Source organism: Mesorhizobium sp. CA6, assembly GCF_020165035.1.
Classification (GTDB): domain Bacteria; phylum Pseudomonadota; class Alphaproteobacteria; order Rhizobiales; family Rhizobiaceae; genus Mesorhizobium.
Genome location: NZ_JAIUHI010000008.1, coordinates 55,130 through 110,867 on the forward strand (window position 1 = coordinate 55,130; position 55,738 = coordinate 110,867).

General features: G+C 63.1%; 55 protein-coding genes and 2 tRNA genes (1 of these 57 only partly in view). 24 read left to right on the forward strand and 33 right to left on the reverse strand.

Annotated features, from left to right (window positions below):
• Positions 1-186, reverse strand: partial view of an alanine--tRNA ligase gene (alaS, locus tag LB526_RS13825; protein ID WP_224628062.1) — the start only. It extends 2,484 nt beyond the left edge of the window; only the first 186 of its 2,670 coding nucleotides appear in the window; its start codon is at positions 184-186; its stop codon lies beyond the left edge, outside the window.
• Positions 187-623: 437 nt separating this feature from the next.
• The gene (recA, locus tag LB526_RS13830) at positions 624-1,721 is read right to left on the reverse strand and encodes a recombinase RecA (protein ID WP_095765184.1); all 1,098 of its coding nucleotides are present in this window, start codon (positions 1,719-1,721) and stop codon (positions 624-626) included.
• A 367-nt stretch (positions 1,722-2,088) separates the two neighbouring features.
• Here recA and LB526_RS13835 point away from each other — a divergent pair, with 367 nt between their 5' ends.
• On the forward strand, positions 2,089-3,027 hold the full coding sequence (locus LB526_RS13835) for a carbohydrate kinase family protein (protein WP_224628064.1): 939 nt from the start codon (positions 2,089-2,091) through the stop codon (positions 3,025-3,027).
• A 42-nt stretch (positions 3,028-3,069) separates the two neighbouring features.
• Positions 3,070-3,987: a pseudouridine-5'-phosphate glycosidase gene (locus LB526_RS13840; protein WP_140840193.1), complete on the forward strand. Its 918-nt coding sequence runs from the start codon at positions 3,070-3,072 to the stop codon at positions 3,985-3,987.
• 22 nt (positions 3,988-4,009) lie between these two features.
• Here the strand turns inward: LB526_RS13840 and LB526_RS13845 are convergent, their stop codons facing one another.
• Complete coding sequence (locus tag LB526_RS13845) at positions 4,010-4,342, reverse strand: TfoX/Sxy family protein (protein WP_140840194.1); 333 nt, start codon at positions 4,340-4,342, stop codon at positions 4,010-4,012.
• Positions 4,343-4,431: 89 nt separating this feature from the next.
• On the opposite strand from LB526_RS13845, the gene LB526_RS13850 reads away from it, so the two are divergent.
• Entirely contained in the window at positions 4,432-4,929 is a 498-nt protein-coding gene (locus tag LB526_RS13850) for a GFA family protein (RefSeq protein WP_140840196.1), read from the forward strand.
• A gap of 15 nt (positions 4,930-4,944) precedes the next feature.
• The gene (locus LB526_RS13855) at positions 4,945-5,403 is read left to right on the forward strand and encodes a RidA family protein (protein ID WP_095765180.1); all 459 of its coding nucleotides are present in this window, start codon (positions 4,945-4,947) and stop codon (positions 5,401-5,403) included.
• A 20-nt stretch (positions 5,404-5,423) separates the two neighbouring features.
• Here the strand turns inward: LB526_RS13855 and sufA are convergent, their stop codons facing one another.
• The 7 genes from sufA to LB526_RS13890 form a co-directional block, all read right to left on the reverse strand.
• Complete coding sequence (gene sufA / locus LB526_RS13860) at positions 5,424-5,804, reverse strand: Fe-S cluster assembly scaffold SufA (protein ID WP_224602555.1); 381 nt, start codon at positions 5,802-5,804, stop codon at positions 5,424-5,426.
• Between the two features lie 95 nt (positions 5,805-5,899).
• On the reverse strand, positions 5,900-6,292 hold the full coding sequence (locus tag LB526_RS13865) for an SUF system Fe-S cluster assembly protein (protein WP_095765178.1): 393 nt from the start codon (positions 6,290-6,292) through the stop codon (positions 5,900-5,902).
• A 5-nt stretch (positions 6,293-6,297) separates the two neighbouring features.
• The gene (locus tag LB526_RS13870) at positions 6,298-7,539 is read right to left on the reverse strand and encodes a cysteine desulfurase (protein WP_224628066.1); all 1,242 of its coding nucleotides are present in this window, start codon (positions 7,537-7,539) and stop codon (positions 6,298-6,300) included.
• 100 nt (positions 7,540-7,639) lie between these two features.
• Positions 7,640-8,911 carry a Fe-S cluster assembly protein SufD gene (gene sufD / locus LB526_RS13875; protein ID WP_224628067.1) on the reverse strand — a complete coding sequence of 424 codons (1,272 nt, stop codon included), beginning with the start codon at positions 8,909-8,911 and terminating at the stop codon, positions 7,640-7,642.
• 25 nt (positions 8,912-8,936) lie between these two features.
• Positions 8,937-9,692, reverse strand: coding sequence for a Fe-S cluster assembly ATPase SufC (sufC, locus tag LB526_RS13880; protein WP_224628069.1), 756 nt, complete (start codon positions 9,690-9,692; stop codon positions 8,937-8,939).
• A 26-nt stretch (positions 9,693-9,718) separates the two neighbouring features.
• Positions 9,719-11,236, reverse strand: a complete 1,518-nt coding sequence (gene sufB / locus LB526_RS13885) for a Fe-S cluster assembly protein SufB (RefSeq protein WP_224628071.1) — start codon at positions 11,234-11,236, stop codon at positions 9,719-9,721.
• A gap of 237 nt (positions 11,237-11,473) precedes the next feature.
• Entirely contained in the window at positions 11,474-12,634 is a 1,161-nt protein-coding gene (locus LB526_RS13890) for a cysteine desulfurase family protein (protein ID WP_224628073.1), read from the reverse strand.
• A 267-nt stretch (positions 12,635-12,901) separates the two neighbouring features.
• Between LB526_RS13890 and LB526_RS13895 the strand changes: the two genes are divergently transcribed.
• Positions 12,902-13,576, forward strand: coding sequence for an alpha/beta hydrolase (locus tag LB526_RS13895; RefSeq protein WP_095765174.1), 675 nt, complete (start codon positions 12,902-12,904; stop codon positions 13,574-13,576).
• Between the two features lie 27 nt (positions 13,577-13,603).
• Here the strand turns inward: LB526_RS13895 and LB526_RS13900 are convergent, their stop codons facing one another.
• Together LB526_RS13900 and LB526_RS13905 are read right to left on the reverse strand one after the other, a co-directional pair.
• Positions 13,604-14,467, reverse strand: coding sequence for a phosphatase PAP2 family protein (locus LB526_RS13900; protein ID WP_224628075.1), 864 nt, complete (start codon positions 14,465-14,467; stop codon positions 13,604-13,606).
• A gap of 48 nt (positions 14,468-14,515) precedes the next feature.
• Positions 14,516-16,159: an ArnT family glycosyltransferase gene (locus LB526_RS13905; RefSeq protein WP_224628077.1), complete on the reverse strand. Its 1,644-nt coding sequence runs from the start codon at positions 16,157-16,159 to the stop codon at positions 14,516-14,518.
• 347 nt (positions 16,160-16,506) lie between these two features.
• Here LB526_RS13905 and tyrS point away from each other — a divergent pair, with 347 nt between their 5' ends.
• Positions 16,507-17,760 (forward strand): tyrosine--tRNA ligase, encoded by a 1,254-nt coding sequence (gene tyrS, locus LB526_RS13910; protein ID WP_224628079.1) that lies wholly within the window; start codon positions 16,507-16,509, stop codon positions 17,758-17,760.
• Between the two features lie 11 nt (positions 17,761-17,771).
• Here the strand turns inward: tyrS and LB526_RS13915 are convergent, their stop codons facing one another.
• Entirely contained in the window at positions 17,772-21,194 is a 3,423-nt protein-coding gene (locus tag LB526_RS13915; protein ID WP_224628082.1) for a DUF3971 domain-containing protein, read from the reverse strand.
• 95 nt (positions 21,195-21,289) lie between these two features.
• On the opposite strand from LB526_RS13915, the gene LB526_RS13920 reads away from it, so the two are divergent.
• Positions 21,290-21,757: a peroxiredoxin gene (locus LB526_RS13920; RefSeq protein ID WP_140840217.1), complete on the forward strand. Its 468-nt coding sequence runs from the start codon at positions 21,290-21,292 to the stop codon at positions 21,755-21,757.
• A gap of 41 nt (positions 21,758-21,798) precedes the next feature.
• On the opposite strand, the gene LB526_RS13925 is transcribed toward LB526_RS13920, so the two are convergent.
• Positions 21,799-22,935 carry a GNAT family N-acetyltransferase gene (locus LB526_RS13925; protein WP_224525564.1) on the reverse strand — a complete coding sequence of 379 codons (1,137 nt, stop codon included), beginning with the start codon at positions 22,933-22,935 and terminating at the stop codon, positions 21,799-21,801.
• Positions 22,932-23,933, reverse strand: coding sequence for a sterol desaturase family protein (locus LB526_RS13930; RefSeq protein WP_224628084.1), 1,002 nt, complete (start codon positions 23,931-23,933; stop codon positions 22,932-22,934). Before LB526_RS13930 ends, LB526_RS13925 begins: the two co-directional genes overlap by 4 nt.
• A gap of 298 nt (positions 23,934-24,231) precedes the next feature.
• Between LB526_RS13930 and LB526_RS13935 the strand changes: the two genes are divergently transcribed.
• The gene (locus LB526_RS13935) at positions 24,232-25,512 is read left to right on the forward strand and encodes a M23 family metallopeptidase (RefSeq protein ID WP_224525562.1); all 1,281 of its coding nucleotides are present in this window, start codon (positions 24,232-24,234) and stop codon (positions 25,510-25,512) included.
• Positions 25,513-25,606: 94 nt separating this feature from the next.
• Here LB526_RS13935 and LB526_RS13940 read toward each other — a convergent pair whose 3' ends face one another.
• Positions 25,607-26,785: a M24 family metallopeptidase gene (locus tag LB526_RS13940; RefSeq protein ID WP_224525559.1), complete on the reverse strand. Its 1,179-nt coding sequence runs from the start codon at positions 26,783-26,785 to the stop codon at positions 25,607-25,609.
• Between the two features lie 183 nt (positions 26,786-26,968).
• Here LB526_RS13940 and LB526_RS13945 point away from each other — a divergent pair, with 183 nt between their 5' ends.
• From LB526_RS13945 to LB526_RS13975, 7 genes are all read left to right on the forward strand, one after another.
• Positions 26,969-28,405, forward strand: coding sequence for an FAD-binding oxidoreductase (locus LB526_RS13945; RefSeq protein ID WP_224525554.1), 1,437 nt, complete (start codon positions 26,969-26,971; stop codon positions 28,403-28,405).
• On the forward strand, positions 28,402-29,136 hold the full coding sequence (locus LB526_RS13950) for a FadR/GntR family transcriptional regulator (RefSeq protein ID WP_224525550.1): 735 nt from the start codon (positions 28,402-28,404) through the stop codon (positions 29,134-29,136). The genes LB526_RS13945 and LB526_RS13950 overlap by 4 nt, the downstream gene beginning before the upstream one ends.
• A gap of 2 nt (positions 29,137-29,138) precedes the next feature.
• Positions 29,139-29,573: a VOC family protein gene (locus LB526_RS13955; protein ID WP_224525548.1), complete on the forward strand. Its 435-nt coding sequence runs from the start codon at positions 29,139-29,141 to the stop codon at positions 29,571-29,573.
• Positions 29,574-29,640: 67 nt separating this feature from the next.
• Positions 29,641-30,693: an ABC transporter substrate-binding protein gene (locus tag LB526_RS13960; RefSeq protein WP_224628086.1), complete on the forward strand. Its 1,053-nt coding sequence runs from the start codon at positions 29,641-29,643 to the stop codon at positions 30,691-30,693.
• Positions 30,693-31,466: an ABC transporter ATP-binding protein gene (locus tag LB526_RS13965; protein ID WP_224628087.1), complete on the forward strand. Its 774-nt coding sequence runs from the start codon at positions 30,693-30,695 to the stop codon at positions 31,464-31,466. Before LB526_RS13960 ends, LB526_RS13965 begins: the two co-directional genes overlap by 1 nt.
• The gene (locus tag LB526_RS13970) at positions 31,463-32,218 is read left to right on the forward strand and encodes an ABC transporter permease (RefSeq protein WP_224543806.1); all 756 of its coding nucleotides are present in this window, start codon (positions 31,463-31,465) and stop codon (positions 32,216-32,218) included. Before LB526_RS13965 ends, LB526_RS13970 begins: the two co-directional genes overlap by 4 nt.
• 129 nt (positions 32,219-32,347) lie before the next feature.
• Complete coding sequence (locus tag LB526_RS13975) at positions 32,348-32,887, forward strand: hypothetical protein (RefSeq protein ID WP_140840233.1); 540 nt, start codon at positions 32,348-32,350, stop codon at positions 32,885-32,887.
• An 82-nt stretch (positions 32,888-32,969) separates the two neighbouring features.
• Here the strand turns inward: LB526_RS13975 and LB526_RS13980 are convergent.
• Positions 32,970-33,045, reverse strand: a tRNA-Val gene (locus LB526_RS13980).
• Positions 33,046-33,264: 219 nt separating this feature from the next.
• Here LB526_RS13980 and LB526_RS13985 point away from each other — a divergent pair.
• Together LB526_RS13985 and LB526_RS13990 are read left to right on the forward strand one after the other, a co-directional pair.
• A tRNA-Asp gene (locus tag LB526_RS13985) sits at positions 33,265-33,341 on the forward strand.
• Between the two features lie 239 nt (positions 33,342-33,580).
• On the forward strand, positions 33,581-33,784 hold the full coding sequence (locus LB526_RS13990) for a hypothetical protein (RefSeq protein ID WP_042644456.1): 204 nt from the start codon (positions 33,581-33,583) through the stop codon (positions 33,782-33,784).
• A gap of 16 nt (positions 33,785-33,800) precedes the next feature.
• On the opposite strand, the gene LB526_RS13995 is transcribed toward LB526_RS13990, so the two are convergent.
• The 4 genes from LB526_RS13995 to LB526_RS14010 all read right to left on the reverse strand — a co-directional run bounded on the left by LB526_RS13995 (position 33,801) and on the right by LB526_RS14010 (position 36,497).
• Entirely contained in the window at positions 33,801-33,899 is a 99-nt protein-coding gene (locus LB526_RS13995) for a putative RiPP precursor (protein WP_208648418.1), read from the reverse strand.
• A 110-nt stretch (positions 33,900-34,009) separates the two neighbouring features.
• Positions 34,010-34,954, reverse strand: a complete 945-nt coding sequence (gene rbsK, locus LB526_RS14000; protein WP_224628088.1) for a ribokinase — start codon at positions 34,952-34,954, stop codon at positions 34,010-34,012.
• A 4-nt stretch (positions 34,955-34,958) separates the two neighbouring features.
• Positions 34,959-35,411 (reverse strand): RbsD/FucU family protein, encoded by a 453-nt coding sequence (locus LB526_RS14005; RefSeq protein WP_140627511.1) that lies wholly within the window; start codon positions 35,409-35,411, stop codon positions 34,959-34,961.
• A gap of 27 nt (positions 35,412-35,438) precedes the next feature.
• Positions 35,439-36,497 carry an ABC transporter ATP-binding protein gene (locus LB526_RS14010; RefSeq protein WP_224628089.1) on the reverse strand — a complete coding sequence of 353 codons (1,059 nt, stop codon included), beginning with the start codon at positions 36,495-36,497 and terminating at the stop codon, positions 35,439-35,441.
• 280 nt (positions 36,498-36,777) lie between these two features.
• On the opposite strand from LB526_RS14010, the gene LB526_RS14015 reads away from it, so the two are divergent.
• The 3 genes from LB526_RS14015 (at position 36,778) to LB526_RS14025 (ending at position 40,677) form a co-directional block, all read left to right on the forward strand.
• Positions 36,778-38,442, forward strand: coding sequence for an ABC transporter substrate-binding protein (locus LB526_RS14015; protein ID WP_095765158.1), 1,665 nt, complete (start codon positions 36,778-36,780; stop codon positions 38,440-38,442).
• Between the two features lie 193 nt (positions 38,443-38,635).
• Positions 38,636-39,751 (forward strand): carbohydrate ABC transporter permease, encoded by a 1,116-nt coding sequence (locus tag LB526_RS14020; protein WP_224628090.1) that lies wholly within the window; start codon positions 38,636-38,638, stop codon positions 39,749-39,751.
• 8 nt (positions 39,752-39,759) lie between these two features.
• Positions 39,760-40,677, forward strand: a complete 918-nt coding sequence (locus tag LB526_RS14025; protein ID WP_224628091.1) for a carbohydrate ABC transporter permease — start codon at positions 39,760-39,762, stop codon at positions 40,675-40,677.
• A 165-nt stretch (positions 40,678-40,842) separates the two neighbouring features.
• On the opposite strand, the gene LB526_RS14030 is transcribed toward LB526_RS14025, so the two are convergent.
• Together LB526_RS14030 and LB526_RS14035 are read right to left on the reverse strand one after the other, a co-directional pair.
• On the reverse strand, positions 40,843-41,586 hold the full coding sequence (locus LB526_RS14030; protein ID WP_224628092.1) for a creatininase family protein: 744 nt from the start codon (positions 41,584-41,586) through the stop codon (positions 40,843-40,845).
• Between the two features lie 4 nt (positions 41,587-41,590).
• The gene (locus tag LB526_RS14035) at positions 41,591-42,157 is read right to left on the reverse strand and encodes an SIS domain-containing protein (protein WP_224628093.1); all 567 of its coding nucleotides are present in this window, start codon (positions 42,155-42,157) and stop codon (positions 41,591-41,593) included.
• 185 nt (positions 42,158-42,342) lie between these two features.
• Between LB526_RS14035 and LB526_RS14040 the strand changes: the two genes are divergently transcribed.
• On the forward strand, positions 42,343-43,365 hold the full coding sequence (locus tag LB526_RS14040; protein ID WP_224628094.1) for an aldo/keto reductase: 1,023 nt from the start codon (positions 42,343-42,345) through the stop codon (positions 43,363-43,365).
• Between the two features lie 72 nt (positions 43,366-43,437).
• Here the strand turns inward: LB526_RS14040 and hupB are convergent, their stop codons facing one another.
• The 4 genes from hupB to LB526_RS14060 all read right to left on the reverse strand — a co-directional run bounded on the left by hupB (position 43,438) and on the right by LB526_RS14060 (position 48,795).
• Positions 43,438-43,710 carry a DNA-binding protein HupB gene (gene hupB, locus LB526_RS14045; RefSeq protein WP_027166452.1) on the reverse strand — a complete coding sequence of 91 codons (273 nt, stop codon included), beginning with the start codon at positions 43,708-43,710 and terminating at the stop codon, positions 43,438-43,440.
• Positions 43,711-43,906: 196 nt separating this feature from the next.
• A complete protein-coding gene (gene lon, locus LB526_RS14050; protein WP_224602605.1) occupies positions 43,907-46,318 on the reverse strand; it encodes an endopeptidase La in 2,412 nt (803 codons plus the stop codon).
• A gap of 275 nt (positions 46,319-46,593) precedes the next feature.
• Positions 46,594-47,868 carry an ATP-dependent Clp protease ATP-binding subunit ClpX gene (gene clpX / locus LB526_RS14055; RefSeq protein ID WP_040981372.1) on the reverse strand — a complete coding sequence of 425 codons (1,275 nt, stop codon included), beginning with the start codon at positions 47,866-47,868 and terminating at the stop codon, positions 46,594-46,596.
• A gap of 291 nt (positions 47,869-48,159) precedes the next feature.
• The gene (locus LB526_RS14060) at positions 48,160-48,795 is read right to left on the reverse strand and encodes an ATP-dependent Clp protease proteolytic subunit (protein WP_095765152.1); all 636 of its coding nucleotides are present in this window, start codon (positions 48,793-48,795) and stop codon (positions 48,160-48,162) included.
• Positions 48,796-49,141: 346 nt separating this feature from the next.
• Here LB526_RS14060 and LB526_RS14065 point away from each other — a divergent pair, with 346 nt between their 5' ends.
• Positions 49,142-49,729 (forward strand): hypothetical protein, encoded by a 588-nt coding sequence (locus LB526_RS14065; protein WP_224628095.1) that lies wholly within the window; start codon positions 49,142-49,144, stop codon positions 49,727-49,729.
• A gap of 70 nt (positions 49,730-49,799) precedes the next feature.
• Here LB526_RS14065 and LB526_RS14070 read toward each other — a convergent pair whose 3' ends face one another.
• From LB526_RS14070 to LB526_RS14080, 3 genes are all read right to left on the reverse strand, one after another.
• Complete coding sequence (locus LB526_RS14070) at positions 49,800-50,003, reverse strand: DUF3126 family protein (protein WP_027166457.1); 204 nt, start codon at positions 50,001-50,003, stop codon at positions 49,800-49,802.
• A 149-nt stretch (positions 50,004-50,152) separates the two neighbouring features.
• Positions 50,153-51,001, reverse strand: a complete 849-nt coding sequence (gene cysE, locus LB526_RS14075) for a serine O-acetyltransferase (RefSeq protein ID WP_095765150.1) — start codon at positions 50,999-51,001, stop codon at positions 50,153-50,155.
• Positions 51,002-51,216: 215 nt separating this feature from the next.
• Positions 51,217-51,846, reverse strand: a complete 630-nt coding sequence (locus tag LB526_RS14080) for a VOC family protein (RefSeq protein ID WP_140840251.1) — start codon at positions 51,844-51,846, stop codon at positions 51,217-51,219.
• A gap of 131 nt (positions 51,847-51,977) precedes the next feature.
• On the opposite strand from LB526_RS14080, the gene LB526_RS14085 reads away from it, so the two are divergent.
• Both LB526_RS14085 and speB read left to right on the forward strand, forming a co-directional pair.
• A complete protein-coding gene (locus LB526_RS14085) occupies positions 51,978-52,583 on the forward strand; it encodes a hypothetical protein (RefSeq protein WP_140840252.1) in 606 nt (201 codons plus the stop codon).
• 94 nt (positions 52,584-52,677) lie between these two features.
• On the forward strand, positions 52,678-53,643 hold the full coding sequence (speB, locus tag LB526_RS14090) for an agmatinase (RefSeq protein ID WP_140840254.1): 966 nt from the start codon (positions 52,678-52,680) through the stop codon (positions 53,641-53,643).
• A gap of 44 nt (positions 53,644-53,687) precedes the next feature.
• On the opposite strand, the gene LB526_RS14095 is transcribed toward speB, so the two are convergent.
• The 3 genes from LB526_RS14095 to LB526_RS14105 form a co-directional block, all read right to left on the reverse strand.
• On the reverse strand, positions 53,688-54,455 hold the full coding sequence (locus tag LB526_RS14095; protein ID WP_224628096.1) for an alpha/beta fold hydrolase: 768 nt from the start codon (positions 54,453-54,455) through the stop codon (positions 53,688-53,690).
• Between the two features lie 15 nt (positions 54,456-54,470).
• Positions 54,471-54,965, reverse strand: a complete 495-nt coding sequence (locus LB526_RS14100; protein WP_140840257.1) for a DUF192 domain-containing protein — start codon at positions 54,963-54,965, stop codon at positions 54,471-54,473.
• Positions 54,966-55,077: 112 nt separating this feature from the next.
• Positions 55,078-55,671: a cold-shock protein gene (locus LB526_RS14105; protein WP_095765583.1), complete on the reverse strand. Its 594-nt coding sequence runs from the start codon at positions 55,669-55,671 to the stop codon at positions 55,078-55,080.
• Positions 55,672-55,738: the final 67 nt, after the last annotated feature.

Genomic DNA, 55,738 nt, shown 5'->3' on the forward strand with positions numbered 1-55,738 from the left:
CGCGGCGCGCGAATAGGGGCGCTTCTCCAGCCCGGTGAAGACGTTCTTGAACTGCACCATGCCGGCGTTGGTGAACATCAGCGTCGGATCGTTGCGCGGCACCAGCGGGCTGGAGGCGACGATCTCGTGGGCCTCCTTGCGGAAGTACTCGAGGAATGTCGCCCGGATGTCGTTCACGCCACTCATTGCATACTGCCTTTTTCGCAAGAACCGCCGGCCCGGCCGGCGGCAAATGGGCTTTGGTGTTTCAGAAGATAGATTGGCCTTTTAGCGATAGCTCTTGTGCCTGTCCAGAAACACGGAAAACAGGCGTGTCGCTCAAAACTGCGCAAGCGGTTTTGGGAAAACGACAGGCACAAGCATGGACCAAAGCGCATTGCCTGAATTCATTGCAGCGCGACGCGCTTTGGGCCGATCGGCGGACGAGCGGCGGCTCAGCCCCGCCCGCACAATGCAAAACCGCCGGCACGAAGGCCGGCGGTTCGGGTTACGCAATACAAGAACTCGATTACATAAGCATAAGGCGATAAACCAGGATTGCGGCCGAACTCCGGCTAAGCCAACCAACTATCCTCGGGCGCCTGCGGATCGCCCCGGAGCGCAAAATCCCAGGTAAACGCACTTTACAGGGCGCCGGCTTCATCCTCGAAACCGTCGTCGCCGCCTTCGGAGCCGCCATTCTCGAGGAATTTCTCGGCGATCAGTCCGGCATTCTGGCGCAACGCAAGCTCGACCTCACGCGCCGTATCAGGATTGTCGCGCAGGAACAGTTTTGCGTTCTCGCGACCTTGGCCGAGGCGCTGGGAATTGTAGGAGAACCAGGCGCCCGACTTCTCGATGACGCCGGCCTTGACGCCGAGATCGATCAGCTCGCCTGTCTTCGACACGCCCTCGCCATACATGATGTCGAACTCGACCACCTTGAAGGGCGGGGCCAGCTTGTTCTTCACCACCTTGACGCGGGTCTGGTTGCCGACGACCTCGTCACGGTCCTTGACCGAGCCGATGCGGCGGATGTCGAGGCGCACCGAGGCGTAGAATTTCAGCGCGTTGCCGCCGGTGGTCGTCTCGGGCGAGCCGAACATGACGCCGATCTTCATGCGGATCTGGTTGATGAAGATGACCATGGTGTTGGAACGCGAGATCGAGGCGGTCAGCTTGCGCAGCGCCTGGCTCATCAGGCGAGCCTGAAGACCGGGCAGCGAATCGCCCATCTCGCCTTCGATTTCAGCGCGCGGCGTCAGTGCCGCCACCGAGTCGACGACCAGCACGTCGATGGCGCCCGAACGCACCAGCGTGTCGCAGATCTCCAACGCCTGCTCGCCGGTGTCGGGCTGCGAGATCAAAAGGTTCTCGAGGTCGACGCCAAGCTTGCGGGCATAGACCGGATCGAGCGCGTGCTCGGCATCGACGAAGGCGCAGATACCGCCCTTCTTCTGGGCTTCCGCCACCGTGTGCAGCGCCAGCGTCGTCTTGCCCGAGCTTTCCGGCCCGTAGATCTCGATGATGCGGCCGCGCGGCAGGCCGCCGACGCCGAGCGCGATGTCGAGGCCGAGCGAGCCGGTCGGCACGGTTTCGATCTCGACCACCTGCTCGTTGGCGCCGAGCCGCATGATCGAGCCCTTACCGAACGCGCGCTCGATTTGCGACAGCGCCGCGTCCAGAGCCTTTGATTTGTCCACTGCCTTATCCTCTACAAGCCGCAAAGAATTCTGAGCCATGATACATCACCCCTTGGTCGTCAATGAAGGCCGGACAATCCGTGATCCCTGCTTGTTTTGTACCTTTTTTGTTCTCATTTGGCAAGGGGCAACAAATATCTGAAAAATAATCAATATCTGGATTTGTTCTATTTTTGTCTCACCAGGGCTGGTGCGGAGTGCAACCACCGGTCCAGAAGAGATTTCGATACCCGGCCGTCCGAATCGCAACCCCGATTGCAGGGCGACCTGAGGAAACCTAGAGCAATTGCGGTGCGTGCCGGCTTTCCGTCCAGGATAAAGACTTAGAGCAGTTCAGCGATTCCGTGAAACGCTGAACCGCTCTAGTGTGCGCGGCCGCACGATCAACGAAAGTCATCGACCCGAAATGCCGATATCCCCAACAATCCTGGCGCTTGGCGGCGCCCATATCGACCGGCGCGGCCAGGTCTCGGGCGTCTATGTGCCCGCGGCTTCGAATCCCGGCGTCATGCGCGAAGACGTCGGCGGCGTGGTTTTCAACGCGCTGCGCAGCGTGGTGAAGCGCGGCGTGTCGGCCTCGCTGATCTCGGTGCGTGGCGGTGACGCTGCGGCGGACACGGTCGCCTCGGCGATCGACAACGCCGGGATAAAAGACCTTTCGGTGGTGTTCCTCGACCGCACGACGCCGAGCTACACGGCGCTGATCGATGCCGAAGGCGAGTTGATCGTCGGGCTTGCCGACATGGCGCTCTACGACCTTGCCTTCCCCAAACAAATAAGGCGCGCCAAGGTGCGCGAGGCGATCGCCGCCACCGACGCCATCCTGTGCGACGCCAACCTGCCGACGGCCGCGCTGGAGCGTCTGCTGGCGCTTGCCGGCGGCCGGCCGGTCTTCGCCATCGCCGTCTCGCCGGCCAAGGTCGTCCGCCTGGCGCCGCTGCTCGACAACCTGTCGCTGCTCTTCATGAACCGCCGCGAGGCCGCCGCGCTGGTCGGCGCGGCGCCATCCGGCGAAACGCTCGTCGACGCGCTCCGGCGGGCTGGCCTGAACGCCGGCGTGGTCACGTCCGGCAGCGCTCCGGTGCTGGGCTTCGACGATACCGGCATCTTCGAGATCGACCCGCCCGCGCCGCGCAAGGTGGCCGACGTGACCGGCGCCGGCGACGCCTTGACCGGCGCAACCGTCGCCGCCTTGCTGCGCGGCCTGCCGCTGCGCGCAGCACTACGCGAAGGCCTTGCCGCGGCGATGCTCGCCATAGAGAGCCCGCAGGCCGTGCCGTCCTTCACGATCGCCACCTTCACGCAGGCGCTTGCCCTTGTGCCGGAGCCGCGGGAAGTGGCATAGGGCCACCACTGCCGAAGCAATCCCTTCGGATCGGAGACAGCCATGACACCTGACACCGCCCGCCCCTTCGTCGATATCCATCCGCCGGTGGCCGAGGCGCTTGCCGCCGGCCGGCCCGTGGTGGCGCTGGAAAGCACCATCATCACCCACGGCATGCCCTACCCCGACAATGGCGCAATGGCTGCCAAGGTCGAGCAGATCATCATCGACTGCGGCGCGGTACCGGCAACGATCGCCGTGGTCGACGGCCGCATCAAGATCGGCCTCTCCGACGGCGAGCGCGAATCGCTTGCCATGACGGGCGACGCCATGAAGCTGTCGCGCGCCGATCTCGGCTTCGCGGTCGCTCAAACGCGCACCGGCGGCACCACGGTTGCGGCGACCATGATCGCCGCGCATATGGCCGGCATAAAAGTGTTCGCCACCGGCGGCATTGGCGGCGTCCACAAGGGCGCTGAGAAAAGCTTCGATATCTCGGCCGACCTCGACGAATTGGCGCGCACGCCGGTCATCGTCGTCTCGGCCGGCGCCAAGGCGATTCTCGACATCGAAAAGACGCTGGAAGTGCTGGAAACGCGCGGCGTACCGGTTATCGGCCATGGCTGCGAGACGATGCCCGCCTTCTGGTCGAGGCAGTCGCCCTTCCGCGCACCGCTGACCCTTCATGCGCCGGAAGACATCGCGCATTTCTACCGAACGCGCCAAGCGCTGGGCCTGGGCGGCGGCATCCTCGTCGCCAACCCGGTGCCGCAGAATGACGAAATCCCGGCCGCCGAGATGGACGGCTACATCCAGGCCGCGCAAAAGGCGGCCGAGGCGCTCAACGTCACCGGCAAGGCGGTGACACCGTTCCTGCTGTCGAAGATCCTGGAGCTGACCGGCGGCCGCAGCCTCAAGACCAACATCGCGCTGGTCGAGAACAATGCGCGGCTGGCGGCGGAGATCGCCAAGGCGTTGTAGGCACGCGCGGCGAAGGCCCCCCTCACCCGGATTGCGTCCCCGCCCTTCGTCCCGCTTCATAAGCCCGCCGCGCCCACACCGCCATTTCGTCCGGATCGTCGAAGGCCTCGTCGGGAATGCTCCAATAGGGCATCGCCACCTCCTTGCCGTGGCGCGAGCCGGTATAGGTCCATTGCTTGCAGCCGGCGGCTTCGAAGTCGGGAATTGTTTCCTCGTCCGCCTTGAGCATCAGCTCGCCGCGTACGACGACCGCGACGATGACGCCGTCGCAATAGATGCCCTTGCCGCCGAACAGTTTTCGGATGGCGATCGGTCCAAGGCTTTCGAACAGTTCTTCAAGACGCGCATTATCCATGCCGCGATCATCTCATCCGTCATCGGCCTTGTCATCGCCGCAACCAAAAGCATGCTGACAGGTTGAAACCTGGAAACGGAGTTCCCGCCATGCCTGTCCTGCTCAAAGGCTCCTGCCGCTGCGGCGCCGTCCGCTTCGAGGTGGAGAGCCACACGCCCGTGCCGTTCATGCTCTGCTACTGCTCGATCTGCCGCAAGCAGCAGGGCGGCGGCGGGTTCGCCATCAATCTCGGCGCCGACTACGAGACGCTTGATATCAGGGGCAAGCGCAGCCTCGGCGTCTATCGCGCCGAAATCGAGGATGACGAGCATCCGCATTGCGAGGTCTCGACCGGCGAGCGCAATTTCTGCAGGAAATGCGGCGCAGCACTCTGGCTCTACGACCCGACCTGGCCGGAGCTCGTGCATCCCTTCGCCTCGGCGATCGACAGCGACCTGCCGGCACCGCCGGAAAAGGTGCATCTGATGCTGAAATACAAGGCGAACTGGGTCGAGCCGGTCGTCGGCAAGAACGACAAGGTATTCGACGTCTATCCGGAGGAATCGATCGCCGACTGGCACAAGCGGACAGGGATGTGGGTGGATTAGCGAGAGGAGGCCGAAATGAACCTCACGACGCACAAGAAGTTCAAAGGCGATCGTTTGATGCCTTGGGGCAAGGGCACGGTCGTCTCGGACGCCAAGGGATATGTTTTTCTGTCCGGCAACACCGCCACCGTCGACGACTACGATCCCTCGAAACACCAGGGCGGCGCTGTCGGCGACGCGGCAACGCAGTGGCGCGAAATCCTGGCCAACATCAAGTCGGACCTGGAGGAACTTGGCAGCTCACTCGACCATCTGGTCAAGGTGACGTTCTACGTCAAAGGGCCTTTTCCGTCCGGCGGCGTCCTCAGCTCACCAAACTTCCGCCTGGACGTGCTGGACGAATTCTTTGCCGAACATTGCCCGAAACACTGCAGTTATAACAACCCGCCGCCATCGGAAGTGATCGGTGTCGCCGCCCTGGCGCAGCCTGACCTCGTCGTCGAGCTTGTTGTCATCGCCGCGCTGCCGGACTGAGCGGAAGCGTTGGCGTCTGCTCAGGCCGAGGCGCGCGCCTCGGCAAGCGCCTTGAGGTCGGCCGGCTTCAGCTCGACGGATTCGCCGCAGCCGCAGGCCGAGCTCTGGTTCGGATTCTTGAAGGTGAAGCCGGTGCGCAGCGTGGTCTGCTCGAAATCCATCTCGGTGCCGAACAGGAAAAGTGCCGCCTCCGGCGCGACATAGACATGCGCGCCGTCGCGCTCGATATGGTCGTCCTTGGGATTCGGCTCGGTCACAAGGTCAACCGTGTACTCCATGCCGGCGCAACCGCCCTTTTTGATGCCGAGCCGGATGCCATGCGCGCTATCGCGCGCAGCCACGATCTCGCGCACGCGGTCGGCGGCCTTGTCGGTCATGGTGATGACGGCGAAGCGTCCCATATTTTTTCCTTCTCCATTCCATGCAGGTTCAAGGCCTGCCGAATGATTCTCACCTAAAATGGTGAAGTTTTACGACTGGCGCAAGGCTATCGGCCTCAATACCATCCGACCGCGACCTGCGCTTCTTCCGACATGCGGTCGGGCGTCCATGGCGGATCGAACACCATGGCGACCTCGACACCGGACACGCCCTCGACGGCGCCGACGGCGTTCTCGACCCAGCCAGGCATCTCGCCGGCCACCGGGCAGCCCGGCGCGGTCAGCGTCATATCGATCTTGACCGAACGGTCGTCCTCGATGTCGATCTTGTAGACGAGGCCGAGCTCATAGATGTCGGCCGGAATTTCCGGGTCGTAGACGGTCTTCAGCGCCGAAACGATGTCGTCGGTCAGCCGCGCCAGCTCGTCGGCGGGGATCGCCGAGGCCGAAACGATGCCGTTCGCGGCCGTTTCCGGCGCTTTTTCCGCGGTGGTGCTCACGTCGTCCATCATCATCACCCGAAGAACTTTCGCGCCTTTTCCAGGGCCTCGGCCAAAGCATCGACTTCGGCCCTGGTATTATACATGCCGAACGATGCCCTGCATGTGGAGGTGACGCCGAAGCGTTTCAACAGCGGCTGGGCGCAATGCGTTCCGGCCCGGACCGCGACACCTTGCCGATCGATCACCATCGACACATCGTGCGCATGGATACCCTGCAATTCGAACGAGATGATGGCGCCCTTGCCGGGCGCGTCGCCGAAGATGCGCAGCGAGTTGATCGCCCGCAGCCGCTCATGCGCGTAAGCCTTGAGGTCCGCCTCGTGCGCGGCGATCCGCTCACGGCCGATCTTCTCCATATAGTCGAGCGCGGCGCCCAGGCCGATCGCCTGCACGATCGGCGGCGTGCCGGCCTCGAAGCGGTGCGGCGGCTCGTTGTAGGTCACGATGTCTTCCGTGACCTCCTCGATCATCTCGCCGCCGCCCATGAAGGGGCGCATCTCCTCCAGCCTGTCCTTCTTGCCGTAGAGCACGCCGATGCCAGACGGACCGTAGACCTTGTGTCCAGTGAAGACGAAGAAATCGCAGTCGAGGTCCTGCACATCGATCGGCATGTGCACCGCGCTCTGGCTGCCGTCGACGAGGACAGGAATTCCGCGCGCATGCGCGATGCGCACGATCTCCTTGATCGGCGTCACCGTGCCCAGCGCATTGGACATATGGGTGATGGCGACCAGCTTGGTGCGGTTGCTCAGGCGCTTCTCGAATTCCTCGATGTGGAAGACGCCGAGATCGTCGACCGGCACCCAGACGAGCTTCGCGCCCTGCCGCTCGCGGATGAAATGCCAGGGCACGATGTTGGAGTGATGCTCCATGATCGACAGCACGATCTCGTCGCCCTCGCCGATCCGCGGCATGCCCCAGCCATAGGCGACGGTGTTGATCGCCGATGTGGTGTTGGAGGTGAAGACGATGTTATCGGTGCTCGGCGCATTGAGAAACCGCCGCACCGACTTGCGCGCATTCTCATAGGCGTCGGTCGCGGCGTTCGACAGGAAATGCAGGCCGCGATGCACGTTGGCGTATTCCTGGGAATAGGCGTGCTGGATGATGTCGAGCACCACCTGCGGCTTCTGCGCCGAGGCGCCGTTGTCGAGATAGACCAGCGGCTTGCCATAGATCTGGCGCGACAGGATCGGGAAGTCGCGGCGGATCGCCTCGACGTCATAGGGAGCGGTTTCGATCTTCTGGTCCATTTCGAAGTCCTTGTCGGCCGAAGCCGCGATCCTTCCAACACCCCTCACCCGTCCGAGCTTCGCTCGGCCACCTTCACCCACAAGGGGAGAAGGTTAGGCGCTAGCCGTGCGTCGAAAACCAGCCGTCGAGCCGCGCTTCCAGCGCTTCGACCAGCGCCTCGTCGTCCAGTTCCTCGATCACTTCGGCCACGAAAGCCTTCACCAGGAGACCCCGCGCCGACTTCTCGTCGATGCCGCGCGCCATCAGGTAGAACAGATGGTCGTGGTCGATCTCGGTGACGGTGGCGCCATGGCCGCAGACGACGTCGTCGGCGAAGATCTCCAGCTCCGGCTTGGTCGAGAACTCGCCGTCATCCGACAGAAGCAGCGTGTTGCAGGCCATCTTGGCGTTGGTCTTCTGGGCGTATTGATGCACATTGATGCGGCCCTGGAAGACGCCGCGCGCCTTGCCGGTCACTACGTTGCGGATCACTTCGGTCGACGTGGTGTGCGGCACGGCGTGGTCGAGCACCATAGTCACATCGGTGTGGGTGTCGCCGGCGAGAAGATTGATGCCGCGCAATTTGAAGTCGGCGCCCTCGCCTGTCGTCCTGACGACGACCTCCTGGCGAACAAGCCTGCCGCCGGCGTTCATCACGAACAGCGTCAGCTTGGCGTCCTTGCCGATATGCGCCTTGAACTGGGCGAGATGCGTGGCCGTGTCCGGCTGTTCCTGCACGATCAGCCAGGTCACTTCCGCGCCGTCGCCGACCACGAGCTGGCTGACCGAAGAGGCGAGCGCCTCGTCGCCCTCGCCTGCCTGGCGCTCGACGACAATCGCCTTCGCGCCGGCGCCGACACGCGCCAGCAGCCGCACATGCGACTGGCCGCCGGCCTGCAGGTTCTGCAATTCGATCGGCTTTTCCAGCTCGGCCCCGTCGGCGATGTCGACGAAATAGCCGTCGGCGACAAAAGCCGTGTTCAGCGCGCCGATCGCATCGTCGCTGCCATAGGGATCCAGTCCTGGAGCCACGCTGCCGTCGGTAAGCTTTTCCGACAGGCGCTGCACCGTGACGCCGTCGATCTCCGGCAGCTTCGTCTGCGAGACGCCGTTCAGCACCGGCAGCACGGCCGAGCCTTCAAGAACCGGCGCAAGCGCCTTGACGACGGCGCCGGCCTCGAAAGCCGGCACCGACGTCAGCAGCCGGCGCAGGTCCGTATAATGCCAGGATTCGACGCGGCGCGTCGGCAGGCCGTGCTTGATCGCCTCGATCGCATCGTCGCGCTTCACCATCACCGCGCCGTCGCCGGGCAGCAGCGACAGCCGTTCGCCGAAGGCGTCGATCAGCGCCGTCTCGGCCAATGTCCGCTGGGGCTGTGCATGCATGTTCATGACTTTTGCCTCGACCGCTCCCATGTCACGCGGCTTGCCCGATCACGCCGGCATAGCCATTGGCCTCGAGATCGAGCGCCAGCGACTTGTCGCCCGACTTGATCACCTGGCCCCTGTAGAGCACGTGCACCGTATCAGGCACGATGTGCTCGAGCAGGCGCTGGTAGTGGGTGATGACGACGATGGCCCGGTCCGGCGAGCGCAGTGCGTTGACGCCGTCCGAGACGATCTTCAGCGCGTCGATGTCGAGGCCGGAATCGGTCTCGTCGAGCACGCAGAGTTTTGGCTCGAGCAGCTTCATTTGCAGGATCTCGGCGCGCTTCTTCTCGCCACCGGAGAAGCCGACATTGAGCGGTCTTTTCAGCATGTTCATATCCATGCTGAGCGAGGCCGCCGCTTCCTTCACCCGCTTCAGGAATTCCGGGATCTTCAACGGCTCCTCGCCGCGCGCCTTGCGCTGCTCGTTCATCGCCACTTTCAGGAATTCCATGGTCGCCACGCCCGGTATCTCCATCGGATACTGGAAGGCGAGGAAGATGCCGGCGGTAGCGCGCTCGGCCGGATCCATTTCGAGGATCGACTGGCCGTTGTAGAGGATGTCGCCTTCTGTGACCTCGTAGTCCTCGCGGCCGGCGAGAATATAGGACAGCGTCGACTTGCCCGAGCCGTTCGGCCCCATGATGGCGGCGACCTCGCCGGCTTTCACCGAGAGATTCAGCCCGCGGATGATCTCGGTGCCGTCATCGACGATGCGGGCGTGCAAATTCTTGATCTCAAGCATGGTTTCTTCCTGAATGTCTTTTGCGGTCAGCCGACCGAACCCTCTAGGCTGATTCCGATCAGCTTCTGCGCCTCGACAGCGAACTCCATCGGCAGCTGCTGGATGACGTCCTTGACGAAGCCGTTGACGATCAGCGCGATCGCCTCTTCCTCGGGGATGCCGCGCTGCATGACGTAGAACTTCTGGTCTTCGGAGATCTTCGAGGTCGTCGCCTCGTGCTCGAACTGCGCCGTCGAATTCTTGGCTTCCATGTAGGGCACGGTGTGCGCGCCACACTGGTCGCCGATCAGCAGCGAATCGCAATTGGTGAAGTTGCGCGCGTTGATCGCCTTGCGATGCGCCGAGACCTGGCCACGGTAGGTGTTCTGCGAGAAGCCGGCGGCGATGCCCTTGGAGATGATGCGGCTCGACGTGTTCTTGCCGAGATGGATCATCTTGGTGCCGCTGTCGACCTGCTGGTAGCCGTTCGATACCGCGATCGAATAGAATTCGCCGCTGGAATCGTCGCCGCGCAGGATGCAGCTCGGATATTTCCAGGTGATCGCCGAACCGGTCTCGACCTGCGTCCACGAGATCTTCGAGCGATCGCCGCGGCAATCGCCGCGCTTGGTGACGAAATTGTAGATGCCGCCCTTGCCCTCGGCGTCGCCGGGGTACCAGTTCTGCACCGTCGAATATTTGATCTCGGCATCGTCGAGCGCGATCAGCTCGACCACCGCGGCGTGCAGCTGGTTCTCGTCGCGCTGCGGCGCCGTGCAGCCCTCGAGATACGAGACGTAAGCCCCCTCCTCGGCGATGATCAGCGTGCGCTCGAACTGGCCGGTGTTCTTCTCGTTGATGCGGAAATAGGTCGACAGCTCCATCGGGCAGCGAATGCCCTTGGGCACGAAGACGAACGAGCCGTCGGTGAACACTGCCGAATTCAGCGTCGCGTAGAAATTATCGGAGGTCGGCACGACCGAGCCGAGATATTTTTTCACCAGCTCCGGATGCTCGCGGATCGCTTCCGAGATCGAGCAGAAGATGACGCCCGCCTGCGCCAGTTCCTTCTTGAAGGTGGTGACCACCGAAACGGAATCGAACACGGCATCGACCGCGACGCGGCCCGATTTATAGACGTTGTCGCTGGCTTCCTCGAGCTCCGAGGCATCGGTCTTCTGCACGCCGGCCAGGATTTCCTGCTCCTTGAGCGGAATGCCGAGCTTCTCATAGACCTTGAGCAGTTCAGGGTCGACCTCGCTCAGCGACTTCGGCCCCGGCGTGCTCTTCGGCGCGGCGTAGTAGTGGATGTCCTGGAAATCGATCTTCGGATAGTGGACGCGCGCCCAGGTCGGCTCTTCCAGCGTCAGCCAACGGCGATACGCCCCCAGACGCCATTCCAGCATCCAGTCCGGCTCATCCTTCTTTGCCGAGATGAAACGAATGATGTCTTCGCTAAGGCCCTTGGGGGCCTTGTCCATCTCGATCTCTGTCTGGAATCCATATTTATACTGGTCGACGTCGATCTTTCGAACCCGATCGATCGTCTCCTGCACAGCAGGCATAAGCGTTCTCCATCCACGCCGGGGTCAAGGCCCGGCAGTTTTCAAACTATGGCACCGCCGAAATCGCGTCCCAGGGAGGGACTCGCGGCGGAGTAAGTTTCATATAGTGCGTGTCCCCCGGAAATTCACCCGGCCAGGACAAAACGCACGGCTCTACCAGGCCCTAAAGCCTGAATTCTTGTTCAGGCAGCGGAAATCCGAGAACCGCAAGGCGTTTCTCGCTCCGATGCTCCGCCGTCAGGCGGCTTCTTCCTTGCCCGCGCGGCGGGCGACGATGCAGGCCAGTGCCGCCCGAAACGCCGCGATATCCTCGGGGCCGGTGGCCCGACCGATCGAGACCCGCAGCGCGCCCAGGCTGTCGCCATGCCCCATCGCCTTCAGCACATGGCTTGGCCCGACCTTTCCCGACGAGCAGGCTGAACCCGCAGACAGCGCGACGCCGGCGAGATCGAAAGCGATCTGCGCCGTTTCGGCCTTGACGCCGGGAATAGCGAAGAATGTCGTGTTGGCAAGCCTGAGAGTGCCATTTCCGAAGATTTCCGCGTCCGGCGCGAGGTCGCGCACGATCGCCTCGACCTCGTCGCGCCGGCTCGCGATGGCGTCCATGTCGGCGAGACTGGCCAGCGCGGCACGCGCCGCAGCGCCGAAACCGGCGATCCCGGCGACGTTTTCCGTGCCGGCGCGGTGGCTCTTCTCCTGGCCGCCGCCATTGATCAGCGGGCGCGGCATCATCAGGTCGGATGCAGCCACGATCGCGCCGACGCCCTTCGGGCCGCCGATCTTGTGCGAGGACAGGATCAGATAATCGGCATAAGGAATTGACATATCGAGCGGAATCCGCCCGGCAGCCTGCACGGCGTCGACGACCAGCACCCCGCCGGCGGCCTTGACGATCTCGCCGATGCGCCCGATCGGCTGGATAACGCCGGTCTCGTTGTTGGCGGCGTGGATCGCCACCAGCGGCAGACCAGCGGCCTTGTCATGCGCGCCGAGCGCGGCGGCCAGCGCCTCGAGATCGGCAATGCCGTTCGGGTCGACGCCGATCTTCGTCACCTGCGCCGGCGCGAAGCGTCCACCATTCAGTATGCAGGGATGGTCGGCTTCGGAGACGAAGAGATGGCTCATGCGGATCGATCCGCGCCCCATCTGCCAGTCGGGCGTAAGCAGCGTCGAGGCGGCTTCGGTGGCGCCGGAGGTGAAGACGATATGTTCAGGCTTGGCGTTGACCAGCCGCGCCACGTCGCGGCGCGCGTCCTCGACCAGCCGGCGCGAGGCGCGCCCTTCCGTGTGGACCGATGACGGGTTGGCGGCATCGAGCGCGGCGACCATCGCTGCCCGCGCTTCCGCAATGAGCGGCGCGCTGGCATTGTAGTCGAGATAGGCGCGGGCTGCGGCCATTTTCGCTCAGTTCGTCCTTCCGCCGACTATCCCGCCAGGATAGCGCGTTATTTCCTTGAAATTGCAAGGCAAGCCGTCCTATTTACCCGGCTTGCGGCGCGGGCGGCCGGACCATCGGGTTTCGGCCTCCCAGTTTTGAACAATTCTAAACTAGCTTCTAGGAACACGCTCGCCCGGCGTCAAGGCCACAGAAGATGTGGGGCCGCGGGTGAGTCGGGATCAGGAAAGTTCCGGGCGAGCGCATTCATATGCCATGTGGAGTATTTTATGCCTGAGGTCATTTTCGCCGGTCCGGCTGGTCGCCTGGAGGGACGCTATCAGCCCTCGAAGGAAAAGAGCGCCCCGATCGCCATCGTGCTGCATCCGCACCCGCAATTCGGCGGCACGATGAACAACAAGATCGTCTACGACCTCTTCTACATGTTCCAGAAGCGCGATTTCACCACGCTGCGTTTCAATTTCCGCGGCATCGGCCGCAGCCAGGGCGAGTTCGACCATGGCACCGGCGAATTGTCGGACGCGGCCGCCGCGCTCGACTGGGTGCAGTCGCTGCATCCGGATTCGAAGAGCTGCTGGGTCGCCGGCTATTCCTTCGGCGCATGGATCGGCATGCAGCTCCTGATGCGCCGGCCCGAGATCGAGGGTTTTATTTCGGTCGCGCCGCAGCCCAACACCTACGACTTCTCGTTCCTGGCGCCCTGTCCGTCGTCCGGCCTCATCATCCATGGCGATGCCGATAAGGTGGCGCCGCCGAAGGATGTGCAGGGCCTGGTCGACAAGCTGCACACGCAAAAGGGCATCACCATCACGCAGAAGACGATCCCAGGTGCCAACCATTTCTTCGCCAACGATTCCGAGCTGCTGATCCAGGAGTGCGCCGACTATCTCGACCGTCGCCTGGCGGGCGAGCTGGCCGATCCGAGGCCGAAGCGGCTGCGCTAAGCGCGGAAGGCCGCCAGTCAGGGCGTCTTAAGGAATCTGGGTTTGATCGACTCCGGCCTCGACCGTATCGGCTGTCGAAGCCCTGCCTCTTGGCGCGCGGGACGGTACCAACCGGAACGTCCGCTTGCGCACCGGCAGCTTCGAATCGGTCTGGCCGAAGATGAAGCCGAGCCGGGCAAACACCAGCCCCGATAGCACCGCGAACGCCAGTCCGAGCCCGAAGCCCGCGACCGTGTCGCTGGGATAGTGCGCGCCGACGAAAATGCGTGTCGAAGCGATGCAGGCGGTGATCGCCAGCGCTATGTACCAGCGCCGCGGGAACAACAGCAGCAGGATCCCGAAGACGGCGCCCATCGTCGTGGCATGGCCGGACGGGAAACCGGCAAAGCGCGCGTCCATGGCGAAAGGATGCAGCGACAGGACGCCAAAGCTGTCGAAATAAAGCGGCCGGGCGCGGCCGATTCCGTATTTCAGCACGTTGACCGCAACACCCGACAGGCCGACGGCGCATAGCACCAGGAACGCGAAACACGTCCAGTTGTAGACGATCATCCGGCCATGCCGGGACAGGCCGCGCCAATCCGTCAGATTGGCGGCAACAAGGCAGAGCGCCGCTGGAATGAGATACCAGCCGCCGAGGCCGAATTGCGTGAAGAAATCGGTGAAGCGCGCAAATCCGGAGGACCATTGGCCGCGCATCTCGCCCGCGCTGATATCGAGGCGCAGGAAAGTCGCAACAGTGAGCAATATCCAGGCTATGAGCCAGACGCTCCACAGAATTCTCGGATAGCGCGCCGGCCGCACGGCAAAGCGTCGCCTCACGATCGACATCGTGTCGCGGAAATTGCCGAGCGAGCGGCGGTAAAGGGCAAGGGGCGGCGCGGCAGACATGGCTTCGGCGCAAAGTCTATAGGGACATTCGATGCCCGACGCTATTCATCACGGAGCCACCCGATAAAGCCCGAGCGACAACTTGTCTCCTGACGAATAGTTGATGCCATTGATCTCGGTCAGCCGCTTCGCCGATTTGCCCTGGGCGGCCAGCACGTTGGTAAGCTTCTGCTCGTCCTTGATCGGCGCCAGCCCGAGCGCGCAGGATGGATCGGCAAGCAGATGTTGCCCCACGCCCTCGATGTCGGTCAGCACGGTCTTGGTGCCGACCAGGAAGACCAGGCTTGGCTCCTGGAACTTCGCCGAGGCAAGCACCGTGGTGTCGCAAGGGCGGTTGGCGTCGACAGCGGCCTTGACGGCGGGGCTCAGCCAGATCGGTTTCAGCGACGGCGCGATCACGCCGAACAGCAAGCTGAAGGTGATGCCGGCGCCGACGGCGATGGCCGCGATCCGCGGCAGCGGCACCTGCAACTGCCTGGGGAAGGCAAGATAGCCGGTGACCAGAGCGGCGATCGCCGCCGGTATGCTCCACCAGGAGAAGGTCTTGGCGAGGTAAAGCGGCGCGCCGACGCAGACCACGGCAAGGCCGATCGCCACCACGGCAAGGCCGAAAGCCGTCGCCCACCACAGCCATGTCTGCCAGCGCTTCAGTGGCGCGTTGGCCTCGTCCGCCGGCAAGGTGAGCAGCCAGCCGACCAGAAGCGCCATGCCCGGATAGGCCGGCATCACATAATGCGGCAGCTTGGTCGGGATCGCCTCGAACACCAGCCAGAACGGGATGTACCAGGCCAGGCAGAAGCGCAGCCGCGGATCCTCCCAAAACCGGTTGATAGCCTGGAGCCCGGCGCCGACCGCGATCAGCCCGAAGGGCCACATGAACAGCGAATAAGTCAGCATGTAGAAGCCGGGCGGCAGGCCGTGCGATTCCTCGCCCTGCGCCACCTTGTTCAGCATGTCCTTGCCGACCGCTTCCTGGAAGAAGGCCCCGCCGCTCTTCCAGGTGATGAGGATCAGCCACGGCAGCACGATCGCCAGCACGATCAGGACGCCGCGCACCAGCTTCATCTTGAGGAGCCAGCGCCAGTCGCGGTCGAAGGCAAAGAGGGCAGCGGCGGTCAGCAGCGACAAAAGCGGTGAAACCGGGCCCTTGATGAGGATGCCGAAGCCTTGCGCGATCCAGAAGATCCACGGCAGATGCCCGGGAACCGGTTCGTTGCGCTTCGAAGCCCAATAGACCTGCGCCAGCGCGCCTTGCGCTATCACGCAGCAGGCGAGAAGCATGGCATCGGTCTTGGCGTCGCGCCCCTCGAAGGCGGTGGCGAAGATCGCCGCCATCATCAGGCCGGCGGCCAGCCCGGCACTGGCGCCGAAGAGTTTCGTCCCGGTCCAGCCGATGCCGACGACAGCGAGCGCGATGCCCAGCATCGAGACCAGGCGATAGACCCAGATCGGCGCCGCAGCCCCCTCGCCGCTCAACGCCACGGCGGCCGACTGCAGCCAGTAGATGCCGATCGGCTTCTTGTAGCGCGTGACATCCTGCAGGCGGATATCGACATAGTCGCCGGTCTCGACCATCTGCTTGGTCGACTGGACGAAACGGGATTCATCGCGGTCGACCGGCGGCAGGCTTGCCAGCCCGCTGACGGTCATGACGATGCTGAACAGAAAGAGGATGAGGGTGTTCCTGTTCATCGCGGGAGCTTTTCCGATCTGAAACTGCGGGATGGCCCCGTCGCGGTGCATGGCGCCGTGTCTTTGCGCGGCGCCTCATTACGCCAGCAAAAAGGGCGAAGCAAGGACGCGCCGCGCCGTATGCGATTCCAAGCAAAACCGGAAACCACTTTTGCTGACCGCGTGTTTGTTGGTTGAAGCGCGATCGGACGCAAAACCGGAAACCACTTTTGCTGATCGCGTGTTTGTTGGTTGAAGCGCGATCGGAAGCAAAACCGGAAACCACTTTTGCTGATCGCGCTTGGATGCTAAACGCGCGCCTTCATATCAAGCATGGCCAAGCGCCCGGCGACCTCCAGGAAGAAAAAATGTCCGCCTTCAAATCCGATTTCCTGCGCATCATGAGCGAGCGCGGCTTCATCCATCAGATTTCGGATGAATCCGCCCTCGACCAGCTCTTCGCCAAGGAAACGGTGAGCGCCTATATCGGTTTCGACGCCACCGCCAAAAGCCTTCACGCCGGGTCGCTGATCCAGATCATGATGCTGCATTGGCTGCAGCAGACCGGCCACCGGCCGATCGCGCTGATGGGCGGCGGCACCTCGATGATCGGTGACCCGTCCTTCAAGGACGAGGCGCGCAAGCTGCTCACCCCGCAGGACATCGACGACAATCTCGTCGGCATCCGCCGCAATTTCGCGCCTTACCTGAAATTCGGCAGCGGCCCGGGCGACGCGGTCATGGTCAACAACGCCGACTGGCTGATGCAGATCAACTACGTCAATTTCCTGCGCGATGTCGGCCGGCATTTCTCCGTCAACCGCATGCTTGCCTTCGATAGCGTGAAGCTGAGACTCGATCGCGAACAGTCGCTGTCCTTCCTCGAATTCAACTACATGATCCTGCAGGCCTACGACTTCGTCGAACTCTACAAACGCGTCGGCTGCCGGCTGCAGATGGGCGGCTCGGACCAGTGGGGCAATATCGTCAACGGCATCGACCTCGGCCACCGCATGGAGGGCGTGCAGCTCTTCGCCATGACCACGCCGCTGCTCACCACCTCCTCCGGCGCCAAGATGGGCAAATCGGCCTCGGGCGCGGTCTGGCTCGATGGCGACATGCTCTCGCCTTACGAATTCTGGCAGTACTGGCGCAACACCGAGGACGCCGATGTCGGGCGCTTCCTGAAGCTCTACACGACCCTGCCGCTCGACGAGGTGGCGCGCCTTGAAAAGCTCGGCGGCTCGGAGATCAACGAGGCGAAGAAGATCCTCGCCACCGAGATCACCGCCATGCTGCATGGCCGCGATGCTGCCGAAACCGCAAGCGAGACGGCGCGCAAGACTTTCGAGGAAGGCGCGCTCGCCGACACTCTGCCCAGCATCGAAGTAGCCAAATCGGACCTCGAAGCCGGCATCGGCATCCTGGCGCTTTTCGTAAGCGCCGGGCTGGCCGGCTCGAACGGCGAAGCGCGCCGGCACATCCAGGGCGGCGCGGTGCGCGTCAACGACCAGCCGCTGACCGACGACCGGCGCGTCGTCACGCTTCAGGATCTCGGCCCGGAAGGCCTCGTGAAGCTTTCGCTCGGCAAGAAGAAGCACGTGCTGGTGCGGGCGAGCTGATCGGCCGAACCTTACTGCGCAGTTTGGGACGGTTGCTGCCTATACTCGAAGATCGAGCGGAATATGCCCGGCGCCACCACCGATAGCGGATTGATGTTGAGCGTCGGCTTGTTGGCATTGCCGCGCAGCCGGTAGGTGACGCCGATCAGGCCGCGGTCGCGTCCGTTGCCCAGCAACGGCCCGAACAGCGGCAGTTCGCCGAAGATGCGGTTGAGCCCGTAGACCGGCATGAAGGTTCCGGTCATGTCCATGTTGTTGTTGGGATCGTAGAGCGTTCCCTGGAAGGTCGTGCCGATGCGCGGGCCGCGCAGCAGACCGTTCGCCAGTTTCAGATAGCCGGAACCCTTGTCGATCTCGGCAAAGCCGCGCTCGAACTGCACCCTGGACGTGTCGATGTTGCTTTTGACGGCTTGGTTCAGGCTGCGTGTATCGCCAGCCGGCGTCGTCGACACGATCGAGGCCAGCTTGGGCTCGTTGACGACATAGAAGTTGCGGGCATCCACCTGTCCCTTCATCGGCCCGTCGCCGGCGCCCGAGAGCGACAGCGTGATCGCGCCGCCTTCCATATGCTCGTAGACATTGAGGAAACGCAGGATCGCGCCGGCATCGGCAGACTTCACCCTGAGCACGCGGCCGCCTTCGCTGGTGGTGTTGTTGATCGTGATCGCGGCGCCCGAGCTTGCCGCGGCGGTGACGTTTAGCCCATTCACCCGCGATCCGGCGGCGCTGTATTCGAGCTTGAGATTGGAGAGCACCTCGTCATGAAAACCGGTCAGCGATGCCACATCGGCGCTCACCGAGATCGCGTCGCTGCCGGCGCCCTTCGTGGCTGTATCGACATCCGAGGTGAACTGTTTGATCAGCGAGCGGGCGTCGAGCGACGCGCCGCTGACATCGACAGCGTAGCTCTTGCCTGAACGCTTGACCGAAACGGCGATATCGTCGCCTCTGTTCAACGCGACTTTGCTGAAGCGGGCCGCGGACAGCGAGCCGTTGACCAGCGTCACATTGCCGTCGATCGAGAAGCTTTTTCCGTCGAGAGCGAAATCGGTCAATGTGGTGGTGCTGCCGGACTTCGCCATGTCGAAAGCGACCTTGGCGGGAATGCCGGCGCCCTTGCTCCAGCCCGCCCACGGAATGTCGAGCCTGGCATTGGTCAGGTCCGCCGAAACCTGCTGGGCGCCCTCGCCGCTCTTGTCGATCGCCACCTTGATGGTTCCCGATAGCAGGGCCGACAGTCCAGGCATGCTGGCGTTGCGCGTCTTGTCGTCGAGGACCAGCGTAACCTTGCGGCTTCGCGCCGGCCCGTCGTCGGCGAGCGGCTCGACGAGATCGAGGTCGGCCGGAATGCCGTTGAGCTTGGCCTCGGCGGAAATCACCGCCTGCTTTGGCCCGACGGTGATCGAGCCATCGGCGTCGGTCACGGTCTGGTCCTCGAAAGGCTTCGCCAGCGACAGGTCCCGATAATCGAGCGAAACCAGCCAATCTAGCTTCGAGGTGTCCATGCCCTTGGTCAGCGGAATGTCCGCTCTGACATGGCCGGTGACGGTGCCGGACAGGTCTTCCGGTGCCAGTCCGACATGGCGCATGGCATTGATCGGCTCATAGGAGGCCAGTTCGGCGATCGCCGGCGCCTCGCCCGCCACGTCGATGTCGAGCCCCCCGATGACAATCGGTCGGTTTGCATTCTTGACCGTCAGCGTGCCGCCGCTTGCCGCCACGGTGCGGCCGCTCGGCATATAGACGCTGCCCGAGGAGAGCGCGATATCGACATCGTTACCATGGAACGCAACCGCGCCGACGGCGTCGCGGACCGGCGGGATACGCCCGGCGGTATCGAAGCGCGATCCTTCGATCTGGAAACGGCCGAATACTTCATCGCCGGTAAGCGGCACGCCGTTGCCGAGGCGCCCCGGCGCGACCTGGAACTGCAGATTGGCGTCGGTCACCGTGCCGCCGAACAAGTTGCCCAGCACCCAAAGCCGCGCGTTGCGGGCCGAGAACCACGGCCACAATTGCTTGACATGCGAGACTGGCATGTCATGCACGTTGAGCGACAGCGATACCCCTGGCGGGCCGTGGTCGATGAAGGCGACGGTGGCCGCGCCCAGTACCTCGCCCGGTCCGCCGGAGCGCACGCCGATCTGCTCGGCAACGAGCTTGCGGCTCTTCGGCTGGTAGACACCGGCGATACGGGCCAGGAACTGAAGCGCCGGTTCCTGCGATTCCGAAGGCGCCAGCGTCGAGCCGTCGCTGGTGAGATCATAGCGGTAGGCGGGCTCCTCCCCCGCAGCTGCCGGCTTCGGCCCGATCGATCCGGCAAAGTTGAAGCTGGAGCGGCTGCTCCTGATCAGCAGCCGGTCGACCGAGATCTTGTTTGAACCGGCCACCAGCGTGGCATCGGCTTCGACATCGGTCGGCAGCAGCCCGCGCTCGCCCAGGTCGAGCACCGAACCGTTGAGGGAGAGCGAAGCCGCGAGGCGCGACGGGTTGTCGCCCGACGCTTCCGAGCCCGAAAGCTTCAATGCGATCGAACCCAGCTTGGCGCCATCGGCCGGGGCGGCCTCGGTCGAACTGCCCTTGCCGGGGGCGCCTTCTATCTCGAGATTGGCGTCCAGCGACGAAATGCGCCTTGCCGTCGCATCGCGCGTCGCCGAGGCGGTCAAAGTCGCGTGCCGGCCATCGACATCGGCATCGTAGGAAACCTGCATGCGTCCCGCGCCTGTCTGCGCGACGGTCGCCGAGGCGATGGTCACGCGCTTGACCGGTCCGGCGTCCGGCAGCTTGAACTCGACATTGCGCAGATCGATCTGTCGCATCGAGTCCTCGCGCACGGCATCAAGCGCGCCGTTGACGCCTGAAAACACCGCCGCCGACACTTTCTCCGGGTCGACAAGGCCATCCGCGTTGCGCAGCGCCGCCGTCCAGTCGCTGCCTCCGGAGGGCATGGCCCCCACCACGATATGGGCATCGGAAAATCTGGCGCTCGTCAGCCGGACGTCGCCCGAAAGCAGCGGCAGAAGGCGCATGCCGAAACGTACGCGTCCGATATCGGCCATCGGCTTGCCGTCGGCCGTCTTCAGGCTGACATCGTTCACCTGCAGGGCGACGAAGCTCGACCCGTCGAGCGTCAGCCGAGCCGGGCCGACGGCGACGTTGACATCGATGCCGGCCAGCTTCTCGATGGCTGTCTCCGCCTCAGTCCGCAGGCGCTCCGTGCCGATGCCGGAGGCGCCGAGGACATAGACACCCGCCGCCGCCAGAAGCATGAGCGCGCAAAACCCGGCAAACACCCGGCCGAGGACGCGGAAACGCCGCCGCACGGCTGCCCGGCCGAGCGGCGGCACGCTGCACGCGGACGGAAGCCTCGCCAGGTCGGTGATCTCGTCACGCCTGAACCTGATCTTCTCGTGCTGCGGTTCTTCCTGATCCAAGCAATATTCCGTTGTGACGAACTCGTCGTGGACGAATCCCCGCCTCACGTTATATCGATGATTTCCCGCGCGTAACCGCAAACAAGGGCATCGATATGGCTGACCTCGAGGTGGGCGACGCAGCGCCGCAATTCGATCTTCCGCGTGACGGCGGCGGCTCTCTCAGCCTCGCGGCGTTCCTGGGCAAGCCAGTTGTACTTTACTTCTATCCGCAAGACGACACCACAAGTTGCACCGCCGAGGCCATCAGCTTCTCGCAGTTGAAGCCGGAGTTCGAGAAGGCCGGTGCCGTGGTGATCGGGCTGTCGCCTGATAGCGCGAAGAAACACGACAAATTCAAGGCGAAGCACGATCTCACGGTCGATCTCATCGCTGACGAGGAGCGCAAAGTGATCGAGGCCTACCGTTTGTGGGTCGAAAAGACGATGTATGGGCGCAAATATATGGGTGTCGAGCGCGCCACCTTCCTGATCGGGAAGGACGGGCGGATCGCCCGTATCTGGCGCAAGGTTCGCGTCAAGGGCCATGCCGAGGCCGTGCTGGAAGCCGTTCGCGCGCTCTGAGCGTCGCCAAAGCCCGCCAAAGCAATCGACAATTATGGTCGTTACTCGTCAGATGCCTCAGGCTTCGGCTGCCGCCGCGTCCTCCAGGATTTCGAACGATGGCTCACCTGATCGGCCAGCGCGGCAAGATGGCCACGCAAGCCGCGCGCGCCCATCATGGACGACAGCGTGACTGATTGCGTGGCAAAGCGCCGCTTGAAATCCTCGCCGCCGCAGAGAAAATCAATCGTGGCAAGGCCGCGGTCGAACGACCATTGGATATAGTCCATCATCAGTACCATACCCGGCGAGGCGCGCTCGTATTCGGGATCATAGGTGGTGACGAAAGCCATCATCGTGCCGTGCTGCTCGAAATTGATCGAGACGGCGACGATCGTGTCGTCAAGCTCCAGCACGAAGATGCGCAACAGCCCGAGATCGGCCAGCACCGAAATAAGCGCGGCGAGAACCGGCGAGCCCTTGTCGAACAGATCCGAGGCACGACCATGGCGAGCGAGCCAGAGGCGCTTCAGCGTCGCGACGCGCTCGAGCACCGGTTCGCGCGGGTCCTCCGCATCCAGCAGCCGGAAACGCAATGCACCGCTTTCTTCCATGAACTTGCGGCCGCGACGATAATTCTGCCGGCCCTTCTTGGACAACGTCTCGAACCATTCCGCGCCACCCTGCCAGGAGCCAGCGACACGATAGCTAAGTTCAGCGCGGTGGTTGGGCCGAAGCGCCTTGCCATGAGCCGGTTCCAGCAGGGCATGAACACCGGCATCCGGTAGCAGTCGGTTGAGATAGATCAGGTCGAAGCCACCCTGGTCAAAAACATACTGCCAGAGGCGGAAGATCGCCCGCGGGTCGCTGTGAGGTGCAACCAGCGCGTCGCCATAGTCACTGTGATCCTTGGCCGCCCATTCGAGTACGCGGATGCCGGAACGCCTGAAGGTCGCGAGCGCTATCACGCCATCGAGCCGGTCGCCGTTCCAGGCAAGCCCAATCCTGAGCGCGCGCCGCTCCTGCTGCGGGGTGGTGCGCCACCAGGCCGCGATCCAATCCGGGTGCTGGAAGACAAGCCCGCCAGCCCGGTGCCAGAGCGCGCTCCAGGCCGGTGCGATCTCGGCAAGGCGCGCCGCCGTTGTCACGACTTCGAAGGTGCGTGTCCGCGGGATTGCGAGAACAACGGGAGCGTTCATGGCCGTGTCCCCTCCGAGGCTCGCGAGGTGCGTGACCGTGGCTTTCCGGGCCGGATGCGCCTGGCAATATGTCCCCACATCCGCCTCAGCGGCATGACGTAAAGGCCTGCGAGCGACTGATAGTCGCGCACATCGCGATCGACCAGTCCGAACTTGAAGTCCTCGTCAGGCTTCGGCACACACAATGTTCCGAAGAGCCGGTCCCAGAACGAGAAGAGCAGCCCGAAGTTCTTGTCGTAGTGGCGCGGATCGACGCTGTGATGCAACTGATGCCAGTGAGGACACAGGATCAAATTGTTGAGCGGGCCGAACGAGATCTTGAAATGCGTGTGCCTGACGAAATCCATCATCAGGATGTTACGCATGACATAGACGTTGACGCCAAAAACGGTCAGTTCGACAAGGTTCAGCGAAATCAGCGACCAGATGCCGAAGCAGAGCCCCACGACGATGCCGTCCCAAGCTCGGTTCATCAACTCGTCGAGCGGATGGACCCGGTCCTTGGTGATCCCGACCATCACCTGGGCCGAGTGATGCACCTTGTGCAGTTCCCAAAGCAGCGGATAGCGATGCTGGGCGACATGATAGAGGTAATAGGAAATGTCGTAGGCCAGGAGCATGCTGACGGTGAAGATCAGAACCGTCACCGGCCCTGCCGGCCCCTCGGTCAGAGGCGGCTGGAAGTGGAACAGTGTCGAAAACAGCCAGTTGGTCCCGTACCCCACCACCGTGACGAAGACGATTCCGGCGGGCAGCATCAGGAAAGGCATCAGGGCCTTCTTCGTGACCCAGAACAGCAGGTCGGCCTTCGCGGAAGGATGGGTGATGACCTCACGCGGGATGGCGAACTCGAAAAACTCCTTCCAGCTCTTCTCCTCGACCGCGCGCCAATAGGCCACAAGCGCGCTGACAAAGGCAGTCAGCAGCAAAAGCCCGGTCGCCAGCAGACTGGTGCCCGAAATCTTGTCGAGGATCTTGCCAACCAGATCGCCCAGCATTCCCACCGCCACGATGAATCCCAAATACCAACACGCCTTTACTCGAAAAACGTCAACTAAACGCAATCGAAGACAGTTAAGAAACCCGAGCCTTGCTCTGCGAGCTACAGGCTGCTCCTGGCAGAACTTTGGTGCTCATCGCCAACGCGACACGGCGTCCGCGTCCTGAAGATTTTCGCGCTACCTCATGCCCGTACTGCGTGCATCCGGCGCCGCGCGGTCGACACGGCAAAACTTTGTTAACCCTAATAATGTGTAATCAGGCTTGTCGTTAGTCCGTAACGAAAGCTTGGTCCCCGTGAAACCAACCGGTCAGTCAGCTGTCTTCGGCAGGCGTAAGGAACCGCACACGGTCATCATCGCCCGGGGCGACGAGATCAGGCATTTCACCATCCGCCCCTGGCTCGCGGCCTTCATCGGCTCGGCTCTGGCGGCGATCGCCATCGGCTATCTGCTCGCGACTTCCTATCTGGTGCTGCGCGACGACCTGATCGGCGCCACGACGGCAAGGCAGGCGCGCATGCAGCAGGCCTATGAGGACCGCATCTCGGCCCTCCGTGCCCAGGTCGACCGCATCACCAGCCGCCAGCTTCTCGATCAGCAGCTGATGGAGACCAAGGTCAGCGAGCTGCTGGCCAGGCAGACCCAGCTCAGCGAGCGGCACGGACGGCTTGGGCCGATCCTCGAGCGCGCCGAGAACGAGGTCGGTGACGCACCTGCAACGGGCGCAACGGCACCCAAGCCCGACGAGCACGCCGAGGTCACCGGCAGCCTTTCGCAGGCGTCGACCTATTCCGTCGCATCCTTGGACGCCGGCGATACAAGGCCCTTCTCGCTCTGGTCGACACGGTCCGATCCGCTTGACGGCGAAACGGCGGCCGATCGCGCCGACAAGCTGTTCGTCTCGATCAATGCTTCGTTGAAGGCCATCGAGGGCCAGCAGCTTTCGCGCATCGCCACGCTTGCCGACAACGCCTACAAGAATGCCGATGCCATAGCGCAGGCACTGGAAGCGGCCGGCCTGCCGGTCGACGGCGAACTGAACAAGAGCGATGTCGGCGGCCCGCTGGTTCCGCTTGATCCCACCATGGGTTTCGACAGCAAGGTCAAGGAGTTGGACGAGGCGCTCGATGCGCTCGACCAGATCAAGAAAGAGGCGCGCAAGCTGCCGCTCGCCAATCCCGCCCCGGGTCGCACGGTGACCAGCCCCTTCGGCGTGCGCACCGATCCGATCCTGGGCAGCGCCGCCCTGCATACGGGAATGGATTTCAGGGCGCCGATCGGCATGCCGGCCAAAGTCACCGCCGCCGGCGTCGTCACAAGAGCCGGCTGGGCCGGCGGCTACGGCCGCATGGTCGAGGTCGACCACGGCAACGGCTTTGCCACACGCTACGGACATCTGAGCGAGATCGATGTGAGTGTCGGCCAAAAGCTCGCCGCCGGCGACGTCATCGGCAAGACCGGCAGCAGCGGCCGCTCGACGGGTCCGCACCTGCACTACGAAGTGCGCCACGATGGCGAGGCGGTCGACCCGCTGCGCTTCCTCACCGTTGGCAAGAAGGTCGCGCAGTACCTTTGACCGGCTGATCCAAATCGGCGCCGTGCCCGATCTCGATCATCCGATCGACAATCCCGGCATCGATACCGGCCGCCGCACCGCTCGCGCCGGCCAGTCAGGCTTTGACATGGATATCCCGCGGGAATCTCGTCAGCGTCTCGTTGCCGGTATCGGTCACCAAGATGGTCTCGCTGATCTCGATACCCCAGCCATCCATCCACATGCCCAGGATGGAATGAACGACATTGCCGGGTTGGAGCACCGTCTTGTCGCCCGGTCTCAGGCTGATCGTATGCTCGCCCCAATCCGGCGGATAGGCGACGCCGATGGAATAGCCGATACGCGATTCCTTCTTCAGCCCGTGGCGCTCTATGACCTTGCGCCATGCAGCTTCGACCGCCTCAGCGGTCGTTCCCGGACGTGCGGTTTCGAGCACCGCATCCATGCCCTCGATCACCGCCTTTGCCGTGTCTGCGACGCGGGTCGGCATCCTGCCGAGCTGCATGGTCCTGGCGAGCCCGGCGGCGTAGCGGCGGCAGACGCCGGCAAGCTCGAGCGCGATCGTTTCGTCCTTTCCGAACCGCCTGTCGCTCCACATGATGTGCGGCGCGGACGCGTTCTCGCCGCCGAGGATCGTCGGCGGCAGCGCCGTGATGTCGCCGGCGAAATCCGGGCTGCCGGCGATCTGCGCCGCCTGGATGGCGGCGATCGCATCGCATTCGCGCACGCCCGGCGCGATGACTTCGTAGGCCCGCGCGACCGCCGCTTCGGCCAGCCTCGATGCGTCGCGCAGATAGGCGATTTCCGGCGCCGACTTCACCGCGCGGATCCAGTTCACGAGCAGGTCGGCGTCGTGCCATTTCGCATTGGGCAATCCGGCGACGAGCCGCGCATGTGCCTTCGGCGAAAAATAATAGGCTTCGAGCTCGACGCCGATATGGCGGCTTCCCCATCCCTTGGCGACAATCCAGGCCGCGATCCAGTCCATGGGATGACGATCGGCGCGCTGAACGTGGTCCTCCGGAAATCCGATCACGTTTTCCGGCTTCATCCAGGCCGTCAGCAACCCGCCGGCCGCATCCATGGCGCGGCCGATCCAGACCGGCTCGGCATCCTCGATGGGAACAAGCACGACCTGCGGCGTGTAGAACGACCAGCCGTCATAACCGGTGATGTAATGCTGGTTGGCGACGTCGTTGACGATCAGGAGTTCGATGCCGCGCTTGGCCATCTCGGCGCGGATTCTTGCGAGCCGCCGCTGGTACTCTTCGCGGGCAAAAGGCAGCTCAATCATCTTTCCTCCTCATCGGGATCGATCTGGGCGGGACGAAGCCCTGTCGTCCACCATTGCGGTGGTTTTGACCGGCGACAATCGGCCAGGACGATGCATGGGCAGGGCCTAGCCGAACGGGGAGCGATTGACTCGAAGCAAGTTGTAGGATGATATGTATCACCCGATATCCAGACATGAACCTTCATGACCGTTCATCGCCTCTCGCCGGAAATCCTCAGCGCCATGGAAGGTGCCGTCGGCCGAAACGGCATTGCCGTCGAGCCGGCTGGAATGGCGAAATATCTGGGCGACTGGGCGGGCGACTATCAGGGTGACGCTCTTGCCGTGCTGCGACCTGGTTCGGTAGCCGAGGTGCAGGCGCTGATGCGCCTGTGCAATGAGCTCGGACTCGGCGTCGTTCCACAGGGCGGCAACACCGGCCTGGTGTCAGGCGCGATCGACAGCAAAGGCGGCGGTCTGGTTGTCTTAAGCCTGGAGCGGCTGAACGCCATCCGGCAGATCGATGCGGATAATTTCACGCTGCGTGCTGATGCAGGCTGCGTGCTGCAGACGATCAAGGACGCCTGCGAGGCGCGGGATTGCCTTTTCCCGCTCGCGCTCGGTGCGCAAGGCAGCTGCCAGATCGGCGGCAATGCGGCCACCAACGCCGGCGGCGTCAACGTGCTGCGCTACGGCATGGCGCGCGACCTGATCCTCGGCCTCGAAGTGGTGCTGGCGGATGGCGAGCTGTGGAACGGCTTCTCCGGTCTGCGCAAGAACAACAGCGGCTATGATTTGAAGCAGCTTTTCATCGGCTCGGAAGGCACGCTGGGCATCATCACCGGTGTCGAGGTCAAGCTGTTTCCGAAGCCGGCCAAGACAGAGACCGCCTATCTCGGCCTGGCCTCGTTCGAAGCGGCCGTCACGCTCTTCAACCGGGCACGCCGCGACTGTTCGGACCTGATCTCCGCTTTCGAGATCATCGGCGCCGAATGCATCGAGCTTGCCCGGCTGGTCGACCCCACAACGAGAGCGCCGGTCCCGGCACCCGTCCAGGTGCTGATCGAATTGTCGTCCAGCGCCGCCATCGATCTCAACGGCCTGCTGGCCGGGTTCCTCGGCGATGCGGTGGAGAGCGGCCTGGTGACCGACGCGGTTCTCGCCGCGAGCACCGCGCAGGCCAGGAGATTTTGGGCGATCCGCGAAGGCCTGGTCGAAGGCCAGGCCAAGCGCGGCTATCATGTGCGCACCGACCTGTCGGTGAAGATTTCCGACATCCCGGCCCTGATCGAGCAGGCCCGCCGCTTCGTCGCAAACGATCATCCCGGCTGGATTCCCCTCGCCTACGGCCACGCCGGCGACGGCAACATCCATTTCAACGTGCTGCCGCCGGCCGACCTTGCCGAGGCCGAGACTCGTGCGCGTGGCGCCGAGGTTATCGCCGGGCTCTATGAAATCGCCGCCGGCCTCGGCGGCTCGATCAGCGCGGAGCACGGCATCGGCCGCAGCCGCCGCAAGGAGTTCTGGGCCGGCCTATCGCCGACGCATCGCCGCATGGTCGCGGCGCTGAAGAACGCCCTCGACCCCAAGGGCGTGATGAATCCCGGCTGTCTGTTGCCCGCGACGGAGACTTTTCCATGAAGCAGAGACTGGCCGCCATCGGCACCGTCGAGACATTGCCGCACCGGGTCGCCGCCTTCCTCAGCCGCGAGATCGAATCCGGCGAGTTGAACCCCGGCGCGCGCCTGCCGACCGAGCAGGAACTGTCCGAAAAATTCGGCGTCAGCCGCAACGTGGTGCGTGAGGCGATCGCCCAGCTCAGGGCCGACGGCATGATCGAGGCCCGGCAAGGCATCGGCGCTTTCGTGCTGGCCCCCGAGCAGCGGGCGGCGATCCGCATCGACCGCGAGGCGCTCAAGGACACGCACAACATGGAGCGGCTGTTCGAGCTGCGCTGCATCCTCGAGGCCGAATCGGCAGCGCTTGCCGCGGCGCGGCGCAATCAGGGCCATCTCGATTCGATCAAGGCTGCGCTCGACCGCATGGGCGGCGAGGAGCGTTGGGAAGAAGGCAGCATCGACGCCGATCTGCTCTTCCACCGCGAGATCGCGCGCGCCACCGGCAACAGCTACATCCATACCTTCATCTCGTTCGTCTGCGAGCAGATCCGCCACTCGATCCACTACGCGCGCATGACCAATCCGCTGCACGATCTCGTCGAGATCAATGTCGGCGAGCATGTGCGTATCTTTGAGGCTCTGGTGGCGGGCGATCCGGCGGCGGCGGAAGCGGCGATGCGGGCGCATATCGTTGGCGCCGCCAACCGCGTCGGCGTCAAGCTGCCGCTCTCGAAAGCCAATGGAGCGAAATAGCCATGCCGACGAGCGTCACCCGCATCTCCGATGTCTGCCTGCTGGTCGAAAACATCGAAAGGACGGTCGACTTCTACGTTGAAAAGCTCGGCTTCCGCCTGCGCCGCCGCGCTGAAGGCTTCGCCGATTTCCATGGCGAGGGCGTGACGCTCGCCGCTTGGGAGCTCGACCACATCAACCGGCATACGGGCGTGTCCAACCTGAGATCGCCGCGCCATGCGCACAAGGTCTGCGTCGCCGTGCAGCTCGACACGCCGGCCGATATCGACTGGCTGCATGGCGAACTCAGCGCCAAGGGCGTGCCCTTCTACGGCCCGCCCGAAAACTACGTCTGGAACGCGCGCTGCGCCTATTTCACGGACCCGGACGACACGCTTTGGGAGCTTTACGCTTGGCTCGACGGCGGCCCTGGCGACTACCACGACGAACAGCCGTAGACGACGCCGAGCCGAAGGGAACGGCGCCTGGAGAAGAGACGAGAAAAGTCTGCAACAGGAGCGAAAAATGAGTGGGAACAGGGACTTCGAATTGAATCGCCGCGCTTTCGTGAAAGGCGGCATGGCTGCCGTGGCGGCCGTATCTGCCGGCATGCAGCTGGTGCTGACGCCCGGCGCCAAGGCCGCCGGCAAGGTCGTCATCCAGTATGACTGGCTGATGTCCAACGGCCAGATCGGCGATATCGCGGCCGTCGCCAATGGCTACTTCAGGGACGCCGGGCTCGAGGTCGAGTTCAGCCCCGGCGGTCCGAATGCGTCGACCGTGCCGCCGGTGATCTCGGGCGCCGCGCAGCTTGGCCAGTTCTCGGAAACGCCGCAGCTCTATTCGGCCCGCGCCAGCGGCGTGCCGATCAGGATCATCGCCTGCGGCTTCCGCACCGGTCCTTATGCATTGACGTCCAAGCCCGCAAAACCGATCCGCGGCGTGGCCGATCTCAAGGGCAAGAAGATCGGCATCCAGCCGACGGCGCGCTTCGTCATCGACGAGATCCTGGCCAAGAACGGCATCGATCCGTCGGAGGTGACCATCGTCAATGTCGGCTTCGACAAGGCGCCGCTGGTTCGCGGCGATGTCGACGCGATCGGCGGCTGGATTACCAACACGCAGGCGCTCAGCGTCGTCGGCGACGGCCGCATCGACCTCTTGACGCGTGACCTCGGGCTGAGCTCCTACGCCGATGTCTATTTCGCGACCGACGCGGCAATCGAAAAGGATCCTGAGACGCTGGCGAAGTTCATCGGCGCCGTCGGCAAAGGCTGGGGCTGGGTCCACGCCAATCCGCAGGAAGCGGTCAAGAAGATGGTCGCCGCTTATCCCGAAATGGATCTCGGCTGGGAGGAAAAGACCGTCAACCTGGTGCTGAAACTCTCCTTCGACGGCGCAACCGCCAAGGATGGCTGGGGGACGTTCGATCCGGCCTCGATCGAGGAGCAATTGGCGCTGCTCGACAAGGTTGGCCAATATCCGAACGGCCGCCCGGCGGCCGCCGATGTCTACACCACCAAGATACTCGAACTCTCGGCCGCCGACCGGCCCAAGCTCGACGCGCCCGCCGCGTGATGCCGGACGCGATCGAAGCGCGACAGCTGGATGTCGGCTATGGCGGCCGGCAGACAGCCGTCAAAGTGCTCGCCGGCCTCGACCTCACCGTCGCGGCCGGTTCCTTCCTGTCGATCCTGGGGCCGTCGGGCTGCGGCAAGTCTACCTTGCTCAGAGTGGTGGCCGACCTGCTCGACCCGCTTGGCGGCTCGATCAGCGTGCTGGGCGAAACGCCGCATACGGTGCGCTCGCGCCGCGATGTCGGCTTCGTGTTCCAGGATTCGACCCTCCTTCCCTGGCGCACGGTGCGCGACAATGTGCGCCTGCCGCTCGGCGTCGGTCAGGGCAGCCTTACGCGCAAGATCGAGGACCGCAGCACGGAACTGCTGGAATTGATGGGGCTCGGCGGCCTCAGTGAGCGCCTCCCGCATCAGCTCTCCGGCGGCCAGCGCCAGCGCGTGGCGATCGCGCGTGCCTTGCTCAGCGAGCCCAAATTGCTTTTGATGGACGAACCCTTCGGCGCGCTCGACGAGATCACGCGCGACCGGTTGAACGACGAACTGCTGGCCCTTTGGCGGCGCAGCGGCACGACTATCCTTTTTGTCACGCATTCGATCGCCGAAGCCGCCTATCTCGGCGAGCGCGTCATCGTGCTGGCCGCCAATCCAGGGCGCGTCGTCAAGGACCTCGACATGCGGCCCTTCAAGCAGGAGGGCAACCGCTGCAAGCGCGAGGATCCGGCGATCGTCGCCGCCATGGCGGACCTGCGCGTCGCGCTGGAGCGCGCATCGTGAGACAGGCGCCGCTCTCCCCGCAAATGACGGTCGCGCTTCCCATCCTGGGCGCGGCTTCGATCCTGCTTGCCTGGCAATATCTTTTGCCGTTGCTCGGCGTGCCGGCCTATATCGTGCCGACGCCGACAGCGATCTTCGGCGTGTTCCAAAAGAATTTTGCGCTCCTCATCGACAATCTGAGGCCGACGCTGATCGAGGCGCTGGCCGGCTTCGTCATCGGCAATCTCGCCGCCGTGCTGCTCGCCGTGCTCTTCGTCCACAGCCGCGTCCTGCAAGCCGCCTATTTCCCCATCGTGCTCTTCTTCAACACCATTCCGATCCTGGCGCTGTCGCCGATCATCATCCTGATCTTCGGACTCGGCATGACGCCGAAGATCGTGATTGCCGCGGTAATCTGCTTCTTCCCGACGCTGGTGAACATGATCCGCGGCCTCGATTCGGCGAGCGACAACGAGCACGAGCTGTTCCGCGTGCTGTCGGCGACACACTCGGAGATTTTCTGGAGCCTGCGTCTGCCCCGTGCCCTGCCGATGCTGTTCTCTTCGCTGAGGATCGCGTCGGCCACCGCCGTGATCGGCGCCATCGTCGGCGAGTGGATCGGCTCGGACAAAGGGCTCGGCGCGCTGATCATCCAGGCGACCTTCAACTATCAGTCCGATCGGCTTTATGCGGCGATCGTGCTGTCGTCGTCGCTGTCGATCGCGTTGTTTTGCCTCGTCGTCCTGATCGAGCGGCGAATCATCAAATATTGAGCAAGACGGCGGCCCCCGCGCCGTGTGCTCACGCATCGAGATAGGAACATCCTCCCGAGCAGGCATTCATCGCGCATTTATTCGGCCTGCGGTAGGATGCCGGCGTGCAACCAAACCGGGAGACAATTCGTGTCAAAAGCTTTTCACGTCTCGATCCGAACGATGCTGGCCTTCATATGTCTGGCCGGGCTGGTCGCCGTGGCGTCCGCCCTTTTCCCCGCCTCCGCCTCGGCGCAGCAACTGCGGCGATGCGCCAATGAAGGCGGCATATGCCGCTTGCCCTACCCCACCCAAGTGATCTACGGCGCCCGAGGCCGAACCACCGCACGGTTTTTCGACCGTCGGGCTGTGCCCTGCTCGAACCGCCTGTTTGGCGACCCCGCCCCCGGCCGCGAAAAGGCCTGTTATTTCGTGGCGCGTGGCGGCGGCTATGGCGATGACGACGACTACGGGGACGACGATTACGGCTCACGCCCCTACCGTGGCGAATGGGTCGCCTGCGCCAGGGAGGGTGAGTTCTGCGATTTCAGCGGCCGCGCGATGGTCAGATACGGCGCACGCGGCCAGTACACGCAGGATGTTTTCAGGAACGGCGTCAGATGCGGCAACGACGCCTTTGGCGATGACCCCGCTCCTGGCGCTCACAAGCGCTGCTACGTCAGGCAGTAGCCGTGCCTGAACCCGGCGCGCAATAAGGTGGCGGCCCCAGCAAGGGCCGTCGCCGCATTCTGCTTCAGCTTGTCCGGCAGGCTGGTGGGCGATGACGGGCTCGAACCGCCGACATCTTCGGTGTAAACGAAGCGCTCTACCAACTGAGCTAATCGCCCGCTTGAGCGCGGACCTTTAAGCAGTTAGGGCCGCATTCGCAAGGCTAAATGAACAGACGGCGCACCCGTCGGGGCGCGGATTTCCCCAGCCTCGGCGCCGCTGTCAAAAAACCTTCTCCTGATTGCTGTAATGCTTGAATGCCGCGCTTGACACCCGCAGGCGAACCCCTTATCCACCGCCCCAACGACGAACACGCCTGACACGTGCTCGTCAAGTGCGCGGGTGTAGCTCAGTCGGTTAGAGTGCCGGCCTGTCACGCCGGAGGTCGCGGGTTCGAGCCCCGTCACTCGCGCCACCTTTTCAAGGGCTTAGGGCCCTTTCCCTCCAAAAAAGTTTCAACTTGCGTTCTTGACCGAGCAATTTGCGGCCTTTCGGCGGTTTTCGGATGACATCATGCTCTATCTCTTTGATTTAGAGCCGGATTCAGATTTCAGGTCGACTCGACCTTAAATCATCCGGCTCTCGGCCCTTGATCCCGGAACCATTCCAATCTTGTCCCGTTCAGCCAACGGGCGAAAAGACGGGAGAGATAAGATGGCTGTGAGATGTCGGATTTCCATCGACGATGAGAGGGATGTCGATGAGCTCGCCTTCCAGGAATTGCCGCGGGTTGGCGAAAGCGTGTCGATACCGGTCGAAGGGTCGAGCAGGGACCTTCGTGTGCTTCGTGTCGTGCATATGCCCGGCAGCGAGCAAGGCGCAACGACGATGCTGGAGCTGACCAGCAGGATTCTTTAGCGCTGCCCCCTCGGAATCATTCGCCCAGCACAACCCCGGAAGCGACAATCTGGGCCGTCCGTTCGGTGAGCTTCTGGCGCTTTACCAGCGTGGGCTTTTCGTAAGGCTTTTTCATCCTACCGTTCCAAATCGGCGCGCAGACAGGACGATGAACGCGCTCGCCTCAGTTGCGTTCCGCAATAAGGGGCCGCTAAAAAAGCCGCAAAAAATGGAAGGCGGGAGGTCTCAGGCCCTGGCGAGCAGCGCCTCGACCTCCTGCGATGTCGGCATGGAAGGCGCAGTGCCGGGGCGGGTCACCGAGATGCCGGCGACCGCGCAGGCAAAGCGCACGGCCTCCAGCGGCTCGGCGCCTTTTGCCAGGGCGGCCGCGAGACCGCCGTTGAACGCGTCACCCGCTCCCGTCGTCTCGATCACCGGACCGGCATTGACCGCATCGACATGCTCCGAACGGTTCTTGGTGTGGAGCAAAGCGCCCTTCTCGCCGAGCGTCACGATGACTGCGCCGACACCCTTGGCCAGCAGCGCGTCGGCGGCGCGGCGCGCGTCGTCGATCGAGGAAACCTTGATGCCGGTCAGCCCTTCGGCCTCCGTCTCGTTGGGTGTGACATAGTCGCAGAGCGCGTAGACGCGGTCGGGCAGGCTGGCGGCGGGGGCGGGGTTGAGGATGGTCGTCACCCCTGCCCCGCGCGCGATCTCGAGCGCCTTCAATGCTGCGCCGATCGGCTGTTCAAGCTGGGTGACGAAGACGCCGGCCGACCGGATCAGGCCTGCATGCGCCTCGATATCGGCAGGCGAGATCAGCATCGCCGCGCCCGGGCTGACGATGATGGCGTTGTTGCCGCTGCCTTCCTCGACAAAGATATAGGCCGCGCCCGTATAGCTGTCCGGCGTGTCGATGACGGCGCTTTTCACACCTGCGTCCTTCCAGGTCTGCTTCGCCATGTCGGCGAAGGCATCGACTCCGAGCCTGGTCAGGAAGGTGATGTCGGCGCCGAGCTTGCCTGCCGCCACTGCCTGGTTCGAGCCCTTGCCGCCCGGGCCGAGCTTGAAGGAATTGCCGAGGATCGTTTCGCCCAGGCGCGGCTGGCGGTCGGCGCGATAGGCGGTGTCGGCGACGAACACGCCCAGGATCACAACAGGCTTCATGACGACGGGCTTGCCTGTGGCCATGCTCTTACTCCGCATCCGGCGGCACGACGCCCTTGCGGAAGGCAAAGCAGCCATAGAAGCGGCGCTCGCCGGTCTGGATCACGCAATAGGCTTTCTTGGAGCGCTCGTAGAAGGCGTAGCGCTCGATCGAGATCATCGGCCAGGGCTTGCCCTCGGCGGCGTCGATCTCCTTCTGCACCTCCCTCTGCACCGGCGGGATTTCGTTTGGTTTGCCGACGATCTCCATGCGCGCTGCCGCATCGTCGACGAAAGTATCCAGCGGATAGAGCGACAGCACCGCCTTCACCACCTCCGCCGCCGTCGCGTCGATGCGCAGGAGCTTGCCGAGCACCGTCTGCCTGGCCACGGAATCGGACGGGAAATTGGTGTCGGCGATGATCAGGTCGTCGCCATGGCCCATCGCCCGCAGCGCCTGGAGCACATCGGCATTGAGCAGCGGATTGATCCCTTTGAGCATGGTTTCCTCTTGAAGGGTTGGGTGCGGTCAGAGACGCTTGCCGGTTTCGGCGTCGAAGAGGTGGACCTGGTCGAGACGCGGCTTGAGCTTGAGCGTGTCACCGGGCTTGAAGTCGTGTCGCTCGCGGAATAGCGCCACCATCTCGCCCTCGCCGAACCGTACGAACACCAGCGTCTCCGAGCCTGTCGGTTCGACCACCGAAATCGTGGATGCGACGCCGTCAGGATGGATTTCCAGGTGCTCGGGGCGCACGCCATAGACGACGGCTCGGCCGTCTGCCGCGGCGATATTGGTCGGCATCGGAAACGCCGAGCCAGCAATGTCGACCACTGGCTTCTCGCCCTTTTTCATGGTGCCCTTGAGTAGGTTCATCGCCGGCGAGCCGATGAAGCCGGCGACGAACAGGTTGGCCGGCCGGTCGAACAGCTCCAGGGGCGCGCCGACCTGCTCGATGCGGCCGTCACGCATCACGACGATCTTGTCGGCCATGGTCATGGCCTCGATCTGGTCGTGGGTGACGTAGATGGTGGTCGTCTTCAGCCGCTGGTGCAGTTCCTTGATTTCGGTGCGCATCTGCACGCGCAGCTTGGCGTCAAGGTTGGAAAGCGGCTCGTCGAACAGGAACACCTGCGGATTGCGCACGATGGCGCGGCCCATGGCGACGCGCTGGCGCTGGCCGCCCGAAAGCTGGCGCGGATAGCGCTTGAGATAAGGCGCAAGGTCGAGGATGTCGGCGGCGCGCTTGACCCGTTCGGCGACGACGGCCGGATCGGTGCCGCGCAGCTTCAGCGCAAAGGCCATGTTCTGCTCCACCGTCTTGTGCGGATAGAGCGCATAGTTCTGAAATACCATGGCGATGTCGCGCTTCGCCGGCGGCAGGTTGTTGACGACCCGGTCGCCGATCGAGATCGTGCCGCCGGAAACCGTCTCAAGCCCGGCCACCATCCTGAGCAGCGTGGACTTGCCGCATCCCGACGGGCCGACCAGCACGACGAACTGTCCGTCGGCAATATCGACGCTGACCTCATGCAGGACCTTGACGGTTCCGAACGCCTTGGCCACACTGCTGATCGCGACTTGAGCCATCGTCTCCCCTTTATCGTTTGCGGTGAAGCTAGCCATTGCGAACGGCAACGGCAAGTCGGTATCTTATAGATAAAAAGCCAATCTTGTTGACAAGGTAATCGATTACGCGAATAGTGGCGAGTGCCAATCCGAGAGCAGGCCTGTTATCCTGAAATCGGAGATCCGGCGACGCAGGGTGGGGTCCCACGTCCGGTATGATCGAGGAGAACCGAGAGGCGTTTCGACGTCTGAGAGATTGGCACTTCAATTCAAGCATTGTTGTTCTGGGAGGAACCTGTAGATGAGAGTCGATCTGTATGAAAAACTGATGCGCGCCGGCGCCAGCCGCCGCGATGTGCTGAAGGGTGCGGCCAGCATGGCCGCAATCGCCGCCGCCTCCGGCGCCGGGCTCGGAGCACTGACGAAGCCTGCGGCCGCCGACGACAGTCTGCGCGCGAAAATCCTGCAGATCCCGGGCGTCGGCAAAGGCCAGCCGACGGACGCCGACTTCCAGAAGGTCGGCGAGCTCTGCCTCGAAGCGACCAAGGCCAATGTCAAGGAAGGCGAGTTTGCCGGTGTCGAGCTCACCTTCATGGGCCTCAACAATCAGAACCTCCACAACGTGCTGTTCCGCGGCTTCCTGAAGCCGTGGGAGGCCTATACGGGCGCCAAGATCAGCTGGATCGACCTTGCTCAGGCCGACTACAACGCCCGTCTGCAGCAGTCCATCGCAACCAAGACCGTCGACTTCGACATCATCGAGATGGGCGCGCCTTTCGAAGGCGACGTCTGCGGCAAGGGCCTTACCTCCGAGATGCCCGATTGGGTCAAGAAGCAGATCGATTTCGACGACCTCGTCAACTACCTGAAGCCGCCGGTCGGCACCTGGGACGGCAAGCAGTATCGCGTGACGATCGACGGCGATGCGCACAATTTCAACTACCGCACCGACGTGTTCGCGGATGCCGATCTCGCCAAAGCCTGGAAGGAAAGCGGCGCCACGACCGAATGGGGCGTGCCGAAGACCTGGCAGGAAGTGCAGGCCGTCACCAAGTTCCTCAAGGGCAAGCAGTTCAAGGGCCAGGACATCTATGGCTATCTGGACGCGCCCAAGCCCTGGGGCGGCTTCGGCTTCTATTTCCTCGGCAGCCGCGCCACCGCTTACGCCAAGCATCCCGATGACAAGGCCTGGCTGTTCGACGCCGACACGATGAAGCCGCGCATCAACAACCCGGCCTGGGTGCGCGCCATCCAGGACGTCATCGACGCCCTACCGTCCGAACCCGCCGACCAGATCAATGCCGATCCGAACACCACTGCCTTCCAGCAGTTCCTGGCCGGCACCGGCTCGATGATCCCCTGGTGGGGCGACGTCGGCTCGAATGTGAAGACCAATGACTCGTCGGTCATCGGCGATGTCACCGGCTTCTCGATCCTGCCCGGCTCCGACGACGTCTACAATTCCAAGACCGGCAAATGGGAAAAGCTCGCCAGCGGGCCGAACTATGCGCCGAACTGCGCCTATCTCGGCTGGGGCGTCTATGTCATGGCTCGCGTCGATTCCGACGAGAAGAAGAAGAAGGCCGCATGGTCGGCCGCCGCCCATCTCGGCGGCAAGGACCTGTCGATCTGGACGGCGATGTATCCGTCGGGCTTCCAGCCCTACCGCAACTCCCATTTCAACGTTCCCGAATGGGTGGCCGCCGGCTATGACGAGGCCTTCATCACCTCCTACCTGAAATCGGAAGGCGATTCCTACAACCATCCGAACGCTGCGATCGAGCCGCGCATTCCCGGCATCTTCCAGTACTACTCCGCCGCCGAGGACATCCTGGCCAACACCTTTGCCGGCAAGATGAAGGCGCAGGAAGGCGCCGACGCCATCGCCGCGGCCTGGGAAAAGCTGACCGACCAGATCGGCCGCGAGAACCAGATCAAGCTCTACAAAGCCTCGCTCGGCATGTAGGCTGGCTTATGAGACGTCGCGGCCCGGTGGCACATCGTCACCGGGCCGCATTTTTACCGGCTCGGCCGGTTTGATACGTTTACAATTCCTGGAAAAGTGTGAGCGGTTTTCCGTCCGGAATTGCGTAAAAACAAAGAGATGGAGCGGTTCGCCGTTTCCGTGAAACGGTGAACCGCTCTAGAAGGCGAGAGGCGTGGCTGAGCAGACATCGACTGTGAATGCGTGGCCGGCACATCCGGCCGACCTGATCCCGGCAGGCCGCAAGCGCCTCGGCTGGGGCCTGCTGGCCATTGCAACCCTTGGCCTGCTGGCGATCATCGTCGTGCAGATCCTCTACAAGACCGAGATGTCCACGGTCGGCTTCGACACCTGGCGCCCTGTGGTCTACGCCTACATCTTGTGGGGCGCAGCGCTCGGCGCCTGGCAGGTGCTGACGCGCGGCGAGGACGGGCAGCGCGCGCTGTTCCTTTTGCCGGCCCTGCTCTTCACCATCGCCATGGTGATCTTCCCGACGCTGTTCGGCTTCTACATCGCGCTGACCGACTGGAATCTCAGCTCTTTCAGCGGACGCAGGTTCAACGGCCTCGACAATTTCTGGCAGATGCTGGCCGACCCCTATTACCGCAACGCGCTGTTGAACATGGTGCTCTATGTGCTTGCGGTGCTGGTCGAATATGTCATCGCCTTCGGCCTGGCGCTCCTGCTCAATGCGCAGATCCGGGCCCGCAAATTCTTCCGCGTCGTCTTCCTGCTGCCGCTGATGCTGTCGCCGGTCGCGGTGTCCTGGATGGTCGGCAAGTCGCTGATGGAGTACCGGTTCGGACCGGCGGCGACGCTGGCGCGTCATCTTGGCTGGGACAATCCCGCCTTCTTCTCCGATCCGATCACTGCCCGCATCTCGATCATGATGCTCGACGCCTGGACCTTCATCCCGTTCATGATGATCATGCTGCTGGCCGGCCTGCAGGCCATGTCGCGCGAGGTGCTGGAAGCCGCCCGCGTCGATGGCGCGACCGCATGGCAGACATTCTGGCAGGTCACCTTTCCGCTGATGCTGCCGGTATCGGTGACAGCCGTGATCCTGCGCATCATCTTCAAGCTGAAGCTTGCCGACATCATCATCACCCTGACCTCCGGCGGCCCTGGCGGCGCCACCGATTCCGTGTCGAGCTTCATCTATCGCGAATACCGCGACCGCTCGAATGTCGGCTACGGCACTATGCTGGCCATGGCCTATCTGGTCATCATCGTCGTGTTCGTGACCTGGCTGCTGAAATTCGCCAGTCGCTTCGTGCGCAACGTCAACTGAGCGGCATCATGAGCGTCCAGACCACCGACTACACCGTTTCCGAGATCCGCTCGCCGGCGGCCTTCATCGCCAGCCGCGTCTTCATCTATGGCGCGCTTATCTTCTGGGCATTCGTCTGCCTGTTCCCGATCTATTGGACGATCACCACCTCGTTCAAATCGGCGGTCGACGTCACCCAAGGCCATCTCATTCCCTTCGTCGACTTCGCGCCTGACTGGAAGGGCTGGCGCTCGCTCGGCCTGTCGCCGGATTCGATCTCCCAGACCTCGACCGTGCGCGACGAATTCCTCAAACGCTTCATGAACTCGGTCATCACCTCGGTCGGCGCATCGAGCCTCGCCATCATCATCGGCAGCCTCGCCGCCTATGGCCTTGTCCGCTACCGCTACAAGTTCGCCTGGTTCAAGAACGAGGACATCTCCTTCTTCTTCCTGTCGCAGTTGATCCTGCCGCCGGTCGTTCTGGCGCTCCCTTTCCTGGTGCTCTACCGCGAAGTGGCCCTCCTTGATACGCGCATCGGGCTCGTGCTCCTCTACACGCTGATGGTGCTGCCGATCGTCATCTGGATCATGCGCGACCAGTTCAACTCGATACCCGTTGAATTGGAGGAGGCAGCCCTTGTCGACGGGCTGTCGATCTGGGGCGCCTTTTTCCGCATCGTCATGCCGATCGCGTTGCCCGGCATGGTCGCCGCCTTCATCCTGGCGATGGTGCTGTGCTGGAACGAGTATTTCTTCGCCGCGCTTTTGACATCGACCGATGCCAAGACCATCCCCGTCATGGTGGCGAGCCAGACCGGCTCGCAAGGCATCAACTGGTGGTCGATGGCGGCCTTGGCCACCGCCGCGATCGCGCCGCTGGCCATCATCGGCATCGCGCTCGAGCGTTATCTGATCATGGGCATGACGGCCGGCTCAGTGAAATAGGATGACTTCCCCTTCCCCCCTTGCGGGGGAAGGTGGCCGCGAAGCGGCCGGATGAGGGGTGTTTCAGGGAAAGCCGACGTCTCACTCCGCTGGAACACCCATCATCCGTCTCGGCGCTGCGCGCCGATCCAGCTTCTCCCACAAGGGGAGAAGGAAGAACCGCCCCTATCGCACCAGAATCGACCGCAAATGGTCGAGGATCATCGCGACCCCGATCTTGCCGAGACCCGCCGAGGCTTCCGCGGCACTTTTCGTGTACCAGCCGGTGTTGTCGGCCAAATGCTTCTCGTCCACCGCTTCCGGGCATAGCGCCAGCATCAGCGAGGTTTCGCCGATGCCGGCATGGTCGAACGGATATTTGCCGGTCATCGCGGCCGGCATCAACGGATGCACCTGGACCCAGTTGAAGACATTCTCGCCCTGCGCATGGCCGGCATAGTAATCGGCCATCGCGTTCGAACCCCACCAGCCTTCGCCGCGCTCCTTCTCCAGGAAGCGGAAGATCGCTTGCCGGCCGGCGGTCTTGAAGGCGAGATCGGTCGGCATGCCGGCCGCGAAATTCTCGGTTTGATGATGGATGATGGCGTGGATGTTGCGGAAGCCGATGCGCAGCAGCCCGTAGAACAATTCCTCCGCGAAAGGCGAAAGCGCCGGGCCGCCGACCTGCACCGAGCCGCTGCCTTCCGGCGCAGCGACGGCATAGCTTGCCGCGCCGTAATAGAAGGGCGGCAGGATGACGATGTCCCTTTCCTTCTCGATCAGTTCGACCGTCTTGATCACCGCCAGCGTGTCCATGCCGACCGCCATGTGCTCGCCGTGATATTCGAGCACGCCGAGCGGCAGCACCACCGGCCAGTTCTCCTCGATCGCCTTGCGGATCTGGTGCGGCAGCATCAGTTCGTAGCGCATCTCCTTACTCCATGTTGGTGTGCCTGGCGCGCATCGCTTCCGGCGTCGCATTGGTCAGCGCCTGGAGCTTCAGCACCATGATCTCGAACAGAAGGAACAGCGCGCCTTCGAACAGCGAGCCCATCGGCAGCACCGAGCTTCTCGCCGCGCCCTGGTCGCTGGCCATTGTCTGCGCCGGGATGAGCAGGGTAAGGTCGGCGAGCTTGGCGGCGCTGCTTGCCGGTTCTGCCGTCAAAAGCAGCCCCTTCGCGCCGGCATCGCGGGCAACCCGCATCAAGGTCAGCACCGTGGTGGTCTCGCCGGGCCCTGAGCTCGCCAGGAAGACGTCGCCCTGCCCGAGCGGCGGCGCGGTCATGTCGCCGACGACCGAGACCGGCAGGCCGAGATGGTAGAGCCGCATGGCGAAGCCCTTCACCTGCAAGGCCTCGCGGCCGCAGCCATAGACGGCGATCGTGCCGGCGCCGGCCAGCATTGCGCAGGCGGCGTCGATGCGAGCTTCATCCGTGCGCGCCAGCACCGCGCCAAGCTCATCCAGCGCGGTCGCGAGCATCCCTGATGCGGCTTTGGTCATGACGGCTCACCTTGCCTGCCGGGGCGTCGCTTGCCTCTACGGAATTGCGGCTCGCGACCACGAAAGGCTTGTTTTTGTTCATGCTACCATTGCGAAAATCGCTGTCCAACGAGCCTCGGCACTTTTGCTGGGCCACGAGCGTGATAGTGTCATGTCAGACAAATCACTCCGGGACATCGTCAAACATGAAGACACGGCACTTCGACCGCATCGGCAATGGCGGCATCACCTTCACCGAGCTCGGCTTCGGCACCGCGCCGCTCGGCAATCTCTATCGCGCCATCTCCGACGAGGACGCCAACGCCACCTTGGAAGCGGCATGGGCGACCGGCTGCCGCTACTATGATACGGCACCTCTTTACGGCCTCGGCCTGTCGGAAACCCGCCTCAACCCGTTTCTGCGCGGTAGGAAGCGCGACGACTATGTGCTGTCGAGCAAGGTCGGGCGCATCATGCGCGTCGCCCCGCCGGACCAGCGCACCGGCATCGGCAAGTTCTTCGAGACGCCGTCGCGCCGGGAAGTCTACGACTACTCCTATGATGGCGTCATGCGCTCCTTCGAGGCCTCGCTGGAGCGCCTCGGGGTCGACCGTATCGACATCCTCTTCGTCCACGACGTCGACATCTTTACCCACGGCAGTAAGGAAGCCTCCGATGCCCGCATCGAGGAGTTCATGTCATCCGGCTATTACGGGCTGCTTTCGCTGCGCGACCAGGGCGTCATCAAGGCCTTTGGCGGCGGCATCAACGAGTGGCAGGTGGCACAGACCCTCGCCGAACGCGGCGATTTCGACCTGTTCCTGCTCGCCGGCCGCTACACGCTGCTCGAGCAGGAGGCGCTTGCCACCTTCCTGCCGCTTTGCCAGAAACGCGGCATCGGCATCGTGCTGGGCGGCCCCTACAATTCCGGCGTGCTGGCGACCGGCCCGAAGCCCGGAGCCTTCTACAATTACAGCGAGGCGCCGAAGGAGGTCCTGGATCGCGTGGCGCGCATCGAAACCGTCTGCAAGCGCCACAATGTGCGCCTCATCGAGGCGGCTCTGCAGTTCCCGCTGCAGCATCCTTCGGTAGTGTCGGTGATCCCTGGCGGCCAGCGGCCGTCCGAAGTCGAAAGCAACCGCGCGCTGCTCGACACCAAGATACCTGGGGCGCTGTGGGCGGATTTGAAACAGGAAGGCCTGATGCGCGCCGACGCGCCAACGGCCTGAATGGCCTGCGAACAGCCATAAAAAAGAAAAGCCGGGCTTGCCCGGCTTTTCTGTTCTTAAAAGAAAAAGGTCTTAGTTGACCGCGTCCTTGAGGCCCTTGCCGGCCGAGAACTTCGGCACGGTACGCGCCGGAATCTTCACTTCCGCGCCGGTCTGCGGGTTGCGGCCGGTCGAAGCAGCGCGTTTTGACACGGTGAAATTTCCGAAGCCGACAAGCCGGACATCGCCGCCCTTCTTCAGTTCGCCAGTGATCACGGAGAACACCGCATCGACGGCGGACTGCGCATCAGCCTTCGAAATGCTTGCGGAGTCGGCGACGGCGGACACCAGTTCGTTCTTGTTCATAAAAATTCCCTTCCATGAGAAAACCGGAACTACGACTCATCCGGCAGGAGACGGACTTTAGAAAGAAGCGCTCCGGAACCCAAGCCGAAAACCGCGGAATTCCGGGCTTTTTTCCACTTTTTCGTGGCTTTTCACACGAAAAAAGCCGGGCTTGAAAGCCCGGCTCTCTCTTTGTGCGCTGCAATATTAGCAAATGCTAATGAGCAAGCGACTTTCCAGCATCGTCGCCGCTGTCGACCGGAGCCGGCGCATTGACCGGTTCGACCCACTCGATCGGCTCCGGCATCCTGACCAGCGCGTGCGCGAGCACCTCGCCGACCCGCGAGACCGGGACGATCTCCATGCCGTTCTTCACATTGTCCGGAATCTCCGCCAGATCCTTGACGTTCTCTTCCGGGATCAGCACCTTCTTGATGCCCCCGCGTAACGCCGCGAGCAGCTTCTCCTTCAGGCCGCCAATCGGCAGAATACGGCCGCGCAGCGTGATCTCGCCGGTCATCGCCACATCGGCGCGGACCGGAATACCCGTCAGCACCGACACGATGGCCGTGGCCATGGCCGCACCGGCGGACGGGCCGTCCTTCGGCGTGGCACCCTCCGGCAAATGCACGTGGATGTCGCGCTTGTCGAACAGCGGCGGCTCGATGCCGAAATCGATGGCGCGCGAGCGGACGTAGGACGCCGCCGCCGAGATCGATTCCTTCATCACGTCGCGCAAATTGCCGGTCACCGTCATGCGACCCTTGCCGGGCATCATGACGCCTTCGACCGTCAGCAACTCGCCGCCGACTTCCGTCCAGGCAAGACCCGTGACCACGCCGACTTGATCGTCGGCCTCGATCTGGCCGAAGCGGAAGCGCGGCACGCCGAGATAATCGGCGAGGTTGTCCGCCGTGATCTTCACCGTCTTCTTCTTCGTCCGCAGGATCTCGGTCACCGCCTTACGGCCGAGCTTCATCAGCTCGCGCTCCAGGCTGCGCACACCGGCTTCCCGCGTGTAGGTCTGGATGATGCCGCGGATCGCGTCCTCGCCGACCGAGAATTCGTTCGGCTGCAGGGCATGGTCGCGGATCACCTTGGGCATCAGGTGACGCTTGGCGATCTCGATCTTCTCGTCCTCGGTGTAACCGGCGATACGGATGATCTCCATGCGGTCCATCAGGGGCGCAGGGATGTTCAGCGTGTTCGCCGTCGTCACGAACATCACGCTCGACAGGTCGTATTCGACTTCGAGGTAATGGTCCATGAACGTCGAGTTCTGTTCCGGATCGAGTACTTCGAGCAGGGCCGAGGACGGATCGCCGCGGAAGTCCTGGCCCATCTTGTCGATCTCGTCGAGCAGGAAGAGCGGGTTGGACTTCTTGGCCTTCTTCATCGACTGGATGACCTTGCCGGGCATCGAGCCGATATAGGTCCGCCTGTGGCCACGGATCTCGGCCTCGTCGCGCACGCCGCCGAGCGCCATGCGGATGAACTCGCGGCCGGTGGCCTTGGCGATCGACTTGCCGAGCGAGGTCTTGCCGACGCCGGGCGGGCCGACGAGGCACAGGATCGGCCCCTTCAGCTTCTTCTGGCGGCTCTGCACGGCGAGATACTCGACGATGCGTTCCTTGACCTTGTCGAGGCCGAAGTGATCGGCATCGAGCACGTCCTGCGCAAAGCCGAGGTCCTGCTTGACCTTGGAGTTCTTGCCCCACGGGATCGACAAGAGCCAATCGAGATAGTTGCGCACGACCGTCGATTCAGCCGACATCGGCGACATCGAGCGCAGCTTCTTCAACTCGGCCTCCGCCTTTTCGCGGGCCTCCTTGGAGAGCTTGGTCTTCTTGATGCGCGCCTCGATCTCGGCGGCCTCGTCGCGGCCATCCTCGCCCTCGCCGAGCTCCTTCTGGATCGCCTTCATCTGCTCGTTGAGGTAGTACTCGCGCTGCGTCTTCTCCATCTGGCGCTTGACGCGCGAACGGATGCGCTTTTCCACCTGGAGCACGGAGATTTCGGCTTCCATGAAGCCCATCGCCTTCTCCAGACGCTCCTTGACGGAAAGCGTTGCAAGCATCTCCTGCTTCTCGGGGATCTTGATGGCGAGATGCGATGCAACCGTATCGGCGAGCTTGGAATAGTCGTCGATCTGGCTGGCGGCACCCACCACTTCGGGCGAGATCTTCTTGTTCAGCTTGACGTAATTCTCGAAGTCGGTGACGACCGAGCGGGCAAGCGCCTCGATTTCGACCTCTTCCTCTTCCGGCTCGGCGAGCGCCGTGGCGCGGGCCTCATGGAAATCGGCACGGTCGGTGAACGAGACGATCTTGGCGCGCGAGGCGCCCTCGACCAGCACCTTCACGGTGCCGTCGGGAAGCTTCAAAAGCTGCAGCACATTGGCGAGCGTGCCGATGTCGAAAATCGCACCGGGCTCAGGATCGTCGTCGGCTGCATTCATCTGGGTGGCAAGCAGGATCTGTTTTTCCTGACCCATCACCTCTTCCAGCGCCTTGATCGACTTTTCACGGCCCACGAAGAGCGGAACGATCATATGCGGGAACACGACGATATCGCGCAGTGGGAGGACTGCGAAAACGCCGTCGCCGGAAGCCTTGGATATCTTGGCCATTGTCCAACCTTTCATGTCGCGGCCGCTTATTTTAGCCAACCGCGAATCTCATATTAACGACCGAGCGTCGTTCCGCCTACCACCGTTTGTGACGGGAATTTTACAGCACAGAATTCGGCGCCTCGGCCTTCTGCTGTTAGGTGGATGTAACCGAGGCAAAGATCAAGGGTTAACACGGTCGTTCGAGCCCTTCCACTGCTCGCCTCCCCACCCTTGACAGCAAAACGGCGCCACGCGGGCGCCGTTCCATGAAAATTGTCGGGCGCAGTGCCATTTCAGGCGCTGACATTGCCCTTCTTTTCCTTCTGCTCGGAGTAGATGTAGAGCGGCCGGGCGTTGCCGGACACCACCTCTTCCGAAATCACCACCTCGCGCACACCTTCAAGCGCCGGCAGCTCGAACATGGTGTCGAGCAGGATCGCTTCCATGATGGAGCGCAGGCCGCGTGCGCCGGTCTTGCGCTCGATGGCGCGCTTGGCGATCGCCGACAGCGCGTTCTCGTGGAACGTCAGATCGACATTCTCCATCTCGAACAGCCGCTGATATTGCTTGACCAGCGCGTTCTTCGGTTCGGTCAGGATCTGGATCAGCGCCGGCTCGTCGAGGTCTTCCAGTGTCGCCAGGACCGGCAGACGACCTACGAATTCCGGGATCAGGCCGAATTTCAGGAGATCCTCCGGCTCGACCTGACGGAACAGGTCACCAGTGCGCCGATCCTCGGGCGAAGCCACGGTGGCGCCGAAGCCGATCGAGGTCTTGCGGCCGCGATCCGAGATGATCTTGTCCAGCCCCGCGAAGGCGCCGCCGCAGATGAACAGGATGTTGGCGGTGTCGACCTGCAGGAATTCCTGCTGCGGATGCTTGCGGCCGCCCTGCGGCGGCACGGAGGCGACCGTGCCTTCCATAATCTTCAGGAGCGCCTGCTGCACGCCCTCGCCCGACACGTCGCGGGTGATCGAGGGATTATCCGACTTGCGCGAGATTTTGTCGATTTCGTCGATATAGACGATGCCGCGCTGCGCGCGCTCGACATTGTAGTCGGCCGACTGCAACAGCTTCAGGATGATGTTCTCGACGTCCTCGCCGACGTAGCCGGCCTCGGTCAGCGTCGTGGCGTCGGCCATGGTGAACGGCACGTCGATGATGCGGGCGAGCGTCTGCGCGAGAAGCGTCTTGCCGCAGCCGGTCGGGCCGATCAGAAGGATATTGGACTTGGCCAGCTCGACGTCGTTGTTCTTGCCGGCATGCGCCAGGCGCTTGTAGTGGTTGTGAACCGCCACCGACAGCACGCGTTTGGCATAGGGCTGGCCGATGACGTAGTCGTCGAGGACCTTGAGGATTTCCTGCGGTGTCGGCACGCCTTCGCGCGACTTCACCATCGAGGTCTTGTTCTCCTCGCGGATGATGTCCATGCACAGCTCGACGCATTCGTCGCAGATGAAAACCGTCGGCCCCGCGATCAGCTTGCGGACCTCGTGCTGGCTCTTGCCGCAAAACGAGCAGTAGAGGGTGTTCTTTGAATCACCGCCGCCGTTGCTGACCTTGCTCATTTTTCTGTCCTTTCACCGACGCCCGCCGACCGTCTGGCTTTGAGTGACGTCTTCACCAATCTATCGCGGGAATCCGCCACCGCCAGTGTCCCGGCTCACACAGCGCATTCCGTACGAAACACAAATCAGAAAACGCGGCAATGATTCGCAGCAACCCCACGCAAAGCTAAGCCGTCGAAAATCAACATAGCCTTAACGTAGGCAATCCCAACGCCTGAGGGAACAGCCAAATGTGGCCGAAATGCCGCAAGACGCGCCAAAACCGCGTTATGCTGCCATTTGCCGTCGAGGTCAGGCTGAAGCGGTGGCTGTCTCGACCGCCTCGCGGCTGGAAATGACCTTATCGATCAGGCCGAAGTCCCTGGCCTCGTCCGCGGTCATGAAATGGTCGCGGTCGAGCGTCTTCTCGATCTCGTCATAGCTTTTGCCGGTATGCTTGACATAGACCTCGTTCAAGCGGCGCTTCAGCTTGATGATGTCCTGCGCATGACGTTCGATGTCCGAGGCTTGGCCCTGGAAGCCGCCGGACGGCTGATGGACCATGATCCGGGCGTTCGGCGTGGCAAAACGCATGTCCTTGTGGCCGGCGGTCAGAAGCAGCGAACCCATCGAAGCAGCCTGGCCGATGCAGAGCGTCGACACCGCCGGCTTGATGAACTGCATAGTGTCGTAGATCGCCATGCCCGAGGTGACGACGCCACCCGGCGAATTGATATAGAGGTTGATTTCCTTCTTGGGATTCTCCGCCTCGAGAAACAAAAGCTGTGCACAAACCAGCGTCGCCATCCCGTCCTCGACCGGCCCGGTGATGAAGATGATGCGTTCCTTCAAGAGGCGCGAGAAAATGTCATAGGCACGCTCGCCGCGGTTGGTCTGCTCGACCACCATCGGAACGAGGTTCATGTAGGTTTCAACGGGGTTCTTCATGGACTACCCTTGTAGGAGATGGATTCCGGCACCTTGATATATCAGCAATCGCGCGGAATCGTTCTGGATTGGTTACGACCTAAATAGGATGCCGGCTCACCCTAGCGCAAGGCCGCCTCTCCTAGCCATCTGGTTAAGCCGAATCAAGCGCGGTAGGCCCGCGGAGCACGGGCGCGCTCTGGCCTAATGAGACGGGCCCAGTCCCGGCCGGCCCCGTAAGGCGCTCGCAAGGTAGCAATTCCTTAACGACGACGCTTAACGAAAAGCCTTGAAATCGCTGTCCGCCCGCGGAGCTTCCGTTACAGTCCTGCATTGTGAAGACATCCTTTTTCAACGGGGGAATGTCATGATCCGCAAAAGCTCCGCATCGCTGGCGGCAGTCGCGATGCTTGCCAGCGTCTGTGAAACCGCCGCAGGCGGCCCCGCGCTCGAATGCTACGAGCCGATCCACAGGCCGGCACTTTACGATACCCTCTACGAGGACGTGATGCTGAACCCTGGCGGACAGGTGGTCGACTACGACGCGCCGATTTACGGCACCTATCAAGGCGTGGAGCAGATCGCGCCGCCGCGCGTCACCTACGAGACCGCGCCGGCGGTCACACGCACGGTCTACCACACTGTCAAGGTCGACGATGGCGGCTATGCCTGGGAATGGCGCGTCATCCATGGCCGCAAGGTGCTGTGCAAGGTATGGCGAAAGGCCCGCTATGCGCGCGTCGCCGAGACGGTCGTGGTCCAGCCGGAGCGCGTCCGGCGCGTCGTTCAGCCGGCGGAATATGAAGCGGTTGCCCACGAAGTGCTGGTGCGGCCGCAACAAGTCCGCATCCGGGAAATCCCGCCGTCTTACGGGACGGTAGCGCGTAGGGTGGTGGTGCGGGAAGGTTCGACCAGCTGGCGGCGCGTGCACATTCCGCGGCATTGCCAGGATTAGCCGGTACTTCGCCTACGGGTTGCAGCCGGCCGGGCGGTGGTGTCGCGCGCCGGCCGGAGCTGTCCCCGGGTCAGGCGAGGTCGATGTCGAGGATCGCCATTGAGAAATTGTAGTCGCCGTCGTCCTCGTCCTTGAAGACGATGCCGAGGAATTCGTCGCCGACATAGACTTCGGCCGAGTCTTCCTTGCGCGGACGCGCCTTCACCTGCAGCTTGGGATTCTGGAAGACGCGCTTGAAATAGGCGTCCAGCTTTCTGATTTCGTCAGGCTTCAAAAGACTTCTCCGAAATGTCGGCTTAATTCATGGAACGCGCTTCTGACACGCCGACGATGGCGATGTAAAGGCAAGCCGACAGGATAACACGTGACAACCGGCACTTGAAAACCGGGGCCGGATTCCGGTCACCAGGCGGGCTGACAGTCTCAGATGTCGAAGCTGACCACGTGGTCCATGCTCTGCGACGGCAGGAGCTGGTCCATCTGTCGCGAGGGCTGGTCGCAGCCGGTTTCCCCCACGACCCGCGCCGGCACGCCGGCGACCGTCTTGTTGTGCGGCACGGGCGACAGCACCACCGAACCGGCGGCAATCTTCGAGCAATGACCGACCTCGATATTGCCGAGAATCTTGGCGCCGGCGCCGATCAGCACGCCGCGGCGGATCTTCGGATGACGGTCGCCATTGGCCTTGCCGGTGCCGCCCAGCGTCACGCCGTGCAGGATCGACACGTCATCCTCGATGACCGCCGTCTCGCCGACGACCAGCCCGGTGGCGTGATCGATAAAGATACCCTTGCCGATGCGAGCGGCCGGGTTGATATCGGTCTGGAACACCGACGACGACCTGCTCTGCAGGTAGAGCGCGAAGTCCCGGCGGCCATGGTTCCATAGCCAGTGCGCCAGACGATGCGTCTGGATGGCGTGAAAACCTTTGAAATAGAGCACCGGCATGATGAAACGGTCGCAGGCCGGGTCGCGATCGTAATAGGCCTGGATGTCGACGCGCACCGTCGTGCTCCAGTCAGGATCGTCGTCCAGCATCGCCTTGAACGTTTGGCGGATGAGATCGGAGCCGATATCCTGGTGATCAAGGCGCTCGGCAAGCCGGTGGATCACCGCTTCTTCCAGGCTCTCCTGGTTGAGGATCGTCGAATAGAGGAAGGCCGCCAGCAACGGATCGCGGTTCACCGCCTCCATCGCTTCATCGCGGATCGACCGCCAGATCGGATCGACCGGCTGCACCCTGCTGGGGCGGGCAATCGTAATGCTGTTCATCGACGCTCTCCGGCCTTCCTCATTCTCCGGCGGCACATATAGGCCACATCATAGCACGGTTGAACTCAATTTTCCTTAGTGCTTTGTCAAATGGACCTGGTTCACGCAAATTCAAGCGGCGATGGAAAACGAACCCTTGATCGGGAGCGCATTCGAAATCGCCTCGATTGTCGTCTCCCCAAACGTAGGAAACGGTCACAGTCCGGCGTCAGACCTCACTGCGGCAATGCCGTTCCGGCCTGTTCCGCCACCATGTAAGCGGCGTACCAGTCGGGCCAGTTCTTGTCGTACTGTCCGCCAGCGCGTTTCTCATGTTCGCCGTGTGCCGCCGCGGCCCGCCGCAGCGCGGCCGCGAGTTCCGGGGATGAAGTGAACGTCGTATCACCCGCATCGACGCGCCCGGGCAAGCGCTGGGTGATCTCCTGCAGCAGCCAGCCATTGCCGTCCGGATCGCTGAATGTGACGAACGAGGAATAGCTGCGCCCCTCCGGATGCCGGCCTTTGATCGGCGGCTGGCCGGGGCCGTCGCGGTGGAAGATGTCGCTTGCCTCGACGCCACGCGCCACGAGTTCAGCCCGGGCCGCTTCAATATCGGACACGATCAGATAAAGCACTTTCGCCGAACCAGGCGCGGCCGATGTGAGGCCCGTGCCGAATTGGATCGAACATGGCGAACCCGGCGGCGTGAACTGCACGACCCGGAACGCGTCGCCGACCACGAAGTCGGCATCGAGCCTCCAGCCCAAGCCGGCATAGAAGCCCTTGGCTCGATCGACATCGGCAACTGGGATGACGACCGCCTCCAATTTCATGTCGATCGTGCCAGGTTTCGTCCCGCCGGTCATGTCACGCTCCTTGGGTTCGATCTCGGCAGCTTCCCTCCGTCGCGCATTTTGGTCAATCGGATACATATGCTCTTGAAGCCGGCGGCGACTTGCGTTGTCCTGCCAGCCTTAGCCGCCCGGAAAAATTCGTCATGGAAAAAGAGACGCTGATCGATGTTGCGCTGAAAGCCGAGCTTTGCGCCCTCTATCAGGCCGGGGACCGGCACTATCACAACCTCGCCCATATCGAGGCCATGCTGGCGCTGGCTGAAGAATACCGAGACCTGCTCGACGACCCGGGCGCCGTCGAAGCGGCGATCTGGTTTCATGACGCGATCTATGACAGCCGCGCCAAGGACAATGAGGCAAAAAGCGCAGACCTGGCCGAGAAAAAGCTTGCCGGGCGCGTCGATCCTCATCGCCTAGCCCGCATAGCGGCGATGATCAACGCGACCGCCACCCATCAATTGCCGCCTTTGCGCGACGAGGGCGCGCTCAACGATGCGGCCCTTTTGCTCGACATGGATCTGGCGATCCTCGGCGCCGAACCCGCGGTGTTCGATGCTTACGAGAAGGCGGTCCGGCTGGAATATGGCTGGGTGGACGAGCCGATGTGGCGCGCGGGCCGGGCGGCCGTCCTGAAGAGTTTCCTCGCCCGTCCGCACATTTTCCATACGACCGAGTTCCGGGATCGGTTCGAGGCGCAGGCCAGGGAAAATCTCGGCCGTTCACTGCAAGCCCTGCAAAATCCGCCCTGATAGGCCCATACTCCCGCGGGGCTTTGCCCCTATGCCCAAATTCAAGGCACTGCGATCACTATCGAACGTGAACCGCTCTGGGATGGCCGTCACCATGGAAAACAGCTTCCACCAACCCGTCGACGCCGCGCAGGTGCCGCGCTTTGCCGGGCTTTCCACTTTCATGCGGCTGCCGGCCGTGCCGAGCGCGAAGGGGCTCGACATCGCCCTTGTCGGAATTCCCTGGGACGGCGGCACGACCAACCGGGCCGGCGCCCGCCACGGTCCGCGCGAAATCAGGAACCAGTCGAGCCTGATGCGCCGGGTCCACCATGTCTCGGGAACCGAACCGTTCTCCATCGCCAATATTGCCGATGTCGGCGACGTCTCGGCCAATCCGATCAACCTGCTCGACGGGTTGAAGCGCATCGAGGACGGCATTGCCGCGATCGTGGCCGACGGTGCCCTGCCGCTTGCTGCGGGTGGCGATCATTTGACGACGCTGCCGGTGCTGCGCGCGGTGGCCCGCAAGCGGCCGGTCGGCATGATCCACTTCGATGCGCATTCCGACACCAACGACCGCTATTTCGGCGACAATCCCTACACGCACGGAACGCCTTTTCGTCGCGCGATCGAGGAAGGGCTGCTCGATCCGAAACGGACTGTCCAGATCGGGATCAGAGGCTCGATCTATGAACCGGGCGAACACGATTGGGCGACCGCTCAGGGCGTGCGCATCATCTATATGGAAGAATTCGTCCGGCGCGGCGTCGCTTCGGTCATGCAGGAAGCGCGCGATCTAGTCGGCAACAGCCCGACCTATGTGACGTTCGACATCGATTGCATCGACCCGTCCATGGCTCCCGGCACCGGCACGCCGGAGATCGGCGGTTTCACGACACGCGAGGCGCAGGAGTTGGTTCGATTTTTGGACGGATTGAATTTCGTCGGCGCCGATGTCGTCGAGGTCGCGCCTCCCTTCGACGTCGGCGGCATGACGGCGCTGGCCGGCGCGACGATGATGTTCGAGCTGCTGTGCGTCATGGCGAGGTCCCTCGCCGACAGGAGGGCGCAGGGCTAGCGCGACGAGCAGATCGACCATTTGTCAGCCCAGCAGCGCCGCGCTCAGAGCGGGTTTTCGGCGTAGAACTCGAGCACGCGCTGTTTGAAGCTCTTGTCGCCGACGGCAAGCATGTGGTCGCGTCCCTCGATGTGAAAGGCCCTGGCGTTAGGCATGAGGGCGGCAAGCTCGTCCGGCGAGCCGCCGATGTCATCTTTGGTGCCGACGGCGATCAGTGTCGGCTGGGCGATGCGGGCCATGTCATCCTCGCTCAGCAACTCGCGCGACTTTGCGATGCAAGCCGCAAGCGCGCGACGATCGCTGCGCGTCTGATCCGCGAAGGCGCGAAAGGAGCGCCCGCGCGGATGCGTGGTCTGGGAAGGGTCTTCCGCCAGCAGGGCCGCCGCGATAGGATCCCAGTCGCCGACCCCGTCGATCATGCCGATGCCGAGGCCGCCGAACACCAGCGTCGCCACCTTCTGCGGATCGGAGAGCGCCAGGAAAGCCGAAACGCGCGCGCCCATCGAATAACCCATGACATGCGCGCGCTCGATGCCGAGATTATCAAGCAGCGCGGCCGCATCGGACGCCATCTTGGCCGGCGTGTAATCGGCCTCGTCATAGCTCTTCGACGACGAGCCATGGCCGCGATGGTCGAAAGCGATCGCCCGGTAGCCGGCGTCGTTCAGCGTCTTGAACCAGCCCGGCGAGACCCAGTTGACGTAGTGGCTCGAGGCAAAGCCATGGATCATCAGCACCGGGTCGCCCTGCCCCGAGGCCGGTTGGCGATCGAGATAGGCAAGTTCGAAACCGTCATGGGAAAAGAACTGCATCGGCAGATTTGCTTTTCAGTTGGCGCCAGTACCGATAGCCGGGTGGCGCAACAGATCGCCTTCCTTGATGCCGTCCCTGGCGGCTGTGCCGGCCTTGAGCTCAAGCACGAAGCGCACAGGTTGTCCCGGCGAGATGATCGCTTCGGATTCGGGCTCGCCGCGCTTGATGGCTTTGATCCTGCCATCCTCACCGATGAAGATCAGGTCGAGCGCCATCGGCGTGTTCTTCATCCAGAAGTCCACCTCGTCCGTTCTTTCGAAGACGAACAGCATGCCGTGATCGTCGGCCATGGTCTGGCGAAACATCAGTCCCGCCTCGCGTTCGGCAGAGGTATCGGCGATCTCGATGGAGAAGGAACGCTCTCCCGAACCGGTCGACACCACAAGCGGCGTCCGGTCGATCGGCAGCAGCATCGCATCCGCCGAACTTGGCTTCGCAGCGATGAAACAGGCGGCGAAAACGATCGCGGCGCAGAATATGCCCGCAGTCAGCCATTTGCGATGAACCATGCGTACCTCGTCCAGACGCTCGTCCTAAACCATCGTCCGGACAAGTGGAACCGGTTTTCGGACAAGATGGTCGCGCCGCGGCAAAGGGACCTCTCGACTGAGTCGAGAGACCTCAGTGCGAGACCGACAAGGTGCCCATATCGGGGTGGATTTCGGCGGCCATAAGGCCTTTGTCGCCGCGCCCGAACCGAACGAGCACGACTTGGCCGGGCCGGAGCTCGGTTATGCCGTAGCGCCGCAGCGTCTCCATGTGGACGAAGATGTCTTCCGTCCCCTCGCCCCGCGTCAGGAAGCCGAAACCCTTGGTACGGTTGAACCACTTGACCAAGGCTCGCTCAAGGCCACTCTCCGGGTTGACGGTGACATGGGTGCGCTGTTCCTGCTCTGCCGGGTGGACGGCCGTCGAGGCATCCATGGAAAGGACGCGGAAAGCCTGCAAGCCGCGTTCGCCCTGTTTGACCAGGCAAACAACCCGCGCGCCCTCGAGCGCCGTCTGGAAACCGTCCCTTCGAAGACATGTCACATGGAGGAGAATATCACCCGAGACGCCGTCGTCCGGAAGAATGAAGCCGTAGCCCTTGGCCACGTCGAACCATTTGATAGCGCCGGCGATTTCGACAAGCTCGGCGGAGTCGCCGCCATTGTCCCGCTGCAAGGCGTCGTCAAGGCTTCCGTCCCGCCTCGTGAAAGAGGCTTTTTCCCCCATAAGAATGCCCCCTTTTTCCAACTGAACCGCAACTGATTCTTGCCAAGAGATTAACACTGCGGCTTCC

Coding starts and splice junctions, on each gene's coding strand:
- LB526_RS13905 (WP_224628077.1), bottom strand. CDS start 16,159: ATGAACAGGAACACCCTCATCCTCTTTCTGTTCAGCATCGTCATGACC.
- lon (WP_224602605.1), bottom strand. CDS start 46,318: ATGGCCAAGATATCCAAGGCTTCCGGCGACGGCGTTTTCGCAGTCCTC.
- LB526_RS14065 (WP_224628095.1), top strand. CDS start 49,142: ATGATCCGCAAAAGCTCCGCATCGCTGGCGGCAGTCGCGATGCTTGCC.
- LB526_RS14085 (WP_140840252.1), top strand. CDS start 51,978: ATGGAAAAAGAGACGCTGATCGATGTTGCGCTGAAAGCCGAGCTTTGC.
- cysE (WP_095765150.1), bottom strand. CDS start 51,001: ATGAACAGCATTACGATTGCCCGCCCCAGCAGGGTGCAGCCGGTCGAT.
- LB526_RS13965 (WP_224628087.1), top strand. CDS start 30,693: ATGCCGGACGCGATCGAAGCGCGACAGCTGGATGTCGGCTATGGCGGC.
- LB526_RS13940 (WP_224525559.1), bottom strand. CDS start 26,785: ATGATTGAGCTGCCTTTTGCCCGCGAAGAGTACCAGCGGCGGCTCGCA.
- LB526_RS13845 (WP_140840194.1), bottom strand. CDS start 4,342: ATGGATAATGCGCGTCTTGAAGAACTGTTCGAAAGCCTTGGACCGATC.
- sufD (WP_224628067.1), bottom strand. CDS start 8,911: ATGAACATGCATGCACAGCCCCAGCGGACATTGGCCGAGACGGCGCTG.
- LB526_RS13870 (WP_224628066.1), bottom strand. CDS start 7,539: ATGGACCAGAAGATCGAAACCGCTCCCTATGACGTCGAGGCGATCCGC.
- hupB (WP_027166452.1), bottom strand. CDS start 43,710: ATGAACAAGAACGAACTGGTGTCCGCCGTCGCCGACTCCGCAAGCATT.
- LB526_RS14100 (WP_140840257.1), bottom strand. CDS start 54,965: ATGGTTCATCGCAAATGGCTGACTGCGGGCATATTCTGCGCCGCGATC.
- clpX (WP_040981372.1), bottom strand. CDS start 47,868: ATGAGCAAGGTCAGCAACGGCGGCGGTGATTCAAAGAACACCCTCTAC.
- sufA (WP_224602555.1), bottom strand. CDS start 5,804: ATGGGACGCTTCGCCGTCATCACCATGACCGACAAGGCCGCCGACCGC.
- LB526_RS13960 (WP_224628086.1), top strand. CDS start 29,641: ATGAGTGGGAACAGGGACTTCGAATTGAATCGCCGCGCTTTCGTGAAA.
- LB526_RS13950 (WP_224525550.1), top strand. CDS start 28,402: ATGAAGCAGAGACTGGCCGCCATCGGCACCGTCGAGACATTGCCGCAC.
- LB526_RS13955 (WP_224525548.1), top strand. CDS start 29,139: ATGCCGACGAGCGTCACCCGCATCTCCGATGTCTGCCTGCTGGTCGAA.
- LB526_RS13930 (WP_224628084.1), bottom strand. CDS start 23,933: ATGCTGGGCGATCTGGTTGGCAAGATCCTCGACAAGATTTCGGGCACC.
- LB526_RS14005 (WP_140627511.1), bottom strand. CDS start 35,411: ATGCTCAAAGGGATCAATCCGCTGCTCAATGCCGATGTGCTCCAGGCG.
- LB526_RS14015 (WP_095765158.1), top strand. CDS start 36,778: ATGAGAGTCGATCTGTATGAAAAACTGATGCGCGCCGGCGCCAGCCGC.
- LB526_RS14060 (WP_095765152.1), bottom strand. CDS start 48,795: ATGAAGAACCCCGTTGAAACCTACATGAACCTCGTTCCGATGGTGGTC.
- rbsK (WP_224628088.1), bottom strand. CDS start 34,954: ATGGCCACAGGCAAGCCCGTCGTCATGAAGCCTGTTGTGATCCTGGGC.
- LB526_RS13900 (WP_224628075.1), bottom strand. CDS start 14,467: ATGTCTGCCGCGCCGCCCCTTGCCCTTTACCGCCGCTCGCTCGGCAAT.
- tyrS (WP_224628079.1), top strand. CDS start 16,507: ATGTCCGCCTTCAAATCCGATTTCCTGCGCATCATGAGCGAGCGCGGC.
- LB526_RS13865 (WP_095765178.1), bottom strand. CDS start 6,292: ATGGACGACGTGAGCACCACCGCGGAAAAAGCGCCGGAAACGGCCGCG.
- LB526_RS13855 (WP_095765180.1), top strand. CDS start 4,945: ATGAACCTCACGACGCACAAGAAGTTCAAAGGCGATCGTTTGATGCCT.
- LB526_RS13840 (WP_140840193.1), top strand. CDS start 3,070: ATGACACCTGACACCGCCCGCCCCTTCGTCGATATCCATCCGCCGGTG.
- LB526_RS14025 (WP_224628091.1), top strand. CDS start 39,760: ATGAGCGTCCAGACCACCGACTACACCGTTTCCGAGATCCGCTCGCCG.
- LB526_RS13895 (WP_095765174.1), top strand. CDS start 12,902: ATGCCTGAGGTCATTTTCGCCGGTCCGGCTGGTCGCCTGGAGGGACGC.
- LB526_RS13925 (WP_224525564.1), bottom strand. CDS start 22,935: ATGAACGCTCCCGTTGTTCTCGCAATCCCGCGGACACGCACCTTCGAA.
- LB526_RS14040 (WP_224628094.1), top strand. CDS start 42,343: ATGAAGACACGGCACTTCGACCGCATCGGCAATGGCGGCATCACCTTC.
- LB526_RS13890 (WP_224628073.1), bottom strand. CDS start 12,634: ATGGCCGCAGCCCGCGCCTATCTCGACTACAATGCCAGCGCGCCGCTC.
- LB526_RS14105 (WP_095765583.1), bottom strand. CDS start 55,671: ATGGGGGAAAAAGCCTCTTTCACGAGGCGGGACGGAAGCCTTGACGAC.
- LB526_RS14030 (WP_224628092.1), bottom strand. CDS start 41,586: ATGCGCTACGAACTGATGCTGCCGCACCAGATCCGCAAGGCGATCGAG.
- LB526_RS13995 (WP_208648418.1), bottom strand. CDS start 33,899: ATGAAAAAGCCTTACGAAAAGCCCACGCTGGTAAAGCGCCAGAAGCTC.
- LB526_RS13850 (WP_140840196.1), top strand. CDS start 4,432: ATGCCTGTCCTGCTCAAAGGCTCCTGCCGCTGCGGCGCCGTCCGCTTC.
- LB526_RS14035 (WP_224628093.1), bottom strand. CDS start 42,157: ATGACCAAAGCCGCATCAGGGATGCTCGCGACCGCGCTGGATGAGCTT.
- LB526_RS14095 (WP_224628096.1), bottom strand. CDS start 54,455: ATGCAGTTCTTTTCCCATGACGGTTTCGAACTTGCCTATCTCGATCGC.
- LB526_RS13990 (WP_042644456.1), top strand. CDS start 33,581: ATGGCTGTGAGATGTCGGATTTCCATCGACGATGAGAGGGATGTCGAT.
- LB526_RS14080 (WP_140840251.1), bottom strand. CDS start 51,846: ATGACCGGCGGGACGAAACCTGGCACGATCGACATGAAATTGGAGGCG.
- LB526_RS13835 (WP_224628064.1), top strand. CDS start 2,089: ATGCCGATATCCCCAACAATCCTGGCGCTTGGCGGCGCCCATATCGAC.
- speB (WP_140840254.1), top strand. CDS start 52,678: ATGGAAAACAGCTTCCACCAACCCGTCGACGCCGCGCAGGTGCCGCGC.
- LB526_RS13920 (WP_140840217.1), top strand. CDS start 21,290: ATGGCTGACCTCGAGGTGGGCGACGCAGCGCCGCAATTCGATCTTCCG.
- recA (WP_095765184.1), bottom strand. CDS start 1,721: ATGGCTCAGAATTCTTTGCGGCTTGTAGAGGATAAGGCAGTGGACAAA.
- sufC (WP_224628069.1), bottom strand. CDS start 9,692: ATGCTTGAGATCAAGAATTTGCACGCCCGCATCGTCGATGACGGCACC.
- LB526_RS14010 (WP_224628089.1), bottom strand. CDS start 36,497: ATGGCTCAAGTCGCGATCAGCAGTGTGGCCAAGGCGTTCGGAACCGTC.
- sufB (WP_224628071.1), bottom strand. CDS start 11,236: ATGCCTGCTGTGCAGGAGACGATCGATCGGGTTCGAAAGATCGACGTC.
- LB526_RS13945 (WP_224525554.1), top strand. CDS start 26,969: ATGACCGTTCATCGCCTCTCGCCGGAAATCCTCAGCGCCATGGAAGGT.